Here is a 57,671-nt window from a genome sequence, read left to right as displayed (position 1 = left end):
CCACTCGGTTATCTGATCATGCATTTCAGCAAGCCGGTTTTTTACGGGCATCTGTAATCTCCCTCTACAACGATCCAAAAGCGGATCAAATTCTCAAACGGTCCACCAGCTTTTGCATAAACACGTGGCCCGCGTTGAATTGGTCGACCGTAATGAATTCATTTGGCTGATGCGCTTGTGCAATATCACCGGGACCGCAAATTACTGCCGAGTACCCCGCTTCCTGAAATTGCCCTGCTTCGGTTCCATAGCTGACAACATGGGTTGCATTATCGCCAGTCAAAGCACGCACTAAAGTTTCCGCCTCGCCGCCACCTTCGGGCACCAGCGCAGGCACGGAAAAACTGTTTGAAACTTCGATCCGAGCGTCAGGATGCACGGCTTGCATTCTAGTTTCTGCGAGACGTACCTGTTCCATGTAAGCGTCTTTCCACTGGCTGACCTTTTCACCCGGAACCACCCTGAAATCCATCATGAAACGGCAATCCTTGGCAGTGATGTTGTGCGCAGTTCCGCCCTCGATCATGCCAACATGACATGTTGTCCAAGGCGGGTTGAATACGGCAGCCAAATCGCTGGGAGGAGCGGACATGTTTTCCGAATTTCGGTGGTTGGCCCAATCGATCAAGGGAGCCGCTGCCATGATCGCGTTTACGCCCGTATGCATGATCGAGCTGTGAACTTCGTACCCGATCAAGTGCGTATCGAAACCAAAGCCACCTTTGTGGCCGGTAACGGCCTGCATCATCGAAGGCTCGCCCACGATCACCGCCGAACCTTTGGGCAATACTTTTTGCATAGCCTCAATCATCGGAGGAGCCCCCGTGCAGCCGACCTCTTCATCGAAGCTCAACGCCAATTGGAGCGGTCGCGAAACTCCCAAATGTTGCGCCTCGACAAGTGCCCAAATGGCGAGTGCGTCAAACCCCTTCATGTCACAAGTGCCGCGCCCAAAGTACTTACCGTCACGTTCCGTAACCACGAATGGATCGGTATCCCAAGGCTGTCCATCGATTGGAACAACGTCAGTATGCCCCGACAAAACCACGGCGCCTTCTTCATCAGGGCCTACATGCGCAAAGATCGCAGCCTTATGCGGCTGCTCTGGATCCGGCCAGATATGTGGTTCGATACCATTTGATTTCAGGTAATCCGCGACCCAGTTTACGAGAGGCAGATTGCTATCGCGGCTGACCGTTGGAAAAGACACAAGCCTGTCCAGCAGATCTTTGGGCGATAGTTTCATAGCACTCATACTCTTTTCTAAGCTACCCAATGCTCTTCGATCCATTTCGCTGGTTTGATGAAATGGCGCATATATCGTAAGCTGTTGCTTTCCGTAGATTTTCGATCATGCCGAGCGGCCCAATAGGTGCGGATCGATCCGGCAGTGTGCCGTCGGGTCCATCGGCCCTCAATCGCGTTTTCAGGATCGTTGGCCCCGGCAAAGATTACGACCCTGGCTTTCTTCGGCCGCCTTGGAGTCATCACGAGGTTCAGTGGAAAGGCCCATACGCAATCATGGCTGAACTGTTGCACGGCCCATCGTGGAAAGAACTTGACGCCACCTGGCGCATTTTGCGTCACATAGCGTTGCTCGAATCGAAACTTCTCGGCGATTTTCTGAGGATCCTTTCGAAACGCCTGCTGCATAGGCGCAAGCTTCCCAACTGGAAACCGAAAAAGCGAAGTTTGGCCCAAACGCTCAAACGGAGTCGTCGGATTTCTGGACATCACAACATCGTCTTCGTCGCCAATTTCGAAAAAGATGTCCAACGATCCGGTAATAACGATGTCGAGGTCGAGAAACAATACAGGTCCACTCAATGCGCCAAGGTTCTTGCCCCACAAACGGGATTTTGGCCATTTTCCAATGACGCCGACCGGCATATCGTAATCAACCTCTGGTAAGTCTTCGCACAAGACTTCGGATCGCACTCCTTCCCGGGAATCGGTGAAGCAAGTAAAGCTGAAAGGAGGTGTTATATTGCGCGCCACCATCCCATACAGCCGGTTGATAAAATTCGGACCGTATTTGGTGCCCCAATTAATACAAATTATTTGCTTCTTCATGGTGCCCTAGTAACCGCTATCGGTTTCCAGCACAAAGTGTCCAGGTTCAACCTCGCGATATTTCGACGGCTCGGGCGTGTGACCGATGGGGTGTATTGGCGACGGTATTGGCTTAAAGTTCAAATCTTTCTCAGATTTGCGCTTGTTCGGATCGGCGATAGGAACGGCTTTCATCAGCGCCTGAGTATAGGCGTGCTGCGGATTTTCGAAGACACGCGCACGAGGCCCTAGCTCTACGATCCTGCCAAGATACATGACACCGACCTGATGGCTGACCCGTTCAACCACAGCCATATCATGGCTGATGAACAGATAGCTGAGGCCAAGTTCGGATTGTAGCTCCATCATCAGGTTCAACACCTGAGCCTGAACCGATACATCCAACGCGGACACAGCCTCATCCGCTACAATCAACTTGGGATTAAGGGCTAAAGCGCGGGCAATGGCGATACGCTGTCGCTGACCGCCTGACATCTCGTGCGGAAAACGGCGCATAAAACTGCGCGGCAGTTGTACTTTGTCGAATAATTCGGCAACCCGATCCTGTAATTCAGACCCAGATGCAACACCATAGTTGCGCATAGGCTCGGCAACTTGGTCGACCAACTGCATCTGCGGGTTCAGTGACGCAAATGGATCCTGGAATATCATCTGCATGTCCAGACGTGCCTTGCGCAGACCTCTATGATCCAACTTCATGATGTCGACACCGTCCAATTCGACCTCGCCTGACATCGGTTCAACCAATCGCAGGATCGACCGGCCAGCCGAAGATTTGCCGCAACCGGACTCTCCAACTAGGCTAAGTGTTTGTCCCCTGTTAAGAGTAAATGACACGTCCTCGACCGCATGCACGTTCGAAATCGTGCGTCGTAAAAGACCACCTTTGACTGGAAAGCGCGTTGTTAGATTTCTAACTGTCAGCAAGACATCCTCAGTGCCGGGTATTGGAGCGATTTTCTGCCCCTCGACGCCAAGAAGTTTCATCGGTTCCGGCGCAGCTTTGCCTTGCATTTCGCCAAGCTTGGGCACGGCGGCCAACAAAGCTTTGGTGTAATCATGCTGCGGGTTTTCGAAGATTTCTTTTACCGGTCCTTCTTCAACTTTGTTGCCGCGGAACATAACGACGACCCGGTCCGCCATCTGGGCAACAACGGCCATGTCGTGGGTAATAAACATTACTGCAGTGCCGGTTTCGCGCTTCAACCTGTCCATCAGCGCAAGAATCTCAGCCTGAATGGTTACATCCAAGGCCGTAGTCGGCTCGTCTGCGATCAGAAGGCGCGGCTCACATGCCATGGCCATGGCAATTACGACGCGCTGGCGCATTCCGCCTGATAACTCATGGGGATATTGTTTGAGCCGACGCTCTGGTTCAGGAATGCGAACCTGGCGCAGCAACTCCAACGCGCGATCTTCGGCCTGCGATTTCGACAGATTCTTGTGAATGCGCAAGCCTTCGGTCAATTGTCGACCTACAGTGAAAACCGGGTTCAGGGCCGTCATCGGTTCCTGAAAGATCATTCCAATCTCGTTGCCACGAATCTGTTTCATCAGATCCTGGTCAGCTTTGGACAGATCCATTTCCTCTCCGTCACGGCGATCAAACAGCAATTCACCGCCTGCAATCTCGCCACCACCGAACTCCACAAGCCGCATCAAGGACAGCGAAGATACTGATTTGCCGGATCCCGATTCGCCAACGATACAAACGGTTTCACCCGGTTTGACCTCGAATGAAACGTCTTCGACGCCAACCACAGGGCCGTCTTTGGTCTGGAACTCGACCCGAAGTTTTCTGATCTGTGCAATAGGCTGGTCCAGCACGTACCCGCTCCCCTAGGCAAGCTTTTTACTCGAATGCCCGACGCTAAGGCCGCAACGTAGGCAAAGTCAAACCCGTAGCTAATTTTCCCTACGGCAACACTTGCTTTTTTCCGAAACTCTGTTTCGATAACTCGCGTAACCGTTTGGGGAAAACAAGCCATCAAAGAAATGCGCGCTGATTTTGCGATTCATAATCAGCATCTTAACCCGATTACGGCAACGCCAAATCCGCAGGCTTTGCGGAGATAATCGAGACACGTAAGTGTCCAACATGGAGTGTATTATGAAGATCAAAACCCTTCTGCTTGGTGCGATTGCAAGCACGGCGATGGCCCCGATGGCCTTTGCCGAGCGCGGATCGGACGGCAATGTCAGCATTATTTATTGGCAGGCGCCATCGATCCTGAACCCGTTTCTTTCCGGCGGCACCAAGGATGTAGAATCGGCTTCTCTGGTAATCGAGCCGCTCGCTCGTTATGACCAAGATGGCAATATGGTGCCGTATCTGGCCGCAGAAATTCCTACCGTGGAAAACGGCGGTGTTAGCGAAGATCTGACCTCGATCACTTGGAAGATTTCGCCGGGAATCACTTGGTCTGATGGCACACCGTTTACCTCAGCGGACGTTAAATTCACGGCTGATTACTGCATGCATCCCGAAGGTGGCTGTGCTCAGGTAACCAAATTCGAAGGCGTAACCGCGGTCGAAGCTGTGGATGATCTGACCGTCAAAGTTACCTTCGACGCGCCGACCCCCTTCCCTTACGGCCCGTTCGTGGGCGGTGAAAGCCCCATCATTCAGGCGGCACAATTCGCCGATTGTCTTGGTGCAAAAGCGCCCGAATGCACTGACCAGAACTTTAACCCAATTGGCACTGGTCCGTTCGTGGTCACCGAGTTCAAACCAAACGACGTGATCACCTTTGCGGCAAACGACAATTATCGCGATCCGGCTAAACCCGCGTTTGCGAGCGTTACTTTCAAAGGTGGCGGCGATGCAACAGCAGCTGGTCGTGCGGTTATGGAAACCGGTGAGTTTGACTATGCATGGAACCTGCAGCTCGCCCCTGAAGTGATCGCGCAGATGCAAGAGGGCGGCAAAGGTACTCCGGTCGCTGGCTTCGGTCCATTGGTCGAGCGCATCATGCTGAACCAGACAAACCCCTCACCTGACCTGCCGGAAGGCGAGCGTTCGACAGCAGCGCATCCGCATCCGTTCCTATCGGACCCTGCTGTATATAAAGCCATGTCGCTTGCAATCGACCGGCCACTGCTCGTCGAGATTGGCTATGGCCAGGCTGGCAGGGTCACCTGTAACTGGGTTCCTGCTCCTGCGGCGTTCAATTCGGAGTCTATGACTTGCGATACGCAGGACATCGAAGGCGCCAAGAAACTGTTAGACGATGCAGGTATTGTTGACTCTGATGGCGATGGCGTTCGCGAAAAGGACGGCGTTCCTTTGAAGATCGTATATCAGACCTCTACCAATGCCGTCCGTCAGGACTTCCAGGCATTGATAAAAGAGTGGTGGAGCCAGATCGGTATCGAAACTGAGCTACGTAACATCAACGCGTCCGTCTTCTTTGGCGGTGACCCCGGTTCGCCTGATACATTCCAGAAGTTCTATGCTGACGTTGAGATGTATGCGAACACCTTTAACGGAACAGACCCGCAGTCCTATTTGGGCAACGGCCTGTGTGACAAGGCTCCTCGCCCTGATACACAATGGCAGGGTGAGAACATCAGCCGTTTCTGTAACGAAGAGTTCGACAAACTGCACGGCCAACTGGCCGAAACCGCTGGTCTGGAAGCCCGTGCTGAGATCGCGAAGCAGTTGAACGACATCATGGTTCAAAATGGCGGCATGATTCCGCTTGTGCATCGTGGTCGTCTTTCGGCGCACGCAAACACGCTGGGTGGCGTTGTCCTGAACGTTTGGGACAGTGAACTGTGGAACATTGCGGACTGGTACCGCAAGACTGGTTCATAAGCGTTAATCTTGCGAAGCCGCGCCCCGACTCATATCGGGGCGCGGTCATTTGCACACCACTCCAACAAGAAGACGCATATAAAGGCGCCTCTTAATGCTCAACTTTACAATCAGACGTTTGGTTCTTGCAGTTCCCACGCTGCTATTTATCAGTCTCGTCATTTTCCTGCTGCTGGAGCTTGCCCCCGGCGACCCGATGGCGCAGGTTCCGCTTACTGTTCCACCCGAAGTCAAAGAGAAGATGCGCGAGGCGTTAGGTCTCGGCCAGCCGATGCATATTCGTTTCTGGAAATGGATCGTACAGTTCTTCTGGATAGAGCCACAGGTGCTGATTGACTCGATATTCGGCACAACGTTTTCCGAAGGCGATCTACGCGTGATTTCGTGGCAGACCCGTTCACCTGTTATGGACATCGTCGTTCAGCGTATCCCGCAAACCCTGTGGGTAGTCGGCACCGCTTACGTCGTTGCCATACTGATAGCCCTGCCAATCGGCATCTATTCCGCATATCGCCAGTATTCCTGGTTCGACCAAATGGGTACATTTGTTTCCATGGTCGGATTTTCGGTTCCGCCGTTCTTTTCGGGCGTCCTAGTGATTGTTATCTTTTCCGTCCAACTTGGCTGGTTTCCGTCGATCTATGACACGACCCACGTTGTAAACGACTGGGACAGTTTCGTCGTTCAATTGAAGCAGATGATCATGCCGGTGATGGTGCTGGCACTTCAGATCACCGCTCAGCTCAGCAGATTCATGCGCGCTTCGATGCTGGACAACCTTAACCAAGATTACGTGCGCACAGCCCGTGCCAAGGGTTTGAGTGAATACACCGTTGTAATGGTTCACGTCCTGCGCAACTCGATGATACCTGTTGTAACTGTAATCGCACTTGGTATTCCCGCCATCTTTGGCGGTGCGATTATCACCGAACAGGTCTTCAAAGTGAATGGAATTGGTCAGTTGCTGATTGGGGCGATTCAGGCCAACGACTTGCCCATGGTGCAAACACTGACCTTCATCTTTGCAGTGCTAATCGTGTTGTTCAATCTGATCGCGGATGTGCTCTATGGCATCCTGGACCCGAGGATTCGCTATGACTGATCATGATCGTACCGATACGCTCGTCCCGGACGAAGGGCTTGCCCCAGCCTCGACCGCCCTTCCAACAACAGATGTAATGGAGGAGTTAACTACCCCACCGCGCAGCCAATGGCGCGATGTTTGGGACCAGTTCAAAACCCACAAAGGAGCGATGATCGGCGCAATCCTCTTTATTTTCATCGTCGCCGCTGTTTATCTGGGACCTTACCTTTGGACAATCGATCCCACACAGATCGACATCCGCGCGCGCAATCAGGGTCCAAGCCTGGCGCATCCTTTCGGAACGGATCAGCTGGGCCGCGATATCATGGCGCGTATGATGTCGGGTGGGCAAACGTCAGTTTCTGTGGGGATCACCGCAATGCTGCTGGCACTGTTTCTGGGCTCATTTATCGGCGTATTGGCAGGGTTCTTCAGACGCCTGGACGGACCTCTCATGCGTCTGACGGACCTTTTTCTTGCGTTACCTCTGCTGCCCCTGCTTCTGGTGATGATGTTGTTATTTCGCGAGCCCTTGTCCGCTGCTTTCGGGCTGGAACGTGGAATATTTATCCTAATAGTTTGTGCCATCGGCATAACCTCTTGGATGCCCACGGCTCGCATCGTGCGTGGTGACGTTTTGGCCATCAAAGAGCGCGAATTCGTCCTAGCCGCAAGATCCATCGGGACAAGCAATTCTCAGATTATCACACGGCATATCCTACCCAATGTATTGTCGCCTATTATGGTTTCAGCGACACTTGGCATTGCTACAGCGATCATCACCGAAAGCGCCCTGTCTTTCCTTGGTCTTGGGTTTCCACCAGATTTCCCAACATGGGGACGGCTGTTGTTCGACGGAGTTGACTATCTCCAGCAATACCCCGAGCGCGTTTTCTGGCCGGGACTGGCGATCTCACTTACAGTGCTGAGCGTAAATTATCTTGGGGACGGTCTGCGCGACGCCCTTGATCCACGCATTCGGGGACGTTGATAATTAGTCGGCGCGCCTTAGCGCGCCGGCGCACAAAATGATCAGAACTGCCAATGGGATCAGCACCGCGAATGCCAACCGCAGGGTCAAAAGCTCGGCCAAAAACCCGATCAATGGCGGCCCAATCAAAAGACCTCCGTATCCCAACGTCGCAACGCTTGCGATAGCTTGACCCGGGGGTACATAAGGATCGTTGGCTGCGCGACTAAATGCCAAAGGCATGATCACTGCATAACCTACGCCCATCAATGCGAACCCAATCAGCGCCAACTCTGCACTAGAAGCCGAAACTACGGCGGATAAGCCGACAGCCGCGCTAAAGCCCCCGAATCTGGCAGATGCTACAGGGCCGAACCGAGCTATCAAAAAGCCACCGGCCAGTCGGAATGCCACCATGGTGACCGAGAATACCGCGTAACCCAATGTGGCCACGCTTTCAGTCGCTCCGGTAACATCACGCATAAATATCGCACCCCAGTCGGCAACGGCGCCCTCGCCAAGCGCCCCGCATAGCGCAGCAACACCGACAAGCACCAACGCCCCGGATGGGAGGGCGAACACCCTACCGTCTGCCTGTTCAGATCTCTTGGATTCCCAATGCACCCAAGACATGGTCAGAGCAAATGCCACGACAATTCCTCCGGCGAAAAGAAAGTGCTGCAATACAGTTAGTTGTACTTGAACCGCGGCGTAGCCGCTAAGCGCCCCAAGTCCGGCCCCAAGGCTCCACATTGCGTGAAACGAAGACATTAGCGGCTTATCATAGGCTTGCTCTGTTTCTGCAGCCCAAGCGTTCATGGCTACATCCATTGATCCGTGAAAAGCGCCAAACACGAAAAGAAAAATTGCCAGCGCCCAGAAACTGTCGGCATAGGCAAGAAGAATCAAAGATAATGTGTAAAGGACGGCAATCACCCGAGTAATTGCAACCGCGCCGAACCGATCGGTCAGCCGTCCAGTGACGGGGAATGAACAAACTGCGCCAGCTGCCATGAAAAGCAGGCCATAACCCAATTCTTCATGGCTTAGGTTCAGATGATCGCGAACCGCCGGAATGCGTGAAGCCCAAATGCCGAACAATGCACCGTTCAATATGAACATGGCCGACACGGCGCGCCACGCAGTAAATACACTGATCAATTTTTTCCCTCGCGTTACACGCCTGTCAAAAGTTATTGCAGCACATGTAAAGGTTGGTAAATGGGCTTTATTCCAGCCGACGGCGAATTCTACGAACCGCATACCAGACCACCAAAACAACCGGTACGGTTACCGCGGCGGTGAGCATCTCTTTACTGATCCCAGCCCGCGTCAGAGGGTACAGAAGGTAGCTAACGAGCGAAACCGCATAATAACTGATCGCCACAACCGATAGGCCTTCGACCGTGTGCTGTAATCGCAAAGCCAGATCAGCACGCCTGTCCATGCTGGTCAGCAAGGCCTGGTTCTGGGCACTGCGTTCCACATCCACCCGCGTTCGCAATAATTCTCCTGCCCGGATCGCCCGGTCTGACAAGGTTTGCAGTCGCCGTTCCGTTGATTTTACGGTCCGGATCGCGGGTTCGTACCGACGCATCATAAAATCGGCAAAGCTCTGCCCGCCATAAAACCGCTCCTCGCGCAGAACCTCGATCCGTTGATTGACTATGGCTTCATAGGCGCCCGTTGCGCCAAAGCGAAAAGCACACCGAGCCGAGACAGTTTCAAGCTCGGTCGAAGTTGACAAAAGCTGCGGCAACAATTTGTCTGGATGAATATCGTCATCCGTCATTTCAATCATCAGCTCGGTCAGCCGTTTATCCAACTCGCCTATGCGAGGCATCATCTGTTTGACCCTGGCAAAACCCAGCATCGACATCGCCTTGTAGGTTTCGATCTCGCACAATCGTTGAATGATGCGGCCTGTTCTGCGCTGACCAGCTTCGGGCGCGACGAACAGTGCGAACCGCATGTGTCCGGCTGGGTCGATGCGAAAATCGCTTGCGCAAATTGCAGAATTATCCAAAACACACGCCACAGCTAGGCTTTCCGGTTCGAACCAGTCGCTCAGTTCGGCTTTGACCGTTTCGTCCTGCGGGCGCTCAACAACCCGGACCATGGCCGAAGTCACTCGTTGACCAGGGCTGGCGGCCAGCCAATCCGAAGGGAACACTTCGAAGTCTGCGGGATTGAAAGCGCGTTCGCTGACATTTTGGGTAATTGCAGTATATGTCACGAATTCTGTGTGTTGTTCCCATTTAAGCCAATGCCGCCCAATCTGGCCTGCATAATGGGTGGCGCCGGGCTGCGGGTGCGGTGCGCCGTGTCGGTCAAGTAAATCGCTCAGATGAGCCAGGTCTTCACCCTGATCCCTGGCTACGGCTTCAACGGGCTTTTTGATTGCCAAAAACACCACAGTGCACGGCGCTTGAGCCACGGGAAAAGGTCTTGCGTGCAACTCGTTGGCCAGCGCATAGCGCAAAGGATGGTCCTGGATCGGTGTCATGTGTTACTCCGTGGAACTTAGCAAACTATACGCATCCTTTTGAATTCATCAATTCTCTATTTATTTTCATATACTTACATGAATACCACGGCATACATACGGCTATCTCATTGATTTGGCTCCCAGAGCTCGATTGGATTACCTTCAGGGTCATGGATTCGCGCGAATTTCCCAACCTCGCTATTCCATTCGGCGCGGGTCTCAACTGCGATTCCTGCTGCTTTCAGTTGATCAATCATCGCCTTCAAATCATCGACGCGGAAATTGATCATCCATTGCTGTTCTGCTTTGCCAAAATACTCGGTATTCTCGGCAAATGGGGCAAAGACTGTGTATCCCTCGCGCTGTTTCCAAGGCTCGGGGTCGTAGTGATTTACGCCAAGATGTTCTTCGTACCAAGCGCTTAATGCTTTTGGGTCGCGGGCCTTAAAGAAAATGCCTCCGATTCCGTTGACTGTTTGCATTAGTCACCTCCTGTTTCGCAAGGGTACTACGGACCCGCCAAAACAAAAAAGGCGCCCTTGACGGGGCGCCTTTCGGGATTTGGCTGAACCGACTATCAATCTATCATCGGCAACAGTTTATCGAGCGAGGCTTTGGCGTCACCGTAAAACATGCGGGTGTTCTCTTTGAAGAACAGTGGGTTCTCGATACCCGAATACCCCGTTCCCTGACCACGCTTCGACACGAACACCTGCTTGGCCTTCCAGCATTCAAGAACCGGCATCCCCGCGATGGGGCTGTTGGGATCTTCCTGAGCGGCAGGGTTCACGATGTCATTCGAGCCGATAACAATGGCCACATCAGTATCCGGGAAATCCTCGTTAATCTCGTCCATTTCCAGAACAATGTCATACGGTACCTTCGCCTCGGCCAGCAACACGTTCATGTGGCCCGGCAGGCGACCGGCAACGGGGTGGATAGCAAAACGTACCTCTTTGCCCTTTGCGCGCAGCTTGCGGACCAGCTCTGAAACCGACTGCTGTGCTTGCGCCACGGCCATGCCGTAACCGGGGATAATTATGATGCTGTCCGCATCGTTCAAGGCTGCAGCTACCCCATCAGCGTCAATGGCCACCTGTTCACCTTCTACTTCCATCTGAGCGCCTTGCGGACCGCCAAAACCACCAAGTATCACGCTGACAAAATGCCGATTCATCGCCTTACACATGATGTAGGACAGGATCGCACCTGACGAGCCAACAAGCGCACCAACCACGATCAGCAAGTCGTTGCCCAACGAGAATCCAATCGCCGCTGCCGCCCAACCCGAATACGAGTTCAGCATGGAAACCACGACTGGCATGTCGGCGCCACCAATACCCATAATCAAGTGATAACCGATGAACAGAGCTGCCAGTGTCATCAGAAACAGTGGGAAGAAGCCACCCGAGTTTGTGTACCAGATCAGGCATATGAACGACAATGCCGCAGCACCCGCGTTCAATGCATGGCCACCCGGTAGTTTTGTCGCGGCTGACGTCACTTTGCCCGCCAGCTTGCCGTAGGCCACAACCGAACCGGTGAAGGTAATTGCACCGATAAAAATGCCCAGGAACAGTTCAACGTGCAGGATCGCCAATTCCGCCGAGGTTTTCTTTGCAATTAACTTGGCAAATGCGCCCAGATCGGAAAGATCTGCTTCCTTCGCCGTATCCGCTATGGCCATAACTTGCGCTACGTTGCCGATCTCAAAATGCGCGTTAAAGCCAACGAATACCGCCGCCAGGCCAACTAGCGAGTGCATAGCGGCCACAAGCTGCGGCATCTCGGTCATTTGGACGCGCTGAGCGACGTATTGACCGATTAAACCACCGCCAACGATCAACAGAATCGATAGCAGCCACAGGCCGGACCCTGGGCCAACAAGCGTTGCGAATACAGCCAATGCCATGCCCACGATACCATACCATACCGCGCGCTTGGCGCTCTCTTGGTTCGAAAGACCACCCAGCGAAAGGATGAAAAGAACAGCCGCGACAACATAGGCGGCAGTGGTGAAACCAAATTCCATCTACCCGGCCTCCTTAAGATTTCTGGAACATGGCGAGCATGCGCCGGGTTACGAGGAAGCCACCGAAGATGTTGATCCCGGCCATGAATACCGAGAGTGCCGCCAGCAGAATAACCATAAATGATCCTGATCCAATCTGCATCAACGCCCCAACAATGATGATCGACGAGATGGCATTTGTAATCGCCATCAGTGGTGTGTGCAGGCTGTGTGAGACATTCCAGATCACCTGAAAGCCCACAAAAATGGCCAGCACGAAAACAATAAAATGCTGCATGAAGCTGGCCGGAGCGACCAACCCTACCAGCAGCATCAGCGCGCCACCCACGCCAAGCAGGGTAAACTGCTGCTTGGTCTGTGCCTTGAAGGCTGCCAGTTCCTGCGCCTTTTTTTCTTCCGGCGTCAATTCTTTGACTTCGGGTTTCGTTTGAGCAGCGATCGCCTGCACCTTGGGGGGCGGCGGTGGGAAGGTTATCTCACCTTCGTAAGTCACAGTCGCGCCACGGATCACATCGTCTTCCATGTCGTGATTGACCTTACCGTCCTTATCGGGCGTTAGGTCCGTCATCATGTGGCGAATATTGGTTGCGTAGAGTGACGAAGACTGCGCCGCCATCCGGCTTGGGAAGTCAGTATAGCCTATGATTGTTACGCCATTGCTTGTAATGACCTTCTCGTCCGGTACCGTGCCTTCGACGTTGCCGCCGCGTTCTGCTGCAAGATCAACAATAACCGAACCCGGTTTCATCGACTTTACCATATCCTCCAACCACAGCTTTGGTGCAGGTCGGTTGGGGATCAACGCAGTCGTGATGACAATGTCCATCTCCGGAGCCAGCTCACGGAATTTGGCCAATTGAGCATTCCGGAATTCTTCAGACTGAACCGAGGCATATCCGCCCGTTGCAGCGCCATCCTGTTGTTCTTCTTCGAAGTCCAGATATACGAATTCTGCACCCATGGATTCGACCTGCTCGGCGACCTCGGGCCGTACATCGAATGCATATGTGATAGCGCCCAAAGAGGTTGAGGTACCGATAGCCGCCAGTCCCGCCACACCGGCACCGACGATCAGCACCTTCGCAGGTGGAACTTTACCTGCGGCGGTCACCTGACCGGTAAAGAAACGGCCAAAGTTGTTGCCTGCTTCGATCACCGCGCGGTAACCGGCGATGTTCGCCATTGAACTCAACGCGTCCATCTTTTGAGCGCGCGAAATCCGTGGCACCATCTCCATAGCAATCACATTTGCGCCTTTGGATTTGGCCAGCTCCATACCTTCTTCGTTCCCAGCCGGATTAAAAAAGGAAATCAGGGTCTTACCTTTAGTCAAACGCTTCAGCTCTGTCTCTGTTGGCTGGCGTACCTTGGCGACAATATCAGCAGCCTTCCATAAGGAAGCTGCAGTTTTAACAACTTCGACACCAGCCTCTTTGTACAAGGCATCGGAAAAGCCCGCCGCCGCGCCAGCACCTTTTTCGATCAGGCATTCATACCCAAGTTTCTGCAATTGACGGGCCGAGTCCGGGGTCATTGCAACCCGGTTCTCACCGTCAAAAATTTCCTTTGGCGTTCCTATCTTCAACGGTGAATTCCCCCTAATTTTCGATTTGTTCGCGCAGGTGGTTGGTATTCTTCGTCAAGCTCTGATGTATCTCGCGAAAGATTATTTCGCAAGCGCAGCATTTTTTACGTCGTATAAAAACCCTCAAATGCTCAGATCCATCGGCGTGTTTGGCGCTCATAGCGGGCAAATTCCGACCGAAAAGTCCGTCGCAGGCGATCTTCCTCCGCCAATATGAAGCGGTGCTCCAGCACCCATACAAACAGTGGGACCAAAGCCAGAGACAAAACCGCATCGAACCTGATGATCAGTCCGGTCAGGATCAATACATCGCCAAGGTAAATTGGATTTCGGCTGCGTTTGAAAATACCTGTCCGGATTAACGATGTCGGCGTCTGGTGCGGTATCACTGTGGTCTTGAAACGCCGAAACTCCACAATTGCCATTAGGATCAAAATGACGCCTCCACCGATCAGCAACCCGCTGATAAGGTCGGTGAACCAACCCTCAAGCGATAATCCGAAGGAGAAGTAACGCGACTGCAACCAAGCGAGGATTGCAACACCCAGTAACCAAACCGGGGGGACATCAATATTGCGCATGCTTTGAAATTCCGTATTTCCAGAAACCCGGATACATGTCGTTTTCCAGCAAAGATGTATCGTTTTCCGGTGCTATTGGCAAAAACACAGATGGTCGCAGGTATCTAAAATACACCTTCAAACATGGACCTATGAGCGATGGACACGACCAGCCGTATCATCTAGCCACTTGGCATCTGAACCGAAAACAAACCTGACGGAAACTCAATGACAGACTTTGCCGCCACGAAAGCCAAATTTTACCTGCCGCACGGCATGATCTATCTGGACGGCAATTCGCTTGGACCAATGCCCAAGGGAGCGAACGCGCGAGTTAACAGCATGATTACTGACGAATGGGGGCAGATGTTGATAACCGGCTGGAACAAAGCCGGATGGATGGGCATGCCTACTGGATTGGGCGACAGGATCGGCCGCTTGATAGGGGCAGAACCGGGCAGTGTTGTGGTCGGCGACACTCTTTCGATCAAAGTTTACCAAGCGGTGGCTTCGGCGCTGGAGTTGCGCCCAGATCGCAAGGTCGTGCTTTCAGACAGTGGAAACTTCCCCTCGGATCTTTATATGGCGGACGGCCTGCTACGTTCACTTGGGCCAGACTACGAACTGCGTGTCGTCGACCCAAAAGTGATTGCAGAACACATCTCCGACGAAGTTGCCGTATTGCTTCTGACCGAAGTTGATTATCGAACCGGTCGTATGCATGACATGAAGACACTAACTGAACTCGCACATTCAAATGGTACGGTGACAGTCTGGGATCTTGCCCATTCCGCGGGCGCAATCCCAGTACACTTGGCCGAGTGCAATGCCGACTTTGCCGTCGGGTGCACTTACAAATACTTGAATGGCGGGCCTGGTGCGCCGGCTTTTATCTACGTTGCACCGCGTTTGGCGGAGAAAGTGCGGCCAGCGCTATCCGGCTGGTTGGGGCACGAAGCCCCATTCGCGTTTGATTTGGATTACCGCCCCGGCACTGGTATTGAGCGGATGCGGGTAGGCACGCCACCAGTCATCCAAATGGCGGCATTGGCCTCTGCTCTTGATATTTGGGACACAGTCGACATGACAGATGTTCGATCAAGATCTATCGAGTTGACGGAATTATTTATTAAACGGGTCGAGGCCACGTGCCCCGACTTAGAGCTCGCCAGCCCCCGCGATCCGAACGAACGAGGAAGCCAGATTTCATTCCGTTTCAAAGAAGGGTATGCTGCTATGCAGGCGCTGATCGCCCGTGGTGTGATCGGGGACTTTCGAGCTCCTGACATAATGCGGTTCGGTTTTACCCCTCTCTTTATCGATACTGCAGATGTCGAGCAGGCCGTTGAAATTATGTCGAAAATTATGAAAGATAAGTTGTGGGACAATCCTGAATACAAGATTCGTCAGCGGGTTACTTGACTTCGAGTCCGGCTCCAAACAAGGCTGCCACCTGTGCAATTCTTTTTTCAAATTCGCTGGCGCTTGAAGCGGTCAGTTTGATACCTTTTAAGGTGGCAGTGATTGTCCTGGCCGTCTCTTCAGCTTTGTCCGGCAGGCAAACACGCCCAGCAGTATCTTCACGCGCTAACCAATCTGCGTACAGCTGGGTCAGCTTTGCCTCGCCTTGTTCGACAATATCCGTGGACATCGATTTTGTGGCGTCCAACATCTCGACCCCATGGGGAGAAGCCAGAATTGCAGCCATTCCATCTGACTGAGCAAGAATAGCCCGGCTTACTATTTGCGATACGGCCCCTTTCGATTGCAAGGCCTTGAAAACGGAAGAAATCTTTTCTTCGTAATGCAACTGGGTCAGTTTGCGAACGATGTCTTGTTTGTTTTTGTAATGCAAATAGACGGCAGGTCGGGACATTCCCGCCCCTTTTGCAATGTCATCCATCGAAGTTTTTCGGAACCCGTAGGTTGCAAAGGCTTGAAACGCGGAACTTAGGATCGCCGCCTGCTTCGGATCGTCGATTACGTCTATCATAAACCAAGCCCTGACAGTTTTTGTTTATTTTGTCAATTGACATCCTGACATTTTACGACAACTATGTCATAAATCTGCCACGGAAAATGAGGCGCGCAATGGCGACCACCTTAAAGATCAACGGTACACCCCATCAGGTTAATTTGCCTGATGATGTTCCACTCTTGTGGGTTCTGCGAGACGAAGTTGGCCTGACCGGTACCAAATTTGGATGCGGTGTAGCCGCTTGTGGCGCGTGTACTGTCCATATCGATGGTGAGGCAGTTCGATCATGTCAGGTTGCCCTTTCTGACGTATGGGGAGATGTGACCACAATCGAAGGACTGGGAACGCCAGAGGCGATGGCCACGATTCAGAAATCATGGGTGGATCACCAAGTTGCCCAATGCGGTTATTGCCAGTCAGGTCAAATCATGCAGGCAGCAGCATTGTTGTCGGAAAACCCGACCCCTACAGACTCCGAGATCGATGATGCGATGCAGGGCAATCTGTGCCGTTGCGGAACCTATCCGCGTATCCGCGCGGCCATCCACGATGCCGCAGCCAAATTGAGGGAGGCCTAGACGATGGCAAGCATAGGTAAAATCCTGCGCCGTACCTTTCTAATTGGATCTGCCGCAGTAGTTGGCGGTGTCGCTTTCGGCGCGTATTACGTTTCTCGCCCCGCCGCAAATCCACTGAAGCCAGGCGAAGGCGAAACGGTATTGAGCCCGTTCGTCATGATCGACCAAGAAGGCGTTACTCTTTTCGCTCCGCGCGCTGAGATGGGCCAGGGTGTCATGACCACCTGGGCTGCGCTGATTGCCGAAGAACTGGATGTTGAATTGGACCAAATCCGTGTGCTGCACGGTCCTGCGGCTGCAGCTTATTACAACTCAGCCCTGGTTGGTGAGGGCTTGCCAAACAAAGGCTATGACATCTCGAACTTCCAACACAATCTAGGCGAAGCCCTAGGTGTGCTTGGCAGGACGCTCAGCCTGCAGGTCACGGGCGGCTCAACCTCGATGAAAGACGGGTTCGAGCGGATGCGAATGGCGGGTGCAACAGCGCGAGAGACGCTGAAGCAGGCAGCAGCCGAAAAGCTTAACATCGACCGAGATCAAATGACTACAGAAAATGGAGCAGTAGTTGCACCGGATGGGACGCGTATCCCATATACCGAACTCGCAGAAGCAGCGGGTCAGATCGATCCGCCCGAGGTTACCCTTCGCGATCCGTCTGAATGGCGCCTATTGGGTCAGCCACAGCAACGTCTGGATACGCCGGGAAAATCCACTGGTACGGCTGAATTCGGGATCGATGTTCGGCCCGAAGGAATAATGTTTGCCTCCGTGCGCATGAACCCCAAATTGGGCGGTGCGATGAACAGCTTCGACGCCGGTGCAGCCAAATCTATGCCTGGCGTAGAAAAGGTTGTCGATTTGGGCACAGGTGTCGCGGTTATTGCCACCAATACTTGGTTGGCTATTCAGGCAGTCGAAGCGATTGAAGTGGACTGGGGCGATGCTCCTTATCCACCCGAAAATGACCAGTTGTTCGCACAGATTGCCGCGGCGTTCGACGATCAACCAAATTCGACTATGCGCGACGATGGGGATGTCGACGCAGTTCGTGAAGGTGTCACTGAAATTACTGCCGAATATTCAGTGCCTTACTTGGCTCATTCCACTATGGAGCCAATGAACGCCACCGCTCTTTATTCCGGCGGCAAACTGGAACTTTGGTGCGGGAATCAAGCCCCAACTCTGATTCGAATGCGTGTGGCCAATATTGCCGGCCTTGATACCGAAAACGTTGAAATTCACACAACCTATTTGGGTGGAGGTTTCGGGCGACGCGGCGAGCTTGATTTTGGCGAAATCGCCACGAAGGTTGCCATGGCGATGCCGGGCACACCGATCCAGACCACCTGGAGCCGAGAAGAGGACATGCGCCACGACTTTTACCGCCCCGCCGCAATGGCGCGGATGCGGGGCGCGGTAAAGGATGGCAAAGCTGTTGTGATCGACGGCAAAGTTGCATCGCAGTCCTGTACTCATCAAGCTGTGCAACGGGTAACAGGCTTTGCTGGGGGTGGACCTGACAAGGTTTTGGTAGAAGGTTTTTTCAATCAGCCATACGCAGTTCCAAACTACCGCATGAGCGGTCACGTTGCCGATCTTGCGGTTCCTGTAGGTTTCTGGCGGTCAGTAGGCAACAGTCACAATGGATTCTTCCATGAAACCTTTATGGACGAAATGGCTCACGCCGCGGGGCAAGACCCTTTGGAGTTTCGGTTGGAACTAACCAAATCCGAACACGCCCCATCGGCTGGTTGCCTACAAGCCGTAAAGGAAATGTCCGGCTGGACAGGAAAGACCCCTTCGGGGGTTGGGCGCGGCGTTGCCCTGACCTATAGCTTTGGCACCCCGGTCGCTCAGGTGATCGAAGTCGTCGACGAAGACGGAACGATCCGGATCAAAAAGGCATGGATCGCCTGCGACGTAGGTCTCGCACTTGATCCTGCAACGGTACAGGCACAAATGATTGGCGGCATGATCTATGGCCTTTCCGCGGCTGTTCAGGGCGAAATTACATTCGCTGACGGCGAAGTCGAACAATACAACTTTCCAGATTATGACGCGCTGCGTATGCACAACGCTCCGAAAACAGAGGTTCGTATTCTAGAGACAAATAAACATTTGGGCGGTGTGGGAGAGCCCGGAACACCGCCATCCATGCCAGCACTAGGTAACGCTCTATTCGATCTTACAGGGCAACGTGCACGCAGCCTTCCGCTTAACAAGCAGTTCGATTTACTCGTGTAATTTAATCATTCAGCCCGGTCATCCACCGGGCTGTATCAGCTAGTTAACTTAAGCGGACTCTTTCAAATGCGTCGCCTTTCGGCTCGCCGACCAGTTGCGAACAGCTGCGCCAAATGCCTCGAACAAAGGGCGGGAGACCGGATCATTTGCAGCATCCCACTCTGGATGCCACTGCACGGACAAAGTGAAACCCGGCGCATCTTTTACATACATCGCTTCGGGTGTTCCGTCAGGAGCATGACCATCGATCACAACACCGCGTCCGATCGTTTTTATGCCCTGACCATGCAGCGTATTGGTCATTACTTCGGTTGCTCCGAAGAGGTCGTGAAACACTCCGCCTTCGGCAAGCGTTACAACATGGCGTAGCGCAAATTTCTCTTCCAGCGTTCCGTCTGGGGGCATTCTGTGGTTCTGGCGCCCCGGCAGGTCGCGGATTTCAGGATAGAGTGTTCCGCCCAGTGCGACGTTGACCTCCTGAAATCCCCGGCAAATTCCAAAGAAAGGTTGCCCACGCTCAACACAAGCCCGCACTAAAGGCAGCGTAATGGCGTCCCTCGCCCGATCAAAATCACCATGTGCGGCAGTAGCGGATTCGCCATATTCTTCTGGGTGCACATTTGGCCGCCCACCTGTCAGCAAAAAACCGTCGCAGACTTCCAGCAATTCTTCTACAGAGACAAAACGTGGGTCAGCGGGGATAAGCAATGGTACGCAATCCGAAACATTTGAAACCGCATCCGAGTTCATCGTCCCGCCCGCATGGGTCGGATATTGATCATTCATCAGATAAGAGTTGCCGATAATACCGACGACCGGACGCACCATTCATTCCTCGCTGCATTTTAGAACCGTTCGAACATTCATGCCAAAAATATCCGGACTTTCAATGTGCGAAGTTGCAGTTTGCACTGTGAATTTCTCAACATCTACACGCCGTTGCCACAGATAAGCCGCAGTTTTAGGTCAATCAAGCCTAAACCAATGGTACTGGGTCGCTGGCGATGACAACAACTGTTACCAATCAAAGTAAGACTCGGCTGCTCGCCGTGTCAGAATGTCTGTGCCGACCTGAATTCATTCTTGCCTGCCTGTTGGCTTTGATCATCGCTCTTTGCGTTGCGTTATCCATGATCAAGGCCCAGCCCATCGCCTGGGCTGGTTTCGGGCTTGGTTTGACGCCCACATTGGGTCTGTTCGCTGTGGGGGTTTATATTCGACAATTTAAAAACCAGCCGCGCATTGCACAGCTTGCCATCGCGAACAGCCTGTTTTTAGGATTTATGGGCATCACGACGTTGCTGATTTACCTGCGCTTCCCAATTTCAGAGTTGGTGTATGACCAATGGCTGATGCAGGCCGACGCAGCAATCGGATATTCGTGGCCCAATATAATAAAGACAGTCGCAGCTAATCCGGATTATGGGTACGTGCTGCGCTTTGTTTATCTCAGCTCACTGCCGCAACTTTTCATTATGGTAGCTTACCTAGCGTTGACCGGCAGGGCCGAAACACTGAACCAAGCTTTGCTGGCCGGAACCCTCAGCCTTTTGCTGACAACCTTAATCTGGTGGATCGCACCAAGTGTCGGGCCATCGGCATTTCACAGTCTGCCCGCCGGACTAGAAAGCCAGATAGGTCTTGTCACAAACAGTAACTACGCCGAAATTCTACGCAGCTTGGCCCATCAGGGGCTGGAGGTGATCAGACCGTCGGACATTGTAGGAACAATTGCCTTTCCGTCCTACCATACCGTTATGTCGCTTTTAGTGGTTTGGTATTTGCGTGGCACACCACTAATAATTCCAGCGTTAATGCTCAACATCATGATGATACCCGCAATACTGTCTCACGGTGGGCACCACTTGGTTGACTTGGCCGGGGGAATGTTAGTTTTCGCAGTCGCAGCTTGGTTTGCAACGCGATCATGGATGCACCACGCAAAAGGCTAGTTCAAACCTCTCCGATCAGACCTGCTGCTTCGATACCTTTAATCGCGGCGGCGGCGTCATTATCCGAAGTATCACCTGTAACTCCTACTGCACCGATTACAGCGCCCTTTCGGTCGCGTAATAATACACCTCCGGGTACTGGGATAACTTGTCCGCCATAGACGCCATTCACACAGGCCATGAAGTAGGCTTGCGCTTCGGCCCTTTGCATCTGCGCAGTACCCGCCATTCCCAACATGACCGAACCGTAGGCCTTGCCCTGAGCTATCGCAAAGCGACCCGGAGCCGCTCCGTCTTCACGTTCAAATGCGATCACATGACCACCAGCATCCAGCACAACCACCGATAAGGGCTTCATTCCGACCTCGCGGCCATGTTCCAACGTCTTGCGCACGATCGTTCGTGCCTTGCGTAGTGAAATCGACATTTCCAGCCCTTTCGCGTGATGGCTTTTTGTTAAAATGCAAGAACTGGCACTCTTGCCATAAAAGACCTAATTATTCTGTGCTTTCAGTTCCAAACGTCGAGCATGCAAGACGGGCTCGGTATAACCTGAAGGCTGAACACGCCCTTTAAACACAAGGTCACAAGCCGCCTGAAAAGCTATGCCATCAAAACCCGGAGCCATTGGGGTGTAAACCGGGTCATCCGCGTTTTGACGGTCCACAACGGCAGCCATCTTTTGCATGGCCGACATCGTCTCTGATTGGCTTACCACATCGTGATGCAGCCAATTGGCCAATGCTTGGGACGAAATACGACACGTTGCTCGATCTTCCATCAGGCCAATGTCGTTAATGTCAGGTACCTTTGAACAACCAACGCCCTGATCGATCCAACGCACGACATACCCAAGTATGCCTTGCGCATTGTTTTCGATCTCGCGGGCAATTTCTTCGTTGCTCAAATTGCGACCACCCAGCAACGGAATAGTCAGCAGATCGTCCAATGTGCCGCGTGCTCCACCAGCCGCGATTTCATCCTGCCGCGCCAAAACATCCACCTTGTGATAGTGCGTCGCATGCAAGGTTGCGGCCGTTGGTGACGGCACCCAGGCACAAGTAGCCCCTGCCATCGGATGAACGATTTTGGCGGCAAGCATGTCACCCATCCGGTCCGGCATAGCCCACATGCCTTTACCGATCTGAGCCTTTCCCTTTAGGCCACATGCCAGCCCGATATCAACGTTGCGATCCTCGTACGATGTGATCCAAGGCGTGTCCTTGATATCGCCTTTGGGCAACATTGGGCCAGCTTCCATTGACGTATGAATTTCGTCTCCAGTCCGGTCCAAAAACCCGGTATTAATGAACGCTACTCGGGATTTTGCTGCCCGAATACATTCTTTTAGATTTGCCGAGGTTCGGCGCTCTTCATCCATAATGCCAAGCTTCACAGTATTGCGGGGCAGACCGAGGATGTCTTCGACCATGTCGAAAATTTCCACCGAAAACGCAACTTCTTCCGGCCCGTGCATCTTGGGCTTGACCACATAAACCGAACCTTCGACCGAGTTGCCACCCTCTCTCTTCAGGTCGTGCATAGCGATCAGCGTAGTACAGAGCGCGTCCATCAAACCTTCGCCAATCTCGCTACCCTCAGCATCCAGAATCGCGGGATTGGTCATAAGGTGCCCGACATTGCGGACAAGCATCAGCGAACGACCTTTTAGCGTTGCTGATCCGCCACCAGCTTGGGTGTAGGTAACATCATCCGACAGTTTACGGGCAAACGTATTACCACCTTTAGTGACCTGTTCTACGAGGTCACCTTTCATTAGGCCCAGCCAATTGCCGTAGGCAACCACTTTATCCTCGGCATCAACACAAGCGACCGAGTCCTCGCAATCCATGATCGTAGTCAAGGCAGACTCAAGGCGAATATCTGAAATGCCAGCAGGATCTGACGCCCCGATCGCACTCGACGGGTCGATCATAATCTGAAGATGTAGACCGTTGTTTTTGAGCAGTATGAAATCGGGACTGTCTGCCGCTCCGCCAAAGCCAACAAATTTAGCAGGGTCGGACAAGGCCGGCACAAGGGTGCCGTCTGCGACACGCAATCCTACAGCGTTCGACCATGACCCGTCGGCCAAAGGCGCGACTTCATCTAAAAAAGACTTGGCCCAAGCGATTACTCGCGCGCCGCGCACAGCGTTGTAACCTGCGGCATCTGGCAGATCACCCATGGCATCTGTGCCGTATAAGGCATCATACAGACTTCCCCAACGAGCGTTGGCAGCATTCAGCGCAAAACGAGCATTAGTAATGGGCACAACCAACTGAGGCCCGGGAGTGAACGCTATTTCGGGATCGACGTTGGTGGTTTCGATCTGAAAATCGGGGCCTTCTTCGACCAGATAACCGATTTCGCGTAAAAATGATTCATATGCAGAAGCATCGTGTTCCTGCCCCTTTCGAGCCGCGTGCCAGCTATCTATTCGGCTTTGCAGATCTTGCCGTTTTGCCAGTAGATCGCGGTTCTTTGGTCCCAGTTCACTCACGAGTCGCGCAAGACCGTTCCAGAAGCCCTTCGGCTCAATTTCCGTACCGGGCAACGCGCGTTTTTCGATGAAATCCACCAGAAATTGATCAACCTGCAGCCCGCTCCGGTTCACTCTCCCACTCATTTTCGTCGTCTCCCGCCTTGTATTCTCTTCCGTCCAACTTCCATCAAGTAGGGCGAATGTTTCCGATAGGCAACTCGCCTCTTCAAGTTCGCGGAATTTAGCGGTCTACAGATGTTTCAAAAACTTCCCAATGATCCCGGCGCCGAACTGTGGACTATCTTGCGACATTGACGCGATAACCATAACGTCACGCCAAAATCAAACCAGCGAGGCCAAGATGAGCGACGCCGCCCCCACCACGATCTATCTGAAAGATTACACCCCATTTGGCTATTTGATTGACAGCGTGCATTTAACTTTCGATCTGGCTGCTCATGCCACACGTGTTACTTCTCGCATTGCGTTTCGCCCTAACCCCGATGCCCGTGACCGCAAGTTCTTTCTGCATGGAGAACAACTAAGGCTTATACGCGCCGCAATTGATGGTGCTGAAATCGCGCCAGAGGTAACCGACGAGGGTCTGACTGCCAATGTGCCCAACGCGCCTTTTGTTTGGGAAACCGAGGTGGAAATTGATCCGGGTAACAACACAGCGCTCGAAGGGCTGTATATGTCGAACGGCATGTATTGCACCCAATGCGAAGCCGAAGGGTTTCGCAAAATCACCTTTTACCCGGACAGACCAGATGTGATGTCCACTTTTACGGTTCGTATTAATGGCGATCTGCCTGTACTGCTGTCGAACGGCAACCCAACCGCCTCGGGCCAAGGCTGGGCTGAGTGGACTGATCCTTGGCCCAAACCCGCCTATTTATTCGCGCTGGTAGCAGGTGATCTGATCGCCTATCCAGACCAGTTTACGACCAAATCGGATCGCGGCGTCGAACTGAATTTATGGGTTCGCCCCGGAGACGAAGGCAAATGTGCCTTTGGTATGGAAGCCTTAAAAAAATCGATGAAATGGGATGAAGAGGTTTATGGTCGTGAATACGATCTTGACGTTTTCAACATTGTGGCCGTCGACGATTTCAACATGGGCGCGATGGAGAACAAAGGACTGAACATCTTCAACTCTTCCGCCGTTCTTGCCAGCCCAGAAACCTCGACCGATGCCAACTTTGAACGGATCGAAGCGATAATCGCCCATGAATATTTCCACAATTGGACTGGAAATCGTATTACCTGCCGCGATTGGTTTCAGCTTTGCCTGAAAGAGGGCCTGACAGTGTTCCGAGATGCGCAGTTCACTTCGGACATGCGTTCCGCCCCAGTCAAACGCATCCATGATGCAATTGACCTGCGCGCGCGGCAGTTTCCTGAGGATAACGGCCCATTGTCTCACCCAGTCCGGCCCGAGAGCTTTCAGGAAATCAACAACTTCTACACTTCAACTGTCTATGAAAAAGGCGCTGAAGTCATTGGCATGCTTAAACGTCTCGTTGGGGACGAAGCCTATTCCAAGGCACTGAACCTGTATTTCGACCGCCACGACGGACAAGCCTGCACCATCGAGGATTGGCTTAAGGTTTTCGAGGACACTACGGGTCGGGACCTGACTCAGTTTAAGAGGTGGTACAGCCAGTCGGGAACGCCGCGCATATCTGTCTCGGAAAGTTGGGATAGTGGTACCTATACTCTGACTTTAAGCCAAGAAACGCACCCGACACCGGGACAATCCGAAAAACTTCCGCAAGTCATTCCGGTCGCTTTCGGACTGCTCGGGCCAAACGGAGACGAAGTTCGCGGAACTCAGGTTCTGGAACTAACCGAAGCGACGCAGAGTTTTCAATTCACCGGGCTTGCCGCAAAACCTATACCTTCGATTTTGCGGGATTTTTCGGCCCCAGTTATACTTGACCATGGTCACTCTAATGCAGACCGCGCTTTCCTACTGGCGCACGACACCGATCCATTTAACCGTTGGCAGGCAGGTCGTTCTCTGGCCGAAGACAATTTATTTCGCATGATCACGCAGGATAGCGCACCTGATGGGCAATTCCTGGATGGGCTCTTGGCTGTGCTGCGCGACGGGGATCTGGACCCAGCTTATCGTGCGCTGATGTTGCAATTGCCCTCGCAATCAGAATTGGCCTCAACCCTTTATGACTCTGGTCACACGCCAGACCCCTTGGCAATATGGACTGCGATCGAAACTTTAAAACAGGCCACTGCTCAGCATGTGCAGGACCTGTTACCGCGGTTGCATAGCGAGTCGTTGGTTGACGCACCCTATCAACCAGATGCGGAACAGTCGGGCAAGCGTGCTTTGGGTAACGCTGCTTTGGCGCTGACGACCCGGCTGGACAGTGGAACTCAGGCAGCGGCTGAATATGACCGCGCAAACAATATGACCCAGCAGCTTGCTTCGCTTGCGTGCCTGCTGCGCGCGGGCAAGGGTGAGACACAATTATCTTCATTCTACGATCAATGGCAGCATGACCGGCTGGTTCTGGACAAGTGGTTTGGGTTACAGATTTCGCTGACCTCTCCGGATGCAACGCCTGCGGTAGCTCTGGGTCTGACCCAACACCCCGAGTTCAACTGGAAGAACCCCAACCGGTTCAGAGCTTTGCTGGGATCCTTGGCGACAAACCACGCCGGGTTCCACCACGCTGACGGCTCGGGTTATCAACTTTTGGCGGATTGGTTGATCCGCCTCGACCCGGTAAATCCGCAAACAACAGCGCGGATGTGCACCGCCTTTCAAACTTGGAAGCGATACGACGACAAGCGCCAAGCCCTGATGCGCGCGCAACTGACGCGAATTTCTGAAACTCCTAACCTGTCACGGGATACAACTGAAATGGTCTCACGTATCTTGGACGCATGACCACGAAGGCACCGCCCTTTACGTTCGTTCGTCACAACCGTTCCCAGCGAACGGTTGTGATACTCATCGTTGTTTACACCGTGCTGATCGGAATGGTGATCCTGTTCGACGCTGTCTGGTGGCTGATGGGAATTCTGGCCTTGGCGACGCTGCCAGCTGTGTGGGACGTGATGAAAAACACAAGTGCCGGAATGCAACTGGACGGTCAAAAACTTTATTGGCACACAGGCAACCGGAAAGGACAGTTGTCGCTTACCCAGATAGATCGGTTCCGGTTCGACACCCGTTGGGATTTCTCCGTTCGTGTATCGGCAATTCTGAACTCAGATAAGCGAGTGCGCTTGCCGGATGAGTCGCTGCCACCTCATCGAGACCTTGAAATGGTGTTAAAGGGCGCTGGGTTTGCAGTAGAGCGCCATCATTTTAGAGTATTTTGAAACGATCACCCTAAAAAACATGGGATTGATCTCAAAATTGCCTGATCATTTGCCCATTTCTTGATTTAAAATAACCGTCTGGACACACTGTTATTGTTACAAGTTTGTTCCAGTACGAGTTTTGCCATGGTCCGGTCAATTGGGTCTCTGTTCGCCCGTTTAACAACTTCAAACCGTCAGCCTGAACCGCAGCCATTTGCGGCGACGTCCGTCAGTCGAGTTGAAGATGACGCTTCGGGCAAACTCAATATTCCAATTGCGAATATGAATGAAGAGGAACAAATCGGTCACCGGGCAATTGAACGCGGTCGCCATCTGGCGCGTCAGGGTTTATGGTCACAATTGTCGTCGGAGATGCGGACGACGGACAAAGCTGGCGAAACCTATCCTCTTACTGAACTACTAGCTTTTGGCGCCAGATCCGACGTGGTACTTGCTGTCGAACACGCGCTATCCGGAGGCGCAGAAATAGCTGACTACGATCTGCTGTGCGGAATTTCGGAACTTGAAGGCGAAATGAATGATCATCCCGATGATCCCATGATCGGTCTGGTTGTTGCTCGGGCACATATTGATCTGGCATGGGCATGGCGCGGAAACGTTCCTGAAGCGAAATTGCCAAAGTTGCATCTGTCGCGCTGTACCGCACATTTCGACCGAGCGGCGGCAATCTTAAAAAAATGCCGTGAGCAGGCCAGCAACAGCCCAGCCATTGCAGCCGCGGATTGCGCTTTGCTGGCCGGTCATCGAACCGATGAAGTCAGAACCGGCTACAAATTTGAAAAACTGATCGAACTGGATCCTTACAATCACCGGCACATGCGCGCTTTGGGTACACACCTACTGCCCCGGTGGTTTGGCAGCTACGAAACACTTGAAAACTTGGCGTTGCGGGTAGCTGCAAGCACTCAGGCGATCTGGGGGGCAGGCGGATATACTTGGGTACAGTTTGACGCCATAGCACATGATGACGAAGCCTGCGCTCGAGTCGATGTCGAATATTTTCTGGACGGCCTGCGGGATATCGTAACGCGTAGGCCAAATCAGGACATGATAAACCTGTTAGCGGCTTATTGCGCGATCACTCTGAAAAACCAAATGGGACGTCACGCAGAAGCGGATGAAGTACGCCAACAGATTTGTGACGCAGCAGATTGGCTGATCAGAGATCATCTGACAGAATTGCACCCGCTGATCTGGGCGCACGCTGCGAATGGTTTCGATGACAGCCTGCGCATCAATTCAGCTGAGCGTTTCGCTGCCGGCGGGCACCGCGACGCACTGCGGGCGATAGGCAACTTGTTTCGCGACGAATTGCTTAGCGGAACAAGCGTAACCTTCACGCCAAGTGGTCTTCAATTTAAAAACAATTGACGAAGTCCCAGGCGCATTGCCCGGATTCACCTCATAAGACCCATTCCCCCTTGCCCCTAAGCCACGGCAGGCATAATACGCTGGTCTAGATTTCTTCGGATACGAGGCGCGCCATGCTCGACCTGACTTATGATATGCCCAAACCAAAGACCATTGCCGGGGCCAAGCACGATTGGGAACTGGTGATCGGGATGGAAGTGCATGCGCAGGTCTCGTCAAATGCAAAGCTGTTTTCAGGGGCATCCACCAAATTCGGGGCAGAACCGAACGCCAATGTGGCCTTTGTGGACGCGGCAATGCCTGGCATGCTTCCAGTTATTAACGAGTACTGCGTCGAACAGGCCGTGCGCACCGGACTGGGGTTAAAGGCGGAAATCAACCTAAAGTCAGCCTTTGATCGCAAGAACTATTTCTACCCCGACCTACCGCAAGGCTACCAGATTTCTCAGCTTTATCACCCCATCGTAGGCGAAGGCGAAGTGCTGGTCGAAATGGGCGATGGCACTGCCCGCGTGGTTCGGATCGAACGCATCCACATGGAACAGGACGCAGGTAAATCAATTCATGACATGGACCCGAACATGTCCTTTGTCGACCTGAACCGCACCGGTGTTTGCCTGATGGAGATTGTCAGTCGTCCAGACATACGTGGCCCGGAAGAAGCCGCTGCATATATCGCTAAATTGCGGCAGATCATGCGTTATTTGGGTACCTGCGACGGAAATATGCAAAACGGCAACCTGCGCGCGGACGTGAACGTTTCCATCTGCCTACCGGGCGCTTACGAGAAGTACCAGGAAACACAGGATTTCTCGCATCTTGGAACGCGTTGCGAGATCAAGAACATGAACTCTATGCGCTTTATCCAGCAAGCGATAGAAGTAGAAGCCCGTCGTCAGATTGCTATCGTGGAAGGCGGTGGAGAAATCGAGCAGGAAACTCGCCTTTATGACCCAGACAAGGGCGAGACCCGTTCCATGAGGTCAAAGGAAGAAGCGCATGATTATCGTTACTTCCCCGACCCAGATCTGCTTCCGTTGGAAATTGAACAGACATGGGTGGATGATATCGCGTCCAAGTTGCCAGAACTGCCGGACGACAAGAAAGCACGCTTTGTCACAGAGTTTGGCCTTACAGACTATGACGCGTCGGTTTTAACAGCCGAGGTGGAGTCAGCCGCCTATTTTGAAGAGGTCGCCCAAAACCGCAATGGTAAACTAGCCGCCAATTGGGTCATCAATGAGCTTTTTGGCCGGCTGAAGAAAGAAGACCACGATATCACAGACTCTCCCGTATCTCCGGCCCAGCTGGGAGGTATCATTGATCTGATCGCCTCGGATGCTATTTCCGGTAAGATCGCCAAGGACCTGTTCGAAATCGTCTATACCGAAGGTGGCGACCCAGCACAGATCGTAGAAGAACGCGGTATGAAGCAGGTAACCGACACCGGCGCTATCGAGGCCGCTCTGGTCGAGATTATCGCAGCCAATCCGGCTCAGGTAGAAAAGGCCAAGATTAACCCGAAATTGGCGGGCTGGTTCGTTGGTCAGGTCATGAAAGCCACCGGAGGCAAGGCCAATCCTAAAGCCGTAAACGAACTGGTGAGTCAAAAGCTGGGACTGTAGCTTCTTCTGTTCAGGCAACAATTTAAGTGTCAGGTCATCGACTTGACTCCTTTACTGTTTGGACCCTTTCTTTGGCGCCAGAGAGGTAAGGTGTCATGCAAAAAAGATTTGATCAGGAACTTCAAGCCCGTCTTGTGCGCTATGCGGCGGTTGACAGCCAAAGCGACGAGACATCTGCCTCAACCCCAAGCACAAAAACTCAGCTCGACGTGCTGAACCTGTTGCAACAAGAGCTTACGGAAATTGGTGCACAGAACGTTGAAGTAACTGATGACAGCGTTGTTGTGGCAACTATTCCGGGAACCGCTCCGGGACCGACCATCGGTTTTTTAGCACATGTCGACACCGCACCGCAGTTCAACGCGACAGGTGTTAAGCCACGCGTGATCAAAGGATACAACGGCGGTGACATTACATTTCCTGACGATCCAGACCTAGTGCTATCGCCCGATGAACACCCATACTTGGCCGAGAAAATCGGGCATGATCTTATAACCGCGTCTGGCACAACTCTGCTTGGTGCGGACGACAAAGCCGGAGTGTCGATTCTGATGACCATGGCGCGGCACTTGCTTGAAAACAAAGACATCTCTCATGGCCCGATCCGCATCGCCTTTACTCCGGACGAAGAAATCGGACGTGGCGTGACAGAACGACTGCCCAAGGATCTGGGGGCTGATTTCGCCTATACACTGGATGGAGAAGATGTGGGTGAAATCGTCTATGAAAGTTTTTCGGCAGATTGGGCTGTTATCAGGATAAAAGGTGTTTCGATCCATCCCGGCCTGGCCAAAGGTAAACTGGTCAACGCTACGCACTTAGCAGCCAAGATTGTGCAGACTTTACCCCAGGTCACAATGACGCCCGAAGTGACCGACGGACGCGAAGGTTTCATTCATATTGTCGGAATGAGTGGCGGTTCGTCAGAAATGGAAATCAAGTTGATCTTGCGAGATTTCGAGATGGACGCGCTTGAGGCGCAAGGTGAACTTGTTAGGCAGGTCTGTGCCACGGTGCAAGCCACAGAACCCCGCGCCCAAATCACCTGCGATATTTCACACCAATATCGCAACATGCGTTACTGGCTGGAAAACGATATGACCCCCGTCGAACTGGCCCGTGAGGCATGTCAAGATCTGGGAATTGAACCAATCTCTGTCCCGATCCGCGGCGGCACGGATGGGTCACGTCTTACCGAATTCGGCACGCCGACTCCAAATATTTTTACCGGGATGCAGTGCATTCATGGGCCACTTGAATGGATTTCCGTTCAGGATATGGCTATTGCAACGGAAATGTGCTTGTCGCTGGTCGGTAAAGCGGCGCGGAACCACGGCAACAGTGCGAGCTGAATTTTTCTAAAATACCAAGTTCGCTTTCCCCAGCCTGTTAAAATGTTAATTTGGCGAAACACGGCAGTCAGGAACGATTGATGCAGCGCTATGAGTACAAAGTTGTCCCCGCCCCTCAGAAAGGCACAAAGGCCAGAGGGGTCAAGACACCCGAGGGTCGGTTTGCGAATTCCATCGAAACATTGCTTAACCAATTGGGACAGGAAGGCTGGGAATATCAACGCGCTGAATTGCTGCCCAGCGAAGAACGCGCTGGTTTGACCAGTTCATCCGTGAATTGGCGCAATGTGCTGGTTTTCCGCCGCGCCTTGATCAGTTTGGACACTCAAGTATCAGAACCGGTGAAAAACTTGGAATCCGACATGGAAACTGATGCCGCACCGACCGCCCGCCTTGTGCCCGGGCCGGAAGAAACCTTGCAAGAACCCGTTCCATCGGCACCGGCACCAATTTCAGAAGAACCCCACGAACCGCCGTTGACGCTGAATGCTTCGGAAAGTGAACCGCAGGAAACCAGCGAAGATACACAGACTAAAATCTAGTATACAGTCAAAAAGCGAGTTCTGATCACAAAGGCATTCACGCTTCTGTGGCATGAAAGTGAGCGGCAAAACAGGCATTCTTGACGTGACTTCGAAAAGGAGGATGTCATGTCTTTTTCGCGCCGGAGATTTTCAGGGCTATTGGTTGGCGGGGTTGTATTTCCCGGGACGCTTTGGGCGCAGCAGGATCCAGTGCTCGAAGCCACCCGTTCCACCCTATTTGGCAGTTCGTCGGAATTCGAGAGCGGAATGGTCTATCTTCGACAACGTGGCAATAAGGATGTCGTACCTGCCTTACTTACCGCCATGCGTTATGCCAGACGTCGGGATGATCAAATTGCCGAAGTCATGGAGGTTTTGACAGGGCAAAGCCATGGAACAGACTGGTTTGAGTGGATGTTGTGGCAAGAACGTAATCGCCAGATCGTTCCGCACCCATCATTCATTCCGTTCAAGCGCGAAGTTCTGCTGGGTATAGACCAAAATTTTGATGTGTTCCTCAAGCCTGAATACTTGCAACGAGACAAGATGAAAATTCGACTGGAAGAGATTGCTTGGGGCGGAGTTACCAAGGACGGTATCCCCTCGCTTGACAACCCGGCCCTGCTATCGGCTTCGAAAGCAGATTATCTGAAAGGGGACGATCTGGTTTTTGGAATTTCCATCAACGGGGATGCGCGGGCTTATCCACTGCGGATCATGGGCTGGCACGAAATGTTCAACGAAGTGATAGGCGGCGTGCCTGTTGCGTTGGCGTATTGTACTTTGTGTGGTTCGGGAATCCTGTTTGAAACCCATGTAGCAGGTCGGCGAAAGCCCTTTGTTTTTGGTTCGTCGGGTTTCTTATATCGATCAAACAAACTGATGTTTGATCGGGCAACTAATTCCCTTTGGAACCAGTTCACCGGCAGACCCGTTGTTGGACCATTGGCCGATAGTGGGATTACTCTAAAGCAGCGACCTGTGGTTATTACCACGTGGGAAAGTTGGAAAACCTCGCATCCGACAACCAAGGTATTGTCCCTCAAAACCGGGCATAGACGAAACTATGGATCGGGAGTTGTCTATCGAGACTATTTTGCATCAAGCGAGTTGATGTTCCCGGCTCTGGTCAACCAGACGCAACACCGCCAAAAGGACTATGTTTTTACCATACGCCAGTTCGGTGCAGCGCGGGCATGGCCTTTGCAAGAATTTGCAAAAACACCCGTGATCAATGACGCAATCGCAGACAAACCCTTGTTGTTGATAGGCAACCCAAAAAATCGCAGCGTCCGAGCCTATGAACGCGCCAGACATACTTTCCGAATAATAGATGGCGGTTTACAGGACCAAGCGGGTAATACTTGGAAAGTGACCGAGGAAGCACTTGCCGGGCCAAACGGAGAACAGTTGCCGCGAGTAGCTGGGCACATCTCTTACTGGTTTGCTTGGGACAATTACATGGGAGACGCCGCAACCGTATACGAAAATTGAAATTACGAGTGCTCTTCTGCCGCTGTAGCCGCCAAGGCCCGATTATAAGCCTTTAGCGCATCGACGTGGTACAAAGCTCCTACCGGGTTTTCGACCCCATCTTGGCTTTTTATAACGACCGGAATGCAAGGGATGTCGCCCCTGTCGAAATACGGCATCGCGGCTTCGAGTGTGGCGCTGGCTTCAACGCAAAGACCCTGTTTTATCAGATTTTGCGCCTCTTCCTCACTGATGGACCGAGCATCATCGATAGGGCGCATTACGGTTCCGGCCCGAAGCATGGCAAGTAAATAGGCCTGCGGTCCTGCGGCCAAGTGTACGTTTCGACGTTCTAGTTGGGTCAGGAAGAAAGACCGGTCCACCAGTCGCGATGCCAAAGCAGTCGACATGGAAACCGATACCATAACGGCCAGACCGATCTGCCAGTCCCCGGTCAGTTCAAAAACGATCAGCGTGGTCGATATCGGGGCACCAAGCACGGCCGCCGCAACCGCCCCCATTCCCGCAAATGCGTAAAGCGTGTGAGTTCCGGATACCTCTGGCAGCAATCCTGTCGCAATCAACCCAAAGGCCAGACCTGTCAGTGCGCCGATCATCAAAGAGGGAGAGAACACGCCCCCTCCCATACGTCCGCCCATTGTAATGGCGACGGCCACGGTTTTGACCACTGCAAACACGATCGCCGTTGTCAGAACAAGATCGCCAGTCAGCGCACGGACAGTCGTTTCGTAGCCGACGCCGATAATATGAGGAAACCAAATCGCCAAAACCCCCAGCATCGCTCCGGAAACGGCAGGTCTCAACCACCTTGGCAGGGATAGGCGGGCCTGAATGTGACTTCCAATATCGTCGACAAAGAATATTGACCGCATGAGCAACAACGAAACCAGTCCGCAAATCAGGCCAAGAAGCAGAAAAGCAGGTAGCTCGACGTAGAATTGAAGCGATCCAGGTGTTTCCAGGATAAATTCAGTCACGTCCCCGCGCTCTAGCCGGCTGATAACCGTTCCCGCGACCGAGGCGATAACGATGGGTGCAAATGCGTGAACTGCAAAGTGGCGCAACACCACTTCAAGCGCGAACAAAGCCCCAGCAATAGGAGCGTTGAAGCTTGCCGACACCGCCGCGGCGACTGCGCATCCCAAAAGGTCACGCCCGGTGATTCCGTCCGCGTGGATACGATTGCTGACCCAAGTTGAAATCACGCCCGCCATGTGGACAACAGGTCCCTCGCGCCCTGTAGAACCACCCGTACTTAAAGTAATTAGAGACGCAAAAAACGATGCTATCCCAGCCTTGTTTTCCACGCGCCCGTCGGTCGTTGCCGCGCCCTCAATTACATCGGCAACTGATCGGACCCTTCCGTCATCGGTGAACTTGTGCAGGATGATTCCCACGATCAACCCGCCAATGATCGGCGTGATCAGAATCAGCAGCCACGGTAGCTTTTCAGCATGGCTGTGCAACATAAGTATATCATCGGTATCATAGATATACGCTTGCAGCGCTTGCGTCGCCTTTCGGAAGCCAAGCGCCATAAAACCCGCGGCTATTCCTATAACCAGCGCTATGAACCAAAACTGAACTTGGCTGGGGCCACGGCGCAACATCACCCGCCACGCATCTTTGACAGCCGCCACAGCCTGATTGAATTGGTTGCGAAGTAAGGTGCGGGTTGATTGGGTCATTGGCTTTCTGGGTCTTTTTTTTGGGCACTTAGTAAGTCAGTCAGCGCCTTTAGAAAAGTCGAATTACGACCCTAATTGATTCAGACCTGAAGCAATGCCCGGGCTGCCGCGCGGGCTTCTTCTGTGATAGTGTCACCCGCAACCATGCGCGCGATTTCGTCAACACGATCCAATTCTGTCAGATGCGAGACAGTAGACAGAGTCTGTCCATTACTTACCTGTTTTTGCACCCGCCAATGATGCGCGGCGCGGGCTGCAACTTGCGGAGAATGAGTAACAACCAAAACCTGTCCACCCAAAGCCAGCGACGCCAAACGTCGCCCCACCGCATCTGCTGTCGCGCCGCCCACACCTCGGTCAATTTCATCAAATATCATTGTCCGATTGGTGTTAGCACCAGTCAAACAGACTTTGAGTGCCAGCAAAAAGCGGCTGAGTTCGCCACCCGAAGCAATCTTGTTAAGCGGCCCAGATGGGGCACCCGGATTGGTGGCGACGCTAAAAGCGACCGCGTCGTTCCCCTCGGGACCGGGCTCAGATGGCGTGATTTCAGTCTGGAAAATAGCACGTTCCATTTTCAACGGAGCCAGCTCGGCCATTACCGCGGCGTCCAACTGTCCTGCCGCCTTGCGACGAATACTGCCGAGTTTGGCTGCAGCTGTATCGTAGGATATTTGCGCGGCTTCGACCATTTCGCGATGATTTGCAAGGTCGTCATCGCCTGCGTCAAGCCGACTTAGACGATCACGCAAAGTTTCTGCGAAAGCGCCTAAATCGTCCGGGGCTACGTCATGCTTGCGGGCCAGCGCCCGTATTGCGAACAAGCGTTCTTCGATTGCCTCCAGCTCCGCCGGGTTGAAGTCCAGCGCTTGAAGGCAGGAATGGACACCGTCTTGAGCTTCCCCGAGTTCGATCATCGCACGACCTAATGCGGCAATGGGTTCTTCCAATTGCCCACCCGCATTGTCCGATACACCTTCCAACCAGCGGATTGCTTCTGCCATCGTACCCTCGGCGCCTTCTCCACCCAAAAGAGCGAATGCGCGGGCAACGTCATCGCGGATGCGTTCTGCGCCTTGCATCATACGGCGACGGCCATCAAGCTCTGCATCTTCTCCCGATTGCGGGTCCAGCTTGTCCAGCTCGGACACGGCGTGGCGAAGGAATTCTTCTTCGGCACGCATTGCGGCAAGGGCAGTTTCAGTCTCAGCCAATGCCCTCCGAGCACGCGACATCTCGGACCACGCTGAGCGAACAGCGGCAAGTTGAACCCCTGCCCCCGCGTAGTCGTCCAGCATTGCCCGATGGCCGCGCGGATTCAAAAGTCCTCGGTCATCATGTTGACCGTGCAATTCCACCAAAGTTTCAGAAAGTGCTCTAAGAATTTCGCCAGAGCACCGGCGATCATTGACCCATGCGGTCTTGCGCCCATCGGCTGTATTTACGCGACGCAGGATTATTTCGTCGCCTGCGGGCAAACCGGCTTCGGCTAAGATGTGATGCGCAGGGTGGTCGGCAGAGAGTTCGAATTCTGCAATGACCTCGCCTTGTGATGCACCTTGCCGAACCAATTCGGCACGCCCTCTCCAGCCGAGGACAAAGCCCAACGAATCCAGAAGGATTGATTTGCCCGCACCAGTTTCGCCAGTCAAAGCGTTCAATCCCGGCTGAAACGACAGCTCCAACCGGTCAATGATCAACATGTCGCGGATATCAAGGGCGCGCAACATCGGGTCTTAGCGTCCCACGCCAGTAACCATGGCAGTTACAACCACTCACCTTTTATGGTCTGCCGATATATCGTGCTGAGCCAGTTGTTACCGCTGCTCTTAAGGTTCAGGCCGCGTGATGTCAGCAATGCATAGCTGGCTTCGTACCATTCTGTAGATTGATAGTTGTACCCCAATATCGCACCAGCAGACTGCGCCTCGTCATAAAGGCCCAGTGAAAGATAGGCTTCCACTAACCTGTGCAACGCCTCGGCGGTGTGAGAAGTGGTCTGGAAATCCTCAACTACGACGCGAAATCGATTGATCGCCGCCGTATAATGATCCTGCCGCAGGTAATACCGGCCAATTTCCATTTCCTTTCCTGCAAGGTGGTCAAAAGCCAGATCAAACTTCAATACGGCCGAAGTGGCATATTCACTGTCTGGATAGACTTCGATCACCGTACGCAGTGATTGTAACGCCTGAAAGGTAAGTCCCTGATCGCGGCCCACCTCGTCAATTTGGTCGTAATAGCTTAGCGCCAGCAGGTACTGAGCATAAGCCGCGTCTTCGTCGGTAGGATAAAAATCGATATATCGCTGCGCGGCTGCCCGGCTTTCTTCATAGTTCTTATCCGAGTGGAACGAAAAAGCCTGCATGATCAAGGCTCGCTTGGCCCAATCCGAATAAGGGTAGAGCCGCTCGACCTCGGAGAAATACCACGCTGCATCGTCCGAGCGATTTTGCGAGAGTTCATACTCACCACGGGTGTAAATTTGTTCAGGAGTAAATCCTTCAAGGTTCTGGGAGCGGTCCGCACCTTTTTTTCCAAAGATGCCGCCGGAATCGCCGCAAGCCGTCAAAGTTGCTGCCAGAAGAATCGCTCCTGCGAACCTGACTGCCGCTTTGATGCCAACCATACCGCACTTCCTTGTCGTCTTCCTGGCCGGGATTAAACCCTAATCGGGCCTTGGTCTAGCACATAAAATTCAGGTGCAAAACGCCTTATACGCACTCAGTGGGAAATGTCTTCAAAGTTGATATTTTCAAGCCACTTGCGGAATTTCGCTGCGGACCAGACCTTGACCTGGCAAGCGCGCGGCCTGTTCTGGTGTGCAAAGGACCGGACGCACAGCACCTGGTGTCTCAAAGAGTTTACGCAGCAAGGTGTTGGTCATTGAATGACCAGACTTATCACCAGTAAATCGTCCAAGAATCGGACCGCCCGCCAGATACAAGTCTCCTAACGCGTCCAGCATCTTGTGACGCACCGCCTCGTCAGCATGGCGAAAGCCACCAGGCGTTAGAACTTCGGCGCCTTGAACGACGACCGCGTTTTCCAAAGTTCCGCCCAGCGCCAGACCATTTTCACGCATCGCTTCGACGTCGGTGCGGCGGCAGAAAGTTCGGCTGTCGCAAAGCTCTCTCGCAAAAGATCCATTCCGCATATCCAGAACCTTGGTCTGGGAACCGATTGCGTCATCTTCAAAATCAATGTTGAATTCGATTACCAGACCTTCAGCCGGAGCAATCGTAGCACTCGCACCTTCACGAGAAACTGTCACTGGTTCGAGCACTTGATATGCCAACACCGGGCTGGCCTGACGGCGAACGCCCTTCGACATGATACCGCGTACAAACTCAATGGCCGACCCGTCCATGATCGGGACTTCGGGACCATCGATCTCAACCAGAGCATTGTGAATACCGCACCCGGCAAGAGCAGCCATAATGTGTTCGACTGTCGAAACTGACACGCCCGCGTCGTTAACCAGCCGCGTACACAGCTGTGTGCGTTCAACGACGTCATATATTGCAGGGATCAGAGCGTTTCCCAATTCGATATCGGTCCGCTTGAACCAAATCCCGTGACCCGCCGCGGCCGGTTTGACAACCATTTTCGCAGGCTTACCGCCGTGCAGCCCAACGCCTGAAAACGTGACCGAAGATTTGAGCGTATGTTGCAATTAGAACCTCAGATAGCAGCGTGCAGCCAGCTATGGGCTGCGTCGCACATCAGTTAAGGAACGGCGCCTCAAGGCTCAACTCACTCTTTGCAACTGAATGAAACATCAATGTGACAGATCGGCAAAACCCTGCTTACAGACATTCAGTGCATTGTTTTTAAAAGAAAAAGAGCCACCAGTTGGCAGCTCTCTTCAAAGATTTTGTTACCGCGATCAGTTGGCTTGTCGACGCAAGAAGGCGGGAATTTCAATTCTATCCTGATCCGGGTCAGCTGCTTCTTGGGCTGGTGCGGTGGCGTCCGACGCTCTGATTGCAGGCTGCTGACGGGCAGGTTGCGCAGGTGTATCCGACGCATGTCCAGTCATACGGTCGATCAATCTGTTAAAGCCGAAACGCGAGCGTTCTTCTGGTTGAGGCTGCTCTGGCGCTACTGCTTCCTGAGCTCGTGTGGAGTTGAATCGCGACGCGCCTGTTGGCACTTTTTGAACCGCTGCCTGTAGACGCTGCATGGCCGCAGGTGACGGCGTTCCGGGTTCCTGAGCGCGTGGCGCGACGTAGTCCTCTGCGGCCCGCTCACCAGAATCGGGTCTCGGTTCGAATTCTGCCACATGGGGTTGATAGGCGGGAGGAGGTAAACCGTCATCGTCCTGTTCAGCAGCTGCCGGCGGTTCGTTGTGCCAACCTTCCTTGAACTCTACATCTTCGATTGATTCAAAAAGAGTTGGGGCAATGTTGCCATCGTCTGCAGCCGATGTCCGAGCGGCGACTTCCAGTGATTGTTCATCAGCCGCTTCTTCGGCAGATACTGTTCGAGTAAGCGGAGCTGACATTGAGCGGCGCGCAACCGGGACGTCCGACTGAACGTCGCTAGCATCAATTCCTGTGGCCACCACAGACACGCGCATCCCGCCTTCCATCTCGGTATCAAGGGTAGAACCAACGATAATATTCGCATCAGGATCAACTTCTTCCCGAATTCGGTTGGCGGCTTCGTCCAGCTCGAAGAGGGTCAGATCATGCGAACCTGTTATGTTGATCAGAACGCCCTTCGCTCCCTTGAGGCTGATTTCATCCAAAAGAGGGTTGGCTATGGCTTTTTCCGCCGCCTGAATGGCACGATCTTCTCCAGTTGCTTCGCCTGTACCCATCATCGCTTTGCCCATCTCGTCCATGACGGCGCGAACGTCAGCAAAATCGAGGTTGATCAGACCGGGGCGGACCATCAGGTCCGTAACGCCTTTTACACCTTGATACAGAACATCATCAGCCATCGAGAACGCTTCGGTGAACGTGGTCTTTTCGTTGGCCAGACGGAACAGGTTTTGGTTCGGGATAATGATCAGCGTATCAACAACTTTTTGAAGAGCGTCCACACCGTCTTCGGCTTGACGCATCCGCTTTGCACCTTCGAATTGGAAAGGCTTGGTCACGACGCCAACGGTGAGTACACCCAATTCCCGCGCTGCTTGAGCGATAATTGGCGCTGCTCCGGTCCCAGTACCACCACCCATACCAGCAGTGATAAAGCACATGTGTGCGCCAGCTAGATGGTCGACTATCTGTTCGATGCTCTCCTCGGCGGCAGCAGCACCAACGGTCGGGCGCGCGCCGGCCCCCAAACCTTCGGTCACTTTGACACCCAATTGAACTCGTGCGGACGAGCTGCTTTGCTGAAGGGCCTGTGCGTCGGTATTTGCGACAACGAATTCGACACCGTCCAGCTGCTTTGCAATCATGTTATCCACGGCATTACCGCCAGCGCCGCCAACGCCAAAAACCGTGATCCGTGGCTTTAATTCATCGTGCCCGGGCATCGAAAGATTCAATGTCATGCTCTGTCCGCCTGTTTTATAAGTTGCCGCGTACTGCGGTGTTTTTCTGACCTATCCATCTTTCATTTTATCGTTCAAATCCTCAAACGTCACGTCCAAAATCGCCGCGAACCACAAAATATGGAGGAATCAAGGCGGAAATCAGCGGTATTTCGCGATATCCGCCACATGTTGCGACCAAACAACAACGCGACACAACGCAATAACACTTCGCGTCGCGGTTTTGGCGACTCGCTCTATGAAAGTACTTGGCTTCTTCGCGCGGGAAACTGCTCGTCTCCTGCCGCCGGGCCTCTACCGGACCCTGTGGACAGTTTTAGGGATAATTAGTTGGCACGCAACACAATTCTTCAGCTAATCGGGGCATTAGGGCAATCCAAGTTGTCGTTCGAGATCCGTCGTATTTCCTGAATCTCGGCAAATGCAAAACTTGATTCGCGAACCATCAGTCGGCCTTCGTGTTCGAATGGCCACCAACATACGTAAACGCCTTCGCCAATATCATCGTACTGAAAGCAAATTTGGCCATTCGAAACCGAGATTTGCCCGTAGACGCATCCCAATCCTGGCTGCCACCAAACTGACAACTTCGAACTCAGAAATTGTTCTATACCTACCAGCGCTCCGGTATGAATTTCATGGAAATCCGCCGTTTTGCCTTCGACCGCAGACAAAAAATCCTCAGGTGAAATCCGCGTCTGCGCGAATGCAACGGTCGGCTCCAGCGCACTTACCAACCCAAGAACAATGGTCTTACCAATTGTCACGGAACCACCGAACCGCTCTTTTGAAAGGTCGCGTTGCATATGTGTCGACTGGAATTTCGAAGTCCCACCATTCATCCTGCGGATGCGCAGCGAAAAGGCTTAGGCCTACCGCCGAAGAGAATGCAGGCCCAGTAGCAGATTGTGGCAGGCCATGAACACGTAATGGACGCCCCAAACGCACGCGCTGCCCCAGAATGCGCGTGGCCAAACCATCCAGTCCCATGATCTGACTGCCGCCCCCGGTCAACACGATCTGCTGACTTGGCAAATGATCGAAGCCCGCAGCGTCAAGGCAGGTGCGCACCTCCTCGAGTATTTCTTCAACTCTTGGACGCATAATACCAATTAGTTCCGCCCGACTGACAGTTCGTCGGTCATGTTCCCAGTCACCGGTGTCACCGCCGATATCAATCAAATCGCGGTCGTCTGCTCCGGTTGCGTGGACACCTCCATTGAACGTCTTTATTCGCTCTGCCACCGCTGCCGGAATACCAAGGCCCATAGAAATATCCGAGGTCACATGATCGCCGCCCATTTTGACACTATCGGCGTAAATCATATGTTTCTTTATGAAAATTGATACGCTGGTCGTGCCTCCACCCATATCTATGCAAGCCGCACCCAGCTCTTGTTCGTCTTCAACCAAAGCCGAAATGCCGGACACGTAGGCAGAATTCGCCACACCTGCGAGCTCAAGGTCGCAGCGTTTGATGCAACGCAAAATGTTTTGAATTGCCGCAGAGTCGACGGTGAGCATGTGCATGTCCACCGCAAGACTCTGTCCTTGCTGTCCACGCGGATCAATCAATCCTGATCGATTGTCGAGAGCAAAATTAACAGGTTGCGCGTGCAAAACCTCACGGCCCGTACCGTAATCAGGCACATCGCATGCATTCAGAACCCGCCCGACTTCGGCCTCAGTGACAAGTTGGCCTTCCAAGTCAACCTGCGCGTCAAGGCCGTAGGACCGAGGATTGGCGCCCGAAAAACACGCGATAACGTGATCGACCCGGATATCGGCCATCTTTTGCGCGGCTTGCAATGCCGTTCGGATGGCACGCTCGGTTTCCTGCATTGCGGTGATTTCACCAAATTGAACGCCGCGCGAACGTGTCGTGGCCGCGCCGATTACTCGGAACCCAGTCTGCCCCGCCATGGAACCGATCGAGTTATCCTCGCTTAGCCGTCCTGCCCCATCAAAGCGCAGCACAAGACAGGCGATCTTGGAACTTCCAACATCCAAGATGGCGACAACGCCTCTTTGAATTGCCTGTCTGCGCATCTGTCGCATCGCGCGCTGGGACTGATAAAGATCGGTCATCATTCGCTTATTGCCCGCCGTTTACTGTCACTTTTGTGTTCCACCATTCTTCGCTGGCGGCTTTATTCATTCTGATTGTCGGACGTTGTCCTAGTCGCATGTCAACCACGGTCACGTCCCGCTCAAGCAGGTCCTGCACCTCGTTCACGGCCAACACCCGCTCCAGGGCACGAGCCGGACGTTCGGTCGGCAGCATGATGCGCTGACCGCGATCCAAAACCAGATCCCAGCGCCGTTCGCCAACACGTACCAGGCCGCGCACTCTGTCGCCTAAACTGCGAGAAGTACTCAGAATTTCCAACGCTTCGGGCACGTGCTTGTCCGCGCCTTTGCCCGCGACCAACGGCAAATCAGCAAAATCGGCGCGTGCCGCAATTCTTTCGACATGGGCACCGGTTTCATCAAGCAACTCGACACCTCTGCGGGTCCGCCAGACAATGACCGGCTCTCGTTCAACAACGTCGACTTGCAAAATTCCGCCCGGTCGAATGCGCACAGTCGCGGATTTTACTGGATCCAACGCAATGATCGTGTCTCTTATCTTTTCGACGTCCATGTCCCAAGAGCTGAGCGGGAAATCCAGCGGCACGACTTCGCGAATATCTTCGGACAGACCCGTTCCCGCACCATCAATGGCCATCAGATTGACCATAAATTCCGGACGTTCTTGAATTGAAGTCTTAATTTCAACGACATAATCGGAAATAGCGTTACGCCGATCCTCAGACGAAAAAAATACCGCTAGCCCCATGGAAAGGACAAAAATTGGTGTGCCCAACCGAAGCGCCTTTCGAAAGCCGGGCGTCAACATCAATCGCTGGAACCGGTAACTCAAGCGGGACGGGGTGGGATCACCGCGACCTGCGCCACGACGTAATTGCCCCAACCCGCGTAACCGAAATTTTGATTTTGGTTGCGAGCTCCCACCGTTCCCAGATCCAAAATCGGCATCAGTAACGATCAGAGGCTTTGCCCTATGCTCCTCAAGTGCTCGAGTGGCAATCAGCGGTCGCATGATGCATCCTCCACCATCCAAGCGCAAAGCTGGCCGAAAGTCATACCCATATGCTCTGCCTGTTCGGGCACCAAAGACGTTGGGGTCATTCCTGGTTGCGTGTTGGTCTCCAGCAGGAACAAGCCGTCCAAGCCCATGCTGTGATCCCACCGGTAATCTGTTCTGCTGACCCCGCGACAGCCAAGGGCTTTGTGCGCGCGCACGGCAAAGTCCACGCAACGATCGAAAATTCCCTCTGGGATTTCGGCGGGCAGTACGTGCCAAGACCCACCCGGCTTGTACTTTGCGTCATAATCATACCAGCCGCCGTTTGTCATGATCTCTGTCACAGTCAAAGGTCGGTCATCCATGACGGTTACAGTCAGCTCACGACCTGGAATGTATTTCTCGACCATAACTTGATCGGGCATATCCTGGGAAAGCTGCGGTGGGCCATTGGCAGATTCATGCACAATGTAGATGCCAACGCTGGAGCCTTCATTGTTGGGCTTTGCAACATATGGCGGCTCCATCACGTGGGCCTCGACAACTTCGATCTTCGGCACAATAACGCTCGGGACTACAGGTAGCCCTTCGGCCTGATAAACCTCTTTGCTGCGTTGCTTGTCCATAGCAAGCGCCGATGCCAGAACACCTGAATGCGTGTAAGGTAATTGCATCCACTCCAATAATCCCTGCACGCAGCCGTCCTCCCCCCAGCGGCCATGAAGGGCATTGAATGCAACATCCGGTTTAATGTCGGCAAGGCGAGCGCAAAGGTCGGGACCAGCGTCCAGTTCGACCACTTCAAAGCCTTCTCCCCTTAGGGCGGCTGCGCATTCGCGCCCGCTGCTGAGAGACACCTCGCGCTCCTTCGAGGGTCCGCCCATCAAAACCGCCACTTTGGGGCTTGTCCTGCTCGACATACCCACCTTTGTGCGCCTCAAAAACATGGACCTTTTTGGTGGTCCGTATTGTTGTTATACCGTTGATCCGTCGCCTTAATTTGCCTGTTTTAGTCTGACGGTCAGGGCACTATTTTTCAAGCGGATCGCCGACCCGCATAATTTCCCACTCTAGCGTGATACCGCTTGTTTCGTAAACCTTTTTTCGTACCTCCTCGCCCAAACCTTCAAGGTCTGCGGCGGTTGCGTCACCAGTGTTGATAAGGAAATTCGAGTGCTTGTCACTCATCTGCGCGCCACCCACCTTCGCGCCGCGCATGCCAGCGTCATCGATCACCTTCCAAGCTTTTAGGTCGTGTACGTCATCAGCCCTTCCCGTCGAAGAAAAGCCGGCAGGGTTGCGAAATGTCGATCCGGCACTGCGATCTTTAGTAGGTTGCGTTTCGTCACGTTTTCTAAGTTGCGCTGCCATGCGCGCATGCAATTCTCCGGGGTCGCCCAGAGGTCCTTCAAAAACGGCTGAAACCACGACGGCCCCATCGGCCAGGTCAGTTTGGCGATAGCGGAAATTCAATTCTTCTGGCCTCAAATCAGCAATTTCACCTTGTCGCGTGACGATAGTTACTTTGCGCAGCACATCCGCCGTGTAACTGCCATAGCAACCCGCATTCATCCGGACAGCCCCGCCAATTGATCCCGGAATCGTCCGCAAAAAAGTCAGGTCCACGCCGGCATCCGCCGCCTTACGCGCGACATGTGCGTCAAGCGCGGCCGCACCGGCCGTGACAGTATTGTCGACAACCGAAATTCCATTGAAACCACGCCCCAGACGGATCACTACCGAACGCAACCCTCCGTCCCTTACGATCAGGTTAGAACCAACACCCATCGGAAAAACTGGCACATCCGCTGGCAAATCACGAAGAAATTCCCGGAGATCCTCGATATCCGCTGGTTGAAAAAGATAATCCGCCGGACCACCAACCCGTAGCCAGGTCAGATCATTAAGCGAGCGATTTTTAGTAAGCCTGCCGCGCGGCGAGGGAATTTTCGACATGAACGCTAGATCGCGGATTTGCGTCTGCTGTGCAAGTGTCGAAAGCCTTAAATCCATTTGCGCAGCCAGCGCCCAAGGTAAATCACCGGCCAACGCAGCACCGAAATACCTGCTGCCAGCACGATCAGTCCAATCCATGGCCCATTTTCGTAGGTGACGTATCCCAGAATGGGTATGCCCACAGCGATCAGGAAATAAGCGCGGGTCCAATGGTTGTCTTTGCTGGGGATCATAGCCATTACATTGGCAACAAGCCCCCAAAGACCTGCAAGAGCGATCGACCAGTTCATTCGACTTCTCCCCGGCCCGACCATTTTCGCCAAAAATAGCGCAAGGGATATCGGAACATGGACACAAATGCCGCAAGTGCCAAAGCAGAGACAAACCAGCCGAAATCAAACCCCAACCATAGGATCAGCGCCGGGGCGCATATCAAAAGGGTGACACCCGGTAAGAACTGATACTTCATCGGCAACATCGCCACGATCGTCGCGCAAATCACCCAAAAGGCGGACAAGACAACAGACAATTGCATGTGCCCCTCCTTGAGCATCGCGGACGCGCTTAATTGTCCGCTTTCATCTCGAAGCTGTGCGTCCAAGAACCCAAACCCTTCACACTGCTTGTTTTCTAAGAAGGCGCTCTGGCAATCCATTAGCCCAAGCGCTGATCGTACCAGCACCAAGACAAACAACCATGTCCCCCGACCGGGCTTGTTCGCGAACAAGGCGCTCCAGATCGGCTTCGTTCAGCAAAGCCCTGGCGTGACGGTGCCCGTGACGAATCAAACCCTGAACTAAAGAATCACGATCCGCGCCAGCGATAGGCTCTTCTCCAGCGCCAAATACATCGGCAATGGCGACAACGTCAGCGTCGTTAAAACAAGTGCAGAAATCGTCGAACAGATTGGACAAGCGCGAAAAACGGTGTGGTTGATGTACGGCAATAACCCTGCCGTCTGTAGCCTGACGTGCGGCCTTGAGAACGGCCGCGATTTCCACGGGATGGTGGCCATAGTCGTCGATGATTGTGACACCATCGACCTCCCCCACCTTGGTAAAGCGTCGGTTTACACCTCCAAAATTTGCCAACGCTTCGCGGATTTCCACAGCCTTCATTCCCAAATGCCGAGCAACAGCTACTGCGGCCAGAGCATTCGAGACATTATGGTCACCCGGCATAGGCAACGTGCATCCTTCGATGACCTTGTCTTCGTATTGGAGGTGAATGTCGAAATGCGCGACACCGCCTTTGTATGTAAGGTTCAGCGCCCGAACGTCGGCTTGTGCATTAAAGCCATAAGTCCGCACACGACGATCGGTGATACGTCCGACAAGGGTTTGCACCTCGGCATGGTCAGTGCAGCAGACGGCAAGTCCATAGAACGGCAGGTTTGAAACAAACTCGTAGAACGCATCACGCAGCGTGTCGAATTCACCCCAATGCTCCATATGTTCTGGGTCGATATTTGTGACGATGGCAATAGTGGCAGGAAGACGGTTGAATGAACCATCGGATTCGTCTGCTTCAACCACCATCCATTCTCCCTGCCCCATTCTCGCGTTTGATCCATAGGCGTGGATAATACCGCCATTGATCACGGTCGGGTCAAAGTCACCGGCAACCATCAGTTCTGCCATCATCGTCGTTGTAGTGGTCTTACCGTGCGTTCCTGCAATGGCAATGTTGGATTTCAGCCGCATCAATTCCGCCAGCATATCGGCTCGGCGGACAACAGGCAGACCTTGCGAACGCGCCTCATCCAATTCCGGGTTTCCTGGCTTGATCGCCGTGGACACGACGACGACCGCTGCGCCTTCCAGGTTCTCGGCCCTTTGCCCGACAAATACCTCTGCCCCCAGTTCAGCCAGACGGTCCGTGATCTTTGAGGCTTTCAAGTCGGAACCCTGAACGCGGTACCCGAGATTCAAAAGAACTTCGGCTATCCCGGACATGCCGATACCACCGATCCCGACGAAATGGATCGGCCCTACATCTTGCGGGAGTTTGGTTGCAGGGTTCATGCGGTCTCCTTCTGCGCCAGAGATTCAACAAGAGAAACCAAACGCTCGGTCGCGTCAGGCGCACCAGTTGAAAGGGCGGCATGGGCCATTTTTTGTGCGGCTTCCGGGTTGGTGAGGACTGCGGTGATTTGCTCTGTCAGCGAGGTAACGTCAAGCGCATTTTCGGGGATCATGATTGCCGCGCCTGCCTGAACAAGCCCCCGCGCATTGGCGGTCTGATGGTCTCCGGCAGCGGCAGCAAAGGGGACTAGAATTGAAGGGCGCCCGATGACCGAAATATCTGCTACGCTAGACGCCCCTGAGCGCGAGATAACCAGCTGAGCCTCAGACATGCGGCGGGGTACGTCATCAAAGAATGGTTGGACATCCGCGAGGATTCCGTTTTCGTCGTAAAACGCCTTAACCCTCTCACCGTCTTCGTCGCGAGCCTGATGGGCAACGCGAATGTTTTCGCGAAGTTCATCCGACAAGGCAGCAATGGCACCTGGCACTACATCGCTGAGAATGCGCGCTCCCTGAGAGCCGCCCATCACAAGGATTGACATCGGGTAATCGCCAGGTGGGATGTAGCCGGCAGCGGCTCGGTCCAGAACAGATGCGCGAACCGGATTGCCGGTGTGGATACCATGCGCTCCCTCAGGTAAATCGGTTGGCCATACGCCGCAGGCCACATGGCCCACTCTTTTGGCAAACAGGCGATTGACCCGCCCAAGAACGCCGTTTTGTTCGTGTATCATGCGCGGTAGGCCTAACATAGTCGCCGCACCAAGCGCGGGGATAGAGGGGTATCCACCGAAACCGACAACAACATCTGGTTTGTCGCGCGCCATTTGGAGCGCCATGCTTGTAATTCCACCGATGATTTTTGGACCAGCCAACGCTTTGGCAGCAAACCCTCCGCGCGCGAACGTGGCCGAACTGACTTGGAGGATCTCGGTAGAGTCGGGAAAGCCACCCGAGTATCGCGCACCGCGTGGATCGGTGGACAGGCGAACCCGCCATCCCTTGCTTAACATTGCCTCGGCCAAAGCCTGCGCCGGGAACATATGCCCCCCTGTACCGCCTGCCGCAATAAGAAGGTATGGTTTACCCATCAGCTTCGTCCGCGCAGTATTTCGCCAAGTTCGCCCTGTGGGCGGTTACGCGTAAAAGCCAGCAACATGCCAACCGCAATTCCGCCTGCAATAAGCGATGATCCACCGTAACTGACAAACGGCAAAGTCATGCCCTTAGCGGGCAACAGGCGTACGGCAACGCCCATGTTGATCATGGCTTGCACCCCAAACATGCAGGCCAGACCAGTGCCTGCCAATCGGATAAACATATCGCGTTCACGCATTAGGCGCAGCAATGACCGAACTACGATGATGGAATAAAGCGCAATGATGATCAGGACCAGAATCAGCCCATATTCCTCGGCCGCCACGGCTATTATGAAATCAGTATGCGCGTCCGGCAGTGACCATTTTACCTGCCCCTCACCAACACCTACACCAAACAAACCGCCCTCTCTAATAGCATTGGTCGCGTATCCAAGCTGGGTCGTAGGGTCGACTTCTTGATTCAAAAAACCGTCGATGCGGCGGGCAAAATGTTCCGAGTTTGAATATGCAAACATTCCAGCAAGAACGACAACCCCAGCCATTCCAACCAACAAGAACATGGGCGCGCCCGCCACGAAATACATCACACCCCATCCGAAAAGGATCAGGCAGGCCTGCCCAAAATCTGGTTGCATCACCAGCATGCCAACAATTGCCATACACAAAGCAAATGACCACAAACGCCCCGGTGGGCCATTGATCTCTTGCGAAGCAGCCAGCAGCCATGCCGCGACCACTACAAAACCGGGCTTCAAAAACTCAGACGGCTGCAGTGCTGCAAACCCCAGAGAGTACCAGCGTACTGCCCCCTTTCCAAAGTCGGTTCCAAAAACCGGCAAGAAAGCCAACGCTACGAACGCAACCAGAAATCCAAGTACCGAAAGTCGCCGGATGAGAGTGGGCGACATCATAGAAGTCAGCAACATGGCGATTAGCGCGAGTCCGCCAAAAAAAGCCTGCCGCTCAACGTAGTGAAACGGATCAAACCCGTTGCGGCTTGCCAGCGGCGGTGAAGAGGCCAGCCCCAACAAAAGACCAATTACAAACAGGATCAGAACACAAGACATTGTCCAGCGATCGATTGTCCGCCACCATTTTGGAAGGATCGGTTCACCGCGCTGGTCCTGGACCGCGCCATACACCATCTCAGTCATGAGATACCGCCACTATCTGCCTCGTAATCGCCCCGTTTTCGGGATCTAAGTGAGAGTCTACAGGGATTTTTGCATTGGGGCCAGTGAAATAAGGGCGATTCGACAATTCTATGTTTTGTGATTCAAATTTATTCCACTCGGCTCTGAAAGGGGCCCTTACCGCCTTAGACATCCAGAAATCGCGATTTCATGAAAAACTGGATCAATAACTATTCGGCCGACTTTTGGGGCTTTCGGCCTTATTCCGAGGGCGCTTTGAGTCTGCAAACTTAATTTCGGGAAGCCCAATTGACCGGACGTTCAGTTCTGCTTCGATTGCGTTGCCTCTTGCCATCGCTGCCAATCCCAGCCATGCGCAGGATATGAATTTCAACACCGTCATCCTTGGTGCCGGCGCCGCTGGCATGATGTGCGCGGCCCATTGCGGCGCGCGCGTTTTGGTGATCGATCACGCTAAAGCGGCTGGAGAGAAAATCAGGATTTCCGGCGGCGGCCGTTGCAATTTTACGAACTTAAACGCTGGACCGGGTAATTTCCTTTCACAAAACCCACATTTTTCTAAATCGGCGCTGGCGCGTTACACGCAGTGGGATTTTATCGACCTAGTAAACCGTTACGGGATTGAATGGCACGAAAAGACGCTGGGACAACTGTTCTGCAATGGGTCGTCCAAGCAGATAATAAATATGTTGCTGGACAAGATGGAACGGACCAGGGCCGAACTATGGTTACAAACGACGCTAAAAAACGCGCGAAAGACCGAGGCAGGTTTCGCGTTGGAGGTGGAGAGGGAAGGACGAAGGGTCACCCTGCATTGCGCCAATCTGGTGCTTGCCACAGGTGGAAAATCGATCCCAAAGATGGGGGCAACGGGACTGGCATACGACCTGGCCCAACAATTTGGCCTCAAAATTACTGAAACCCGCGCAGCGTTGGTCCCGTTCACCTTTTCTGACGGACGGTTCAAGGAACTTTCCGGTGTTTCTCTGCCAGTTCAACTGTCCAACGACCAAGCCATCTTCGATGAATCGATGCTATTTACCCATCGGGGCCTTAGCGGACCGTCCGTTTTGCAACTGTCATCCTATTGGCGCGAGGGTGAGGCAATACATGTCAATCTGATCCCGGATTTGCCCCTTTTCAATTTACTGCGTGAACAACGCAAAGAAGGCGGGCGCAAAGCTTTGACCACCGAGTTGGCGCGGCACATGCCCGCGCGATTGGTGGACTATCTAAGCCAGAAGCTTCTGATAGCGGGTAATTTAGCCGATCAATCTGATGCGTCTTTGTCTGACCTGGTCGCAAATTTGTCCGACTGGCAACTCCGACCCTCCGGCACCGAAGGTTATCGTACTGCCGAAGTGACACTCGGCGGTATCGACACCGAAAACCTGTCTTCAAAAACGATGGAGGCCAAGGACGTCCCTGGCCTCTTTGCGATTGGAGAAGCGGTAGATGTCACCGGTTGGCTGGGAGGCTACAATTTCCAATGGGCGTGGTCTTCTGGTCACGCCGCAGGAAAGGCCATCGCAGACCGGATCTAGCCAACCACGTTATAGCCACGTCCGCGCATACAGTTTCGCACAATGACTTCTTTATTCTGGTTCTTTGCGATGACATCGGCTCCAGCCCCAATCAAGGCACCAGCAGCGGCCGCGCGACCCAGATTGTCACTGCTGTCTTGAATAATCGCCGTTGTGGCAGCAGCACCCGCCGCTCCGATCGCGGCATTACCGGCGGTGGACCCGTCGACGCTGGCCTGAGACGCCGCCAACTGCTGACACTGCGCAAGATCGGCGCTGTAGTTCGGGCTGACAGGCCCATCGATTACTGGTTGGTAATTGGCGCCTGTGTTCGTGCAAGCTCCCACCACAAAGATGGCAGGAAGGATCAGAGCAAATTTACGGTGTGGCATTTCCATGACCTCGTTTTGAATTGTCGTAGAAGCAAACCCAAAAATTATGGCGCGTCAAACGGATAGGTTTAAAGCCTCGTCGAACCGGCGGTTATTTGCAACCGTTGCCCGATGACAGTCTTCTTTTGACCTCGGAAACGAAGTCGTCCCCCCTTTGTTCAAAGTTATCATATTGGTCAAAACTTGCTGCTGCGGGGGCCAACAATACAGTTTCGTTCGGCTGCGCATCCTCAATCGCTTGCTCGACGGCCCGCTCCATCGTTGTGCACACCGTGGTGTCGACATCCAGCTGCATGGCGAAATTGGCAGCCTCGCGACCGATAACATAAGCTTTTATCACCTGATCCGAGGCTTCGTTCAGTGCAGCCAGCCCACCCTCTTTTTCAAGACCTCCACATATCCACCGGATCTTTTTGAAGGCCCTCAAAGCCTTTGCTGCGCTGTCGATATTGGTTGCTTTCGAGTCGTTGACGTAAGTGACGCCATTGGTCTCAGCGATGATCTGACTACGATGCGGCAAACCCGGATAGCTATGCAAGGCCGCCTCGATCGCCTTAGGTGCAAGACCTAACGCACGACAGGCGGCGTAAGCAGAGCATGCATTTTGATGGTTGTGCGCGCCCGGTAGACCCTTAATCCCGCGCAGATCAATGGACGCTGTCTGACGTCCTTTCCGATATTCGGACAGAAAGCCCTTGCGCGCGAAAACCTGCCAGCCTGGGCCGGTTAACTTACGTTCAACGGAAACCCGGATGACGCGATCGTCGCTTCGCCCTTCGGCCAACTGCCCTGCAAGAAAGGAGCCTTCGATTTCATCTACGCCGACAATGGCGCGATCTGGTCCGCCCTCGGCAAACAGACGCCTCTTGGCTGCGAAATACCCACCCATTCCTGCATGTCGATCCAGATGATCCGGCGAGAGATTTGTAAAAACAGCAATATCTGGGGTTAGCGCGCGAGCCAGTTCGGTTTGATAGCTGCTGAGTTCCAAAACCACAACCGAGCCGTCACCCCCCGGGTCGATATCCAGCACACCCCGGCCAATGTTTCCCGCCAACTGTGACTGGCGACCAGCTTCGGTCAAAACGTGATGTATCAGGGCCGCTGTGGTAGATTTCCCGTTTGACCCAGTGACAGCAATTACACGCGGCGGAGTCTCAAATTTGCTCCAGTCTTGATCGGCAAAACTTCGGAAGAACAAGCCGATGTCATTGTCCACGGGCACGCCGGTTTCCAGTGCAGCCGCGATGATTGGGTTTGGCTCGGGGTAAAGGTGGGGGATACCAGGAGACACGACTAGAGTGGCGACATCGTCAAACTCTGATTGGTGTCGCAGGTCGACACAGTCAAACCCTTCGGTTTCAGCAGTCTCTCGTGCCGCAGGATTGTCGTCCCAACAAACAGGAGTTGCTCTGCCTGCTCTTAATGCGCGTGCCGTGGCCAACCCAGAACGACCCAGCCCCAGCACCGCAACTTTCTGCCCAGAAAAACCTTTGACCGGGATCATATAATACACCTTGCCGTCGTGTAATTCATCCGCACCCTGCACCTAAGAAATCACGAAAAGCAAGGGCGGCATCAAGCAAATACTTTAGAAGAAAGCAGCCGCCAAACAATTGAGGTTGGCCGCAAATCCGCTTGACCCGAGGAGACCTTACCGTACTTTTAACGTTGCCAGACCGATCATTGCCAGGATCAGCGATATGATCCAAAACCGGATAACGATTGTTGGCTCAGCCCAGCCTTTTTTCTCATAATGATGATGGATGGGTGCCATTAGGAAAACCCGCTTTCCGGTGCGCTTAAAGTACAGAACCTGAATAATCACGCTCAGCGCCTCAACAACGAACAGTCCACCAACGACAGCGAGGACCAGTTCGTGTTTCGTCGCCACAGCAATCGCGCCCAAAGCTCCGCCCAGCGCAAGCGATCCAGTGTCGCCCATGAAAACCGCTGCTGGCGGCGCATTGTACCACAAAAACCCAAGACCGGCGCCGAACAAAGCCGAAGTAAATATGAATATTTCGCCTGTTCCCGGAACGTAGTGCACATCGAGATATTCGGTAAAATCGACACGCCCAACGGCATAAGCAATCACGCCCAAAGTCGAAGCAGCTATCATCGCTGGCATAATGGCAAGGCCGTCCAAACCGTCGGTGAGATTCACTGCATTTGCTGCCCCGACAATGACGATTATCGCAAAGGGTATGTAGAAAAAACCAAGGTTGATGAGTGTGTCCTTGAACACTGGCAAAGCAAGTTGGTTCTGAAGGTCACCGGGATGATGCAATGTTGCCCACAACGCCGCAAGAACGGCAATCAAAACACCCAATGCCAGCCTCATTTTGCCCGGGACACCTTTTGTGTTCTGTTTTGAAACCTTAGCGTAATCATCCGCAAAACCGATGGCCGCATAAGCAAGGGTCACAAACAACACCATCCATACGTATGGGTTGTCCCAACGCGCCCAAATCAACGTAGAAGTGACAAGTGCCCCGACGATCAGCAACCCACCCATGGTTGGTGTTCCCGCCTTGGAAAAGTGTGCTTCTGGGCCATCGTCCCGGATCGGCTGACCTTTGCCCTGCTTCTTTCGCAGCACGTTGATCAGCGGCTTTCCAAAAATAAACCCAAAAACCAGAGCTGTCAGAAAGGCTCCGCCCGCTCGGAACGTGATATAGCGGAAGAGGTTGAAAAAATCCCCTCCATCCGAAAGCGCGGTCAACCAGTACAGCATTACAAAACCTTTCTCACACGAAATTCACGCGCGCATCATGGATCCAGCGCGCGCTCCTGCCCCATTTCCCGCAGGCCGTCAACAATGCTCGCCAACGCCATGCTAAGTGATCCTTTGGCCAGAACCGTGTCCCCATTCCGGATCAGTTCAGGCAGGCGAGCTACCATTTCCGCGCTGGTTTCGGACCAATGCCCGCGCTTGTTCTCTGGTAATTCGCGATGCAATTCGCGCATGAGCGGCCCAATGCAATGGACCTGATCAACATCCTTCATTGCCTCGACATTTGCCATGTTCGCGTGCATGGCCAGTTCTTGCGCCCCCAGCTCTTTCATGTCACCCAAAAAGGCAATGCGGCGAGCACCTTGCGAAGCTGCGAGAACGTCAAGGGCGGCCTCCATGGATGTCGGGTTAGCGTTATAGCTATCATCCAGCAATTCAATTTGGCCACCATGAGGCAGAGCAATCAACTCTCGCACTCCGCGGCCTTTGACAGGCGACCAGCGTCGAAGCCCCCCAACAGCCTGTTTCAGATTGACGCCTAAAGCGGCGCAAGCCGCAAGCGCTCCCAAGCCGTTCATGGCGAAATGCTTACCAGCAGATGCGACATCAAACGTGAATTGCTTGTCGTCAATGACAGCCTCAGCCCGCAGCGTGTCAGGCAAAGAAGTTACATGACCAAGTCGATAGTCAGACGCCTTTTGGCCAAAATCTATCACTTTGGCTGCTTGGGAAATTGCTCGGTCACGCAAAATGTCAGCGTGATCGATATCCGAATTCACAATGGCAATACCGCCATCGGTCAGACCGTCGAAAATAGATGCTTTTTCGTGCGCAATTGCAGCCACAGAGTCAAAAGCTTCCAGATGGACTGCAGCGACGGTTGTGACAAGCGCCACATGAGGCCTCGCCTGTTTCGCCAACGGCGCAATTTCGCCCGGATGGTTCATGCCTATTTCGATCACCGCGAACTTGGTGTCTTTTGGCATCCGCGCAAGCGTCAGGGGCACGCCCCAATGGTTGTTGTAACTGGCCACACTTGCATGGGTTTCACCTTGCGTTTCCAATATGTTAGCCAGCATTTCCTTAGTGGACGTCTTGCCAACGCTGCCCGTTACGCCAACTACACGCGCAGCGCATCGATCTCGCGCTGCCCTTCCCAAATCTTCCAACGCTCTTTGAACATCATCGACGATCAAAAGAGGCGCAGTTTCGTCAACACCGTCCGGAACCCGCGACACCAATGCGGCGCCCGCGCCCTTTTCAAGTGCCTGCGCTACGAAATCGTGCCCATCCCGCGCGGCCCTAAGCGCCACAAACAAGTCCCCTGGCTGCAAAGTGCGCGTATCAATTGAAACTCCGTCCGCCTTCCAGTTGGTCGTAGCTCGTCCATTGGTTGCTTTGGCAGCTTCCGCCGCGGTCCACAGCGTCATGCCACCCTCCCGTCCAAGGCAGCAACCGCAATACTTGCTTGCTCTGCGTCGTCAAATGGCAACACTTGATCTCCTACGATCTGCCCGGTTTCATGGCCTTTGCCAGCAATCAGTAAAGCGTCGCCAGGCTGCAGCGCGTCTATCCCACGCAAGATTGCTTCAGCGCGGTCACCGACTTCAGTCGCCTCGGGTGCACCTTTCATTACTGCTGCGCGTATTACCGACGGATCTTCGCTGCGCGGGTTGTCGTCGGATACAAAAACTGCGTCGGCATAGTTAGCCGCTGCTTGACCCATAAGGGGTCGTTTACTGGCGTCGCGGTCTCCGCCTGCGCCAACGATTGCTATAAGCCGACCCATTACGTGCGGCCGCAAAGCTTTTAACGCCGTTGCCACGGCATCAGGCGTATGAGCATAATCAACAAATACCGCCGCGCCGTTTTCGCGTGTGGCAGCCAGTTGCATCCGGCCGCGGACTGTTTTCAAATGTGGAAGCGTTTCAAAAACACGTTCAGGTTCGTCACCTGCGGCAATAACAAGTCCACACGCAAGCAGGATGTTTTCTGCTTGAAACCCCCCGATCAAGTTCAGACGAGCCTGATAAGGCTTACCTTTCCACGAAAACCGCAGATCCTGTCCAGTTTCATCAAATCGCTGATTAACAAGAACAAGATCGGCGTCACCTTGACCTACGGTTATTAAAGACTGCCCTCGCGCCTTTGCGATTTTCAAAACTTCCGCACCTTTAGGGTCGCTTAGATTAACTACCGCAGTTCCTTCCTCAGGCAATACCCGGTCAAACAGGCCTGCCTTGGCGTCAAAATAGGCCTCAAACGTTTCGTGATAGTCCAAATGGTCCTGGGTGAAATTAGAAAACCCTGCCGCCTTGAGTTGTACCCCGTCCAAACGTCGTTGTTCCAAACCGTGCGAAGACGCTTCCATCGCAGCATGTGTCACGCCATTTTGGGCAGCCTCTGCCAGACAGCGATGCAACGTGATTGGTTCAGGCGTAGTGTGCGCCAGAGGGGCTGCCCATGCGCCTTCGACCCCAGTGGTGCCGAGGTTGACAGCAGAGTGACCAATTTCGGCCCAGATCTGACGAACAAAGGTGGCAACCGAAGTTTTTCCATTTGTCCCGGTGACCGCAACAATGGTCTGTGGCTGCGCGCCGAACCAAAGCGCCGCAGAACCGGCCAGAGCCTGACGCGGATCTTCGACAACAATCAATGCAGCGTCTGACTCAACCAGTTCCCGGGCAGCCATTTCTGCGCCCTGCGCATCCGTCAGAATAGCGGCGGCTCCCATACGCAAAGCGAATTGGATAAATTCGCCCCCGTGCACGCGTGTGCCGGGAAGAGCTGCAAATAAATAGCCGTCAGCGACCTCTCTGCTGTCAACCGTCAGGCCAGTAATTTCAGGATTCGCGCCGCCGCGCGCAGTAAGGGCCAGCTGGTTGAGTTTTTTTGTCCCTTTGCCCATGACCCACCCTTGTTGGACAACCT

At 53.5% G+C, this 57,671-nt stretch carries 50 protein-coding genes (2 of these 50 cut by a window edge); 15 read left to right on the top strand and 35 right to left on the bottom strand.

All coding sequences use genetic code 11. The features are described from left to right. The 4 genes in view from GOV45_RS14130 to GOV45_RS14115 are tightly spaced (at most 34 nt apart) and all read right to left on the bottom strand, a layout consistent with a single transcriptional unit that may run on beyond the window. A protein-coding gene (locus GOV45_RS14130; protein WP_170478917.1) for a M20 aminoacylase family protein crosses the window boundary here: on the bottom strand, positions 1-51 show its 5' end (the start). 1,116 nt of this gene lie to the left of the window's left edge; the window shows 51 of its 1,167 coding nt (coding positions 1-51); the start codon lies at positions 49-51; its stop codon lies off the left edge, out of view. Between the two features lie 34 nt (positions 52-85). After that, positions 86-1,255, bottom strand: coding sequence for an acetylornithine deacetylase (argE, locus tag GOV45_RS14125; protein ID WP_170478915.1), 1,170 nt, complete (start codon positions 1,253-1,255; stop codon positions 86-88). A gap of 8 nt (positions 1,256-1,263) precedes the next feature. After that, complete coding sequence (locus GOV45_RS14120) at positions 1,264-2,073, bottom strand: glycosyl transferase (RefSeq protein WP_170478913.1); 810 nt, start codon at positions 2,071-2,073, stop codon at positions 1,264-1,266. Between the two features lie 6 nt (positions 2,074-2,079). Next, positions 2,080-3,900, bottom strand: coding sequence for an ABC transporter ATP-binding protein (locus GOV45_RS14115; RefSeq protein ID WP_170478911.1), 1,821 nt, complete (start codon positions 3,898-3,900; stop codon positions 2,080-2,082). Positions 3,901-4,183: 283 nt separating this feature from the next. Between GOV45_RS14115 and GOV45_RS14110 the strand changes: the two genes are divergently transcribed. The 3 genes from GOV45_RS14110 (at position 4,184) to GOV45_RS14100 (ending at position 7,965) form a co-directional block, all read left to right on the top strand. Then, complete coding sequence (locus GOV45_RS14110) at positions 4,184-5,890, top strand: peptide ABC transporter substrate-binding protein (RefSeq protein ID WP_170478909.1); 1,707 nt, start codon at positions 4,184-4,186, stop codon at positions 5,888-5,890. A 94-nt stretch (positions 5,891-5,984) separates the two neighbouring features. Further along, positions 5,985-6,992, top strand: a complete 1,008-nt coding sequence (locus tag GOV45_RS14105; protein WP_170478907.1) for an ABC transporter permease — start codon at positions 5,985-5,987, stop codon at positions 6,990-6,992. Further along, a complete protein-coding gene (locus GOV45_RS14100) occupies positions 6,985-7,965 on the top strand; it encodes an ABC transporter permease (protein WP_170478905.1) in 981 nt (326 codons plus the stop codon). The genes GOV45_RS14105 and GOV45_RS14100 overlap by 8 nt, the downstream gene beginning before the upstream one ends. Before the next feature lie 3 nt (positions 7,966-7,968). Here the strand turns inward: GOV45_RS14100 and GOV45_RS14095 are convergent, their stop codons facing one another. The 6 genes from GOV45_RS14095 to GOV45_RS14070 form a co-directional block, all read right to left on the bottom strand. Then, a complete protein-coding gene (locus tag GOV45_RS14095; protein WP_254448006.1) occupies positions 7,969-9,105 on the bottom strand; it encodes an MFS transporter in 1,137 nt (378 codons plus the stop codon). Positions 9,106-9,172: 67 nt separating this feature from the next. Continuing rightward, a complete protein-coding gene (locus GOV45_RS14090) occupies positions 9,173-10,450 on the bottom strand; it encodes a DUF3422 family protein (protein WP_170478903.1) in 1,278 nt (425 codons plus the stop codon). A gap of 107 nt (positions 10,451-10,557) precedes the next feature. Then, positions 10,558-10,914, bottom strand: coding sequence for a VOC family protein (locus GOV45_RS14085; protein WP_170478901.1), 357 nt, complete (start codon positions 10,912-10,914; stop codon positions 10,558-10,560). A gap of 95 nt (positions 10,915-11,009) precedes the next feature. Then, positions 11,010-12,464: an NAD(P)(+) transhydrogenase (Re/Si-specific) subunit beta gene (locus tag GOV45_RS14080; RefSeq protein WP_170478900.1), complete on the bottom strand. Its 1,455-nt coding sequence runs from the start codon at positions 12,462-12,464 to the stop codon at positions 11,010-11,012. Positions 12,465-12,477: 13 nt separating this feature from the next. Continuing rightward, positions 12,478-14,049 carry a Re/Si-specific NAD(P)(+) transhydrogenase subunit alpha gene (locus tag GOV45_RS14075; protein WP_170478898.1) on the bottom strand — a complete coding sequence of 524 codons (1,572 nt, stop codon included), beginning with the start codon at positions 14,047-14,049 and terminating at the stop codon, positions 12,478-12,480. A gap of 131 nt (positions 14,050-14,180) precedes the next feature. Next, positions 14,181-14,630, bottom strand: coding sequence for a methyltransferase family protein (locus tag GOV45_RS14070; RefSeq protein ID WP_170478896.1), 450 nt, complete (start codon positions 14,628-14,630; stop codon positions 14,181-14,183). 207 nt (positions 14,631-14,837) lie between these two features. On the opposite strand from GOV45_RS14070, the gene kynU reads away from it, so the two are divergent. After that, positions 14,838-16,031 carry a kynureninase gene (kynU, locus tag GOV45_RS14065; RefSeq protein WP_170478894.1) on the top strand — a complete coding sequence of 398 codons (1,194 nt, stop codon included), beginning with the start codon at positions 14,838-14,840 and terminating at the stop codon, positions 16,029-16,031. Here kynU and GOV45_RS14060 read toward each other — a convergent pair. Further along, positions 16,024-16,602 (bottom strand): TetR/AcrR family transcriptional regulator, encoded by a 579-nt coding sequence (locus tag GOV45_RS14060; protein WP_170478893.1) that lies wholly within the window; start codon positions 16,600-16,602, stop codon positions 16,024-16,026. The two genes, kynU and GOV45_RS14060, sit on opposite strands and share 8 nt — an antisense overlap. A 98-nt stretch (positions 16,603-16,700) precedes the next feature. Between GOV45_RS14060 and GOV45_RS14055 the strand changes: the two genes are divergently transcribed. Next, complete coding sequence (locus tag GOV45_RS14055) at positions 16,701-17,165, top strand: (2Fe-2S)-binding protein (protein WP_170478891.1); 465 nt, start codon at positions 16,701-16,703, stop codon at positions 17,163-17,165. A gap of 3 nt (positions 17,166-17,168) precedes the next feature. Beyond that, positions 17,169-19,409, top strand: a complete 2,241-nt coding sequence (locus GOV45_RS14050; RefSeq protein ID WP_170478889.1) for a xanthine dehydrogenase family protein molybdopterin-binding subunit — start codon at positions 17,169-17,171, stop codon at positions 19,407-19,409. 48 nt (positions 19,410-19,457) lie between these two features. On the opposite strand, the gene GOV45_RS14045 is transcribed toward GOV45_RS14050, so the two are convergent. Continuing rightward, on the bottom strand, positions 19,458-20,237 hold the full coding sequence (locus tag GOV45_RS14045; protein ID WP_170478888.1) for a gamma-glutamyl-gamma-aminobutyrate hydrolase family protein: 780 nt from the start codon (positions 20,235-20,237) through the stop codon (positions 19,458-19,460). Between the two features lie 176 nt (positions 20,238-20,413). On the opposite strand from GOV45_RS14045, the gene GOV45_RS14040 reads away from it, so the two are divergent. After that, positions 20,414-21,361 (top strand): phosphatase PAP2 family protein, encoded by a 948-nt coding sequence (locus GOV45_RS14040; RefSeq protein ID WP_170478886.1) that lies wholly within the window; start codon positions 20,414-20,416, stop codon positions 21,359-21,361. A gap of 1 nt (position 21,362) precedes the next feature. On the opposite strand, the gene GOV45_RS14035 is transcribed toward GOV45_RS14040, so the two are convergent. Together GOV45_RS14035 and GOV45_RS14030 are read right to left on the bottom strand one after the other, a co-directional pair. Next, positions 21,363-21,788 (bottom strand): GlcG/HbpS family heme-binding protein, encoded by a 426-nt coding sequence (locus GOV45_RS14035; RefSeq protein ID WP_170478884.1) that lies wholly within the window; start codon positions 21,786-21,788, stop codon positions 21,363-21,365. A gap of 66 nt (positions 21,789-21,854) precedes the next feature. Continuing rightward, a complete protein-coding gene (locus tag GOV45_RS14030; protein WP_170478882.1) occupies positions 21,855-23,990 on the bottom strand; it encodes a malate synthase G in 2,136 nt (711 codons plus the stop codon). Positions 23,991-24,207: 217 nt separating this feature from the next. Between GOV45_RS14030 and pepN the strand changes: the two genes are divergently transcribed. From pepN to GOV45_RS13995, 7 genes are all read left to right on the top strand, one after another. Then, entirely contained in the window at positions 24,208-26,760 is a 2,553-nt protein-coding gene (pepN, locus tag GOV45_RS14025; RefSeq protein WP_170478880.1) for an aminopeptidase N, read from the top strand. After that, the gene (locus GOV45_RS14020) at positions 26,757-27,197 is read left to right on the top strand and encodes a hypothetical protein (protein ID WP_170478878.1); all 441 of its coding nucleotides are present in this window, start codon (positions 26,757-26,759) and stop codon (positions 27,195-27,197) included. Before pepN ends, GOV45_RS14020 begins: the two co-directional genes overlap by 4 nt. A 126-nt stretch (positions 27,198-27,323) precedes the next feature. After that, positions 27,324-28,571, top strand: coding sequence for a hypothetical protein (locus tag GOV45_RS14015; protein ID WP_170478876.1), 1,248 nt, complete (start codon positions 27,324-27,326; stop codon positions 28,569-28,571). A gap of 113 nt (positions 28,572-28,684) precedes the next feature. Further along, positions 28,685-30,196 (top strand): Asp-tRNA(Asn)/Glu-tRNA(Gln) amidotransferase subunit GatB, encoded by a 1,512-nt coding sequence (gatB, locus tag GOV45_RS14010; RefSeq protein ID WP_170478874.1) that lies wholly within the window; start codon positions 28,685-28,687, stop codon positions 30,194-30,196. Positions 30,197-30,291: 95 nt separating this feature from the next. Beyond that, positions 30,292-31,548, top strand: a complete 1,257-nt coding sequence (pepT, locus tag GOV45_RS14005) for a peptidase T (RefSeq protein WP_170478873.1) — start codon at positions 30,292-30,294, stop codon at positions 31,546-31,548. Between the two features lie 80 nt (positions 31,549-31,628). After that, entirely contained in the window at positions 31,629-32,090 is a 462-nt protein-coding gene (locus GOV45_RS14000) for a DUF4177 domain-containing protein (protein WP_170478871.1), read from the top strand. Positions 32,091-32,198: 108 nt separating this feature from the next. Then, the gene (locus GOV45_RS13995) at positions 32,199-33,566 is read left to right on the top strand and encodes a DUF3179 domain-containing protein (RefSeq protein ID WP_170478869.1); all 1,368 of its coding nucleotides are present in this window, start codon (positions 32,199-32,201) and stop codon (positions 33,564-33,566) included. Positions 33,567-33,568: 2 nt separating this feature from the next. Here GOV45_RS13995 and GOV45_RS13990 read toward each other — a convergent pair whose 3' ends face one another. From GOV45_RS13990 to ftsW, 15 genes are all read right to left on the bottom strand, one after another. Next, entirely contained in the window at positions 33,569-35,254 is a 1,686-nt protein-coding gene (locus GOV45_RS13990) for a chloride channel protein (RefSeq protein ID WP_170478868.1), read from the bottom strand. Between the two features lie 80 nt (positions 35,255-35,334). Beyond that, positions 35,335-36,984 (bottom strand): DNA repair protein RecN, encoded by a 1,650-nt coding sequence (recN, locus tag GOV45_RS13985; RefSeq protein ID WP_170478866.1) that lies wholly within the window; start codon positions 36,982-36,984, stop codon positions 35,335-35,337. Between the two features lie 35 nt (positions 36,985-37,019). Continuing rightward, positions 37,020-37,883, bottom strand: coding sequence for an outer membrane protein assembly factor BamD (locus GOV45_RS13980; RefSeq protein ID WP_170478864.1), 864 nt, complete (start codon positions 37,881-37,883; stop codon positions 37,020-37,022). 126 nt (positions 37,884-38,009) lie between these two features. After that, the gene (lpxC, locus tag GOV45_RS13975; RefSeq protein WP_170478863.1) at positions 38,010-38,930 is read right to left on the bottom strand and encodes a UDP-3-O-acyl-N-acetylglucosamine deacetylase; all 921 of its coding nucleotides are present in this window, start codon (positions 38,928-38,930) and stop codon (positions 38,010-38,012) included. 213 nt (positions 38,931-39,143) lie between these two features. After that, complete coding sequence (gene ftsZ, locus GOV45_RS13970) at positions 39,144-40,763, bottom strand: cell division protein FtsZ (RefSeq protein ID WP_170478861.1); 1,620 nt, start codon at positions 40,761-40,763, stop codon at positions 39,144-39,146. 350 nt (positions 40,764-41,113) lie between these two features. Then, a complete protein-coding gene (locus tag GOV45_RS13965) occupies positions 41,114-41,530 on the bottom strand; it encodes a hypothetical protein (protein ID WP_170478859.1) in 417 nt (138 codons plus the stop codon). Next, complete coding sequence (gene ftsA / locus GOV45_RS13960) at positions 41,517-42,851, bottom strand: cell division protein FtsA (RefSeq protein ID WP_170478858.1); 1,335 nt, start codon at positions 42,849-42,851, stop codon at positions 41,517-41,519. The genes GOV45_RS13965 and ftsA overlap by 14 nt, the downstream gene beginning before the upstream one ends. Positions 42,852-42,858: 7 nt before the next feature. Continuing rightward, complete coding sequence (locus tag GOV45_RS13955; protein ID WP_170478856.1) at positions 42,859-43,866, bottom strand: cell division protein FtsQ/DivIB; 1,008 nt, start codon at positions 43,864-43,866, stop codon at positions 42,859-42,861. Continuing rightward, positions 43,854-44,771 carry a D-alanine--D-alanine ligase gene (locus GOV45_RS13950; RefSeq protein ID WP_170478854.1) on the bottom strand — a complete coding sequence of 306 codons (918 nt, stop codon included), beginning with the start codon at positions 44,769-44,771 and terminating at the stop codon, positions 43,854-43,856. The genes GOV45_RS13955 and GOV45_RS13950 overlap by 13 nt, the downstream gene beginning before the upstream one ends. Positions 44,772-44,880: 109 nt before the next feature. Then, positions 44,881-45,807 (bottom strand): UDP-N-acetylmuramate dehydrogenase, encoded by a 927-nt coding sequence (gene murB, locus GOV45_RS13945; RefSeq protein WP_170478853.1) that lies wholly within the window; start codon positions 45,805-45,807, stop codon positions 44,881-44,883. 47 nt (positions 45,808-45,854) lie between these two features. Continuing rightward, positions 45,855-46,097 (bottom strand): DUF2484 family protein, encoded by a 243-nt coding sequence (locus tag GOV45_RS13940; protein ID WP_170478851.1) that lies wholly within the window; start codon positions 46,095-46,097, stop codon positions 45,855-45,857. After that, positions 46,094-46,342 (bottom strand): DUF2484 family protein, encoded by a 249-nt coding sequence (locus tag GOV45_RS13935; RefSeq protein WP_170478849.1) that lies wholly within the window; start codon positions 46,340-46,342, stop codon positions 46,094-46,096. The genes GOV45_RS13940 and GOV45_RS13935 overlap by 4 nt, the downstream gene beginning before the upstream one ends. A gap of 79 nt (positions 46,343-46,421) precedes the next feature. After that, the gene (gene murC / locus GOV45_RS13930) at positions 46,422-47,831 is read right to left on the bottom strand and encodes a UDP-N-acetylmuramate--L-alanine ligase (protein WP_170478847.1); all 1,410 of its coding nucleotides are present in this window, start codon (positions 47,829-47,831) and stop codon (positions 46,422-46,424) included. Beyond that, on the bottom strand, positions 47,828-48,925 hold the full coding sequence (locus GOV45_RS13925) for a UDP-N-acetylglucosamine--N-acetylmuramyl-(pentapeptide) pyrophosphoryl-undecaprenol N-acetylglucosamine transferase (protein WP_170478845.1): 1,098 nt from the start codon (positions 48,923-48,925) through the stop codon (positions 47,828-47,830). Before GOV45_RS13925 ends, murC begins: the two co-directional genes overlap by 4 nt. Next, on the bottom strand, positions 48,925-50,088 hold the full coding sequence (ftsW, locus tag GOV45_RS13920; protein ID WP_170478843.1) for a putative lipid II flippase FtsW: 1,164 nt from the start codon (positions 50,086-50,088) through the stop codon (positions 48,925-48,927). The genes GOV45_RS13925 and ftsW overlap by 1 nt, the downstream gene beginning before the upstream one ends. A gap of 362 nt (positions 50,089-50,450) precedes the next feature. On the opposite strand from ftsW, the gene GOV45_RS13915 reads away from it, so the two are divergent. Beyond that, positions 50,451-51,632, top strand: coding sequence for an NAD(P)/FAD-dependent oxidoreductase (locus tag GOV45_RS13915; protein ID WP_170478840.1), 1,182 nt, complete (start codon positions 50,451-50,453; stop codon positions 51,630-51,632). Here GOV45_RS13915 and GOV45_RS13910 read toward each other — a convergent pair. The 6 genes from GOV45_RS13910 to GOV45_RS13885 all read right to left on the bottom strand — a co-directional run. Continuing rightward, positions 51,629-52,003 carry a glycine zipper family protein gene (locus tag GOV45_RS13910; protein ID WP_254442630.1) on the bottom strand — a complete coding sequence of 125 codons (375 nt, stop codon included), beginning with the start codon at positions 52,001-52,003 and terminating at the stop codon, positions 51,629-51,631. The two genes, GOV45_RS13915 and GOV45_RS13910, sit on opposite strands and share 4 nt — an antisense overlap. A gap of 91 nt (positions 52,004-52,094) precedes the next feature. Further along, the gene (murD, locus tag GOV45_RS13905; protein WP_170478837.1) at positions 52,095-53,510 is read right to left on the bottom strand and encodes a UDP-N-acetylmuramoyl-L-alanine--D-glutamate ligase; all 1,416 of its coding nucleotides are present in this window, start codon (positions 53,508-53,510) and stop codon (positions 52,095-52,097) included. Between the two features lie 147 nt (positions 53,511-53,657). Then, the gene (mraY, locus tag GOV45_RS13900; RefSeq protein WP_170478835.1) at positions 53,658-54,740 is read right to left on the bottom strand and encodes a phospho-N-acetylmuramoyl-pentapeptide-transferase; all 1,083 of its coding nucleotides are present in this window, start codon (positions 54,738-54,740) and stop codon (positions 53,658-53,660) included. Between the two features lie 35 nt (positions 54,741-54,775). Next, positions 54,776-56,170 (bottom strand): UDP-N-acetylmuramoyl-tripeptide--D-alanyl-D-alanine ligase, encoded by a 1,395-nt coding sequence (locus tag GOV45_RS13895; protein ID WP_170478833.1) that lies wholly within the window; start codon positions 56,168-56,170, stop codon positions 54,776-54,778. Beyond that, complete coding sequence (locus GOV45_RS13890) at positions 56,167-57,648, bottom strand: UDP-N-acetylmuramoyl-L-alanyl-D-glutamate--2,6-diaminopimelate ligase (RefSeq protein ID WP_170478831.1); 1,482 nt, start codon at positions 57,646-57,648, stop codon at positions 56,167-56,169. The genes GOV45_RS13895 and GOV45_RS13890 overlap by 4 nt, the downstream gene beginning before the upstream one ends. A gap of 21 nt (positions 57,649-57,669) precedes the next feature. Beyond that, a protein-coding gene (locus tag GOV45_RS13885) for a peptidoglycan D,D-transpeptidase FtsI family protein (protein ID WP_170478829.1) crosses the window boundary here: on the bottom strand, positions 57,670-57,671 show a 2-nt sliver of it. The gene runs 1,786 nt beyond the window's last position; only 2 of the gene's 1,788 nt are visible here; its start codon lies off the right edge, out of view — the gene reads right to left on this strand; the stop codon is cut by the window's right edge — 2 of its three bases fall inside, at positions 57,670-57,671.

It is taken from the genome of Ruegeria arenilitoris, assembly GCF_013035425.1.
Lineage (GTDB): Bacteria > Pseudomonadota > Alphaproteobacteria > Rhodobacterales > Rhodobacteraceae > Ruegeria > Ruegeria arenilitoris_A.
Note: the sequence above shows the minus strand (reverse complement) of the source record. Positions and strands in the feature narration are given on the sequence as shown.

What these genes read in the sequence shown, in the direction of transcription:
- argE (WP_170478915.1), bottom strand. Translation starts at nt 1,255, where the DNA reads ATGAGTGCTATGAAACTATCGCCCAAAGATCTGCTGGACAGGCTTGTG.
- GOV45_RS14120 (WP_170478913.1), bottom strand. Translation starts at nt 2,073, where the DNA reads ATGAAGAAGCAAATAATTTGTATTAATTGGGGCACCAAATACGGTCCG.
- GOV45_RS14110 (WP_170478909.1), top strand. Translation starts at nt 4,184, where the DNA reads ATGAAGATCAAAACCCTTCTGCTTGGTGCGATTGCAAGCACGGCGATG.
- GOV45_RS14105 (WP_170478907.1), top strand. Translation starts at nt 5,985, where the DNA reads ATGCTCAACTTTACAATCAGACGTTTGGTTCTTGCAGTTCCCACGCTG.
- GOV45_RS14100 (WP_170478905.1), top strand. Translation starts at nt 6,985, where the DNA reads ATGACTGATCATGATCGTACCGATACGCTCGTCCCGGACGAAGGGCTT.
- GOV45_RS14090 (WP_170478903.1), bottom strand. Translation starts at nt 10,450, where the DNA reads ATGACACCGATCCAGGACCATCCTTTGCGCTATGCGCTGGCCAACGAG.
- GOV45_RS14085 (WP_170478901.1), bottom strand. Translation starts at nt 10,914, where the DNA reads ATGCAAACAGTCAACGGAATCGGAGGCATTTTCTTTAAGGCCCGCGAC.
- GOV45_RS14080 (WP_170478900.1), bottom strand. Translation starts at nt 12,464, where the DNA reads ATGGAATTTGGTTTCACCACTGCCGCCTATGTTGTCGCGGCTGTTCTT.
- GOV45_RS14070 (WP_170478896.1), bottom strand. Translation starts at nt 14,630, where the DNA reads ATGCGCAATATTGATGTCCCCCCGGTTTGGTTACTGGGTGTTGCAATC.
- kynU (WP_170478894.1), top strand. Translation starts at nt 14,838, where the DNA reads ATGACAGACTTTGCCGCCACGAAAGCCAAATTTTACCTGCCGCACGGC.
- GOV45_RS14060 (WP_170478893.1), bottom strand. Translation starts at nt 16,602, where the DNA reads ATGATAGACGTAATCGACGATCCGAAGCAGGCGGCGATCCTAAGTTCC.
- GOV45_RS14055 (WP_170478891.1), top strand. Translation starts at nt 16,701, where the DNA reads ATGGCGACCACCTTAAAGATCAACGGTACACCCCATCAGGTTAATTTG.
- GOV45_RS14050 (WP_170478889.1), top strand. Translation starts at nt 17,169, where the DNA reads ATGGCAAGCATAGGTAAAATCCTGCGCCGTACCTTTCTAATTGGATCT.
- GOV45_RS14045 (WP_170478888.1), bottom strand. Translation starts at nt 20,237, where the DNA reads ATGGTGCGTCCGGTCGTCGGTATTATCGGCAACTCTTATCTGATGAAT.
- GOV45_RS14040 (WP_170478886.1), top strand. Translation starts at nt 20,414, where the DNA reads ATGACAACAACTGTTACCAATCAAAGTAAGACTCGGCTGCTCGCCGTG.
- GOV45_RS14035 (WP_170478884.1), bottom strand. Translation starts at nt 21,788, where the DNA reads ATGTCGATTTCACTACGCAAGGCACGAACGATCGTGCGCAAGACGTTG.
- GOV45_RS14030 (WP_170478882.1), bottom strand. Translation starts at nt 23,990, where the DNA reads ATGAGTGGGAGAGTGAACCGGAGCGGGCTGCAGGTTGATCAATTTCTG.
- pepN (WP_170478880.1), top strand. Translation starts at nt 24,208, where the DNA reads ATGAGCGACGCCGCCCCCACCACGATCTATCTGAAAGATTACACCCCA.
- GOV45_RS14020 (WP_170478878.1), top strand. Translation starts at nt 26,757, where the DNA reads ATGACCACGAAGGCACCGCCCTTTACGTTCGTTCGTCACAACCGTTCC.
- GOV45_RS14015 (WP_170478876.1), top strand. Translation starts at nt 27,324, where the DNA reads ATGGTCCGGTCAATTGGGTCTCTGTTCGCCCGTTTAACAACTTCAAAC.
- gatB (WP_170478874.1), top strand. Translation starts at nt 28,685, where the DNA reads ATGCTCGACCTGACTTATGATATGCCCAAACCAAAGACCATTGCCGGG.
- pepT (WP_170478873.1), top strand. Translation starts at nt 30,292, where the DNA reads ATGCAAAAAAGATTTGATCAGGAACTTCAAGCCCGTCTTGTGCGCTAT.
- GOV45_RS14000 (WP_170478871.1), top strand. Translation starts at nt 31,629, where the DNA reads ATGCAGCGCTATGAGTACAAAGTTGTCCCCGCCCCTCAGAAAGGCACA.
- GOV45_RS13995 (WP_170478869.1), top strand. Translation starts at nt 32,199, where the DNA reads ATGTCTTTTTCGCGCCGGAGATTTTCAGGGCTATTGGTTGGCGGGGTT.
- GOV45_RS13990 (WP_170478868.1), bottom strand. Translation starts at nt 35,254, where the DNA reads ATGACCCAATCAACCCGCACCTTACTTCGCAACCAATTCAATCAGGCT.
- recN (WP_170478866.1), bottom strand. Translation starts at nt 36,984, where the DNA reads ATGTTGCGCGCCCTTGATATCCGCGACATGTTGATCATTGACCGGTTG.
- GOV45_RS13980 (WP_170478864.1), bottom strand. Translation starts at nt 37,883, where the DNA reads ATGGTTGGCATCAAAGCGGCAGTCAGGTTCGCAGGAGCGATTCTTCTG.
- ftsZ (WP_170478861.1), bottom strand. Translation starts at nt 40,763, where the DNA reads ATGACATTGAATCTTTCGATGCCCGGGCACGATGAATTAAAGCCACGG.
- ftsA (WP_170478858.1), bottom strand. Translation starts at nt 42,851, where the DNA reads ATGACCGATCTTTATCAGTCCCAGCGCGCGATGCGACAGATGCGCAGA.
- GOV45_RS13955 (WP_170478856.1), bottom strand. Translation starts at nt 43,866, where the DNA reads ATGCGACCGCTGATTGCCACTCGAGCACTTGAGGAGCATAGGGCAAAG.
- GOV45_RS13950 (WP_170478854.1), bottom strand. Translation starts at nt 44,771, where the DNA reads ATGTCGAGCAGGACAAGCCCCAAAGTGGCGGTTTTGATGGGCGGACCC.
- murB (WP_170478853.1), bottom strand. Translation starts at nt 45,807, where the DNA reads ATGTCGAAAATTCCCTCGCCGCGCGGCAGGCTTACTAAAAATCGCTCG.
- GOV45_RS13940 (WP_170478851.1), bottom strand. Translation starts at nt 46,097, where the DNA reads ATGAACTGGTCGATCGCTCTTGCAGGTCTTTGGGGGCTTGTTGCCAAT.
- GOV45_RS13935 (WP_170478849.1), bottom strand. Translation starts at nt 46,342, where the DNA reads ATGCAATTGTCTGTTGTCTTGTCCGCCTTTTGGGTGATTTGCGCGACG.
- murC (WP_170478847.1), bottom strand. Translation starts at nt 47,831, where the DNA reads ATGAACCCTGCAACCAAACTCCCGCAAGATGTAGGGCCGATCCATTTC.
- GOV45_RS13925 (WP_170478845.1), bottom strand. Translation starts at nt 48,925, where the DNA reads ATGGGTAAACCATACCTTCTTATTGCGGCAGGCGGTACAGGGGGGCAT.
- ftsW (WP_170478843.1), bottom strand. Translation starts at nt 50,088, where the DNA reads ATGACTGAGATGGTGTATGGCGCGGTCCAGGACCAGCGCGGTGAACCG.
- GOV45_RS13915 (WP_170478840.1), top strand. Translation starts at nt 50,451, where the DNA reads ATGAATTTCAACACCGTCATCCTTGGTGCCGGCGCCGCTGGCATGATG.
- GOV45_RS13910 (WP_254442630.1), bottom strand. Translation starts at nt 52,003, where the DNA reads ATGCCACACCGTAAATTTGCTCTGATCCTTCCTGCCATCTTTGTGGTG.
- murD (WP_170478837.1), bottom strand. Translation starts at nt 53,510, where the DNA reads ATGATCCCGGTCAAAGGTTTTTCTGGGCAGAAAGTTGCGGTGCTGGGG.
- mraY (WP_170478835.1), bottom strand. Translation starts at nt 54,740, where the DNA reads ATGCTGTACTGGTTGACCGCGCTTTCGGATGGAGGGGATTTTTTCAAC.
- GOV45_RS13895 (WP_170478833.1), bottom strand. Translation starts at nt 56,170, where the DNA reads ATGACGCTGTGGACCGCGGCGGAAGCTGCCAAAGCAACCAATGGACGA.
- GOV45_RS13890 (WP_170478831.1), bottom strand. Translation starts at nt 57,648, where the DNA reads ATGGGCAAAGGGACAAAAAAACTCAACCAGCTGGCCCTTACTGCGCGC.